At 45.7% G+C, this 57,671-nt stretch carries 47 protein-coding genes (1 of these 47 cut by a window edge); 30 read left to right on the top strand and 17 right to left on the bottom strand.

The features are described from left to right. The first annotated feature begins 88 nt into the window (after positions 1 to 88). Positions 89 to 517: a hypothetical protein gene (locus CPIN_RS24685; RefSeq protein ID WP_012792579.1), complete on the top strand. Its 429-nt coding sequence runs from the start codon at positions 89 to 91 to the stop codon at positions 515 to 517. Between the two features lie 42 nt (positions 518 to 559). Continuing rightward, positions 560 to 982, top strand: coding sequence for a hypothetical protein (locus CPIN_RS24680; RefSeq protein WP_012792578.1), 423 nt, complete (start codon positions 560 to 562; stop codon positions 980 to 982). Positions 983 to 1,245: 263 nt separating this feature from the next. On the opposite strand, the gene CPIN_RS24675 is transcribed toward CPIN_RS24680, so the two are convergent. After that, positions 1,246 to 2,010 carry a hypothetical protein gene (locus tag CPIN_RS24675; RefSeq protein ID WP_012792577.1) on the bottom strand — a complete coding sequence of 255 codons (765 nt, stop codon included), beginning with the start codon at positions 2,008 to 2,010 and terminating at the stop codon, positions 1,246 to 1,248. Positions 2,011 to 2,376: 366 nt separating this feature from the next. Here CPIN_RS24675 and CPIN_RS24670 point away from each other — a divergent pair, with 366 nt between their 5' ends. From CPIN_RS24670 to CPIN_RS24655, 4 genes are all read left to right on the top strand, one after another. After that, entirely contained in the window at positions 2,377 to 5,544 is a 3,168-nt protein-coding gene (locus CPIN_RS24670) for a SusC/RagA family TonB-linked outer membrane protein (RefSeq protein WP_012792576.1), read from the top strand. Positions 5,545 to 5,564: 20 nt separating this feature from the next. Beyond that, positions 5,565 to 7,454 (top strand): RagB/SusD family nutrient uptake outer membrane protein, encoded by a 1,890-nt coding sequence (locus CPIN_RS24665; RefSeq protein ID WP_044219638.1) that lies wholly within the window; start codon positions 5,565 to 5,567, stop codon positions 7,452 to 7,454. A 19-nt stretch (positions 7,455 to 7,473) separates the two neighbouring features. Next, a complete protein-coding gene (locus CPIN_RS24660) occupies positions 7,474 to 8,151 on the top strand; it encodes a DUF3823 domain-containing protein (RefSeq protein WP_012792574.1) in 678 nt (225 codons plus the stop codon). Positions 8,152 to 8,283: 132 nt separating this feature from the next. Further along, positions 8,284 to 9,516 carry a hypothetical protein gene (locus CPIN_RS24655; protein ID WP_012792573.1) on the top strand — a complete coding sequence of 411 codons (1,233 nt, stop codon included), beginning with the start codon at positions 8,284 to 8,286 and terminating at the stop codon, positions 9,514 to 9,516. Here CPIN_RS24655 and CPIN_RS24650 read toward each other — a convergent pair. Together CPIN_RS24650 and CPIN_RS24645 are read right to left on the bottom strand one after the other, a co-directional pair. Further along, positions 9,511 to 9,924: a response regulator gene (locus CPIN_RS24650; protein ID WP_012792572.1), complete on the bottom strand. Its 414-nt coding sequence runs from the start codon at positions 9,922 to 9,924 to the stop codon at positions 9,511 to 9,513. The genes CPIN_RS24655 and CPIN_RS24650 overlap by 6 nt on opposite strands. Positions 9,925 to 9,945: 21 nt before the next feature. Further along, positions 9,946 to 11,100, bottom strand: coding sequence for a sensor histidine kinase (locus CPIN_RS24645; RefSeq protein WP_012792571.1), 1,155 nt, complete (start codon positions 11,098 to 11,100; stop codon positions 9,946 to 9,948). Positions 11,101 to 11,507: 407 nt separating this feature from the next. Here CPIN_RS24645 and CPIN_RS24640 point away from each other — a divergent pair, with 407 nt between their 5' ends. Then, positions 11,508 to 11,735, top strand: a complete 228-nt coding sequence (locus CPIN_RS24640; RefSeq protein WP_012792570.1) for a DUF3820 family protein — start codon at positions 11,508 to 11,510, stop codon at positions 11,733 to 11,735. A gap of 16 nt (positions 11,736 to 11,751) precedes the next feature. Here the strand turns inward: CPIN_RS24640 and fabF are convergent, their stop codons facing one another. Together fabF and CPIN_RS24630 are read right to left on the bottom strand one after the other, a co-directional pair. After that, positions 11,752 to 13,005 (bottom strand): beta-ketoacyl-ACP synthase II, encoded by a 1,254-nt coding sequence (gene fabF, locus CPIN_RS24635; protein ID WP_012792569.1) that lies wholly within the window; start codon positions 13,003 to 13,005, stop codon positions 11,752 to 11,754. A 161-nt stretch (positions 13,006 to 13,166) separates the two neighbouring features. Continuing rightward, positions 13,167 to 13,724, bottom strand: coding sequence for a TetR/AcrR family transcriptional regulator (locus CPIN_RS24630; RefSeq protein WP_012792568.1), 558 nt, complete (start codon positions 13,722 to 13,724; stop codon positions 13,167 to 13,169). Between the two features lie 104 nt (positions 13,725 to 13,828). Here CPIN_RS24630 and CPIN_RS24625 point away from each other — a divergent pair, with 104 nt between their 5' ends. Next, the gene (locus CPIN_RS24625) at positions 13,829 to 14,317 is read left to right on the top strand and encodes a DinB family protein (protein ID WP_012792567.1); all 489 of its coding nucleotides are present in this window, start codon (positions 13,829 to 13,831) and stop codon (positions 14,315 to 14,317) included. Positions 14,318 to 14,396: 79 nt separating this feature from the next. On the opposite strand, the gene CPIN_RS24620 is transcribed toward CPIN_RS24625, so the two are convergent. Genes CPIN_RS24620 through CPIN_RS24595 form a run of 6 tightly spaced genes read right to left on the bottom strand, consistent with a single transcriptional unit; the run spans position 14,397 to position 20,846 of the window. After that, positions 14,397 to 15,389 carry an L-histidine N(alpha)-methyltransferase gene (locus CPIN_RS24620; protein ID WP_012792566.1) on the bottom strand — a complete coding sequence of 331 codons (993 nt, stop codon included), beginning with the start codon at positions 15,387 to 15,389 and terminating at the stop codon, positions 14,397 to 14,399. 29 nt (positions 15,390 to 15,418) lie between these two features. After that, positions 15,419 to 16,570 (bottom strand): ergothioneine biosynthesis protein EgtB, encoded by a 1,152-nt coding sequence (gene egtB, locus CPIN_RS24615; RefSeq protein ID WP_012792565.1) that lies wholly within the window; start codon positions 16,568 to 16,570, stop codon positions 15,419 to 15,421. A 12-nt stretch (positions 16,571 to 16,582) separates the two neighbouring features. Beyond that, on the bottom strand, positions 16,583 to 18,151 hold the full coding sequence (locus tag CPIN_RS24610; protein WP_012792564.1) for an ABC transporter permease/substrate-binding protein: 1,569 nt from the start codon (positions 18,149 to 18,151) through the stop codon (positions 16,583 to 16,585). Continuing rightward, entirely contained in the window at positions 18,126 to 19,112 is a 987-nt protein-coding gene (locus CPIN_RS24605) for an ABC transporter ATP-binding protein (protein ID WP_012792563.1), read from the bottom strand. Before CPIN_RS24605 ends, CPIN_RS24610 begins: the two co-directional genes overlap by 26 nt. A 43-nt stretch (positions 19,113 to 19,155) precedes the next feature. Further along, positions 19,156 to 20,538, bottom strand: a complete 1,383-nt coding sequence (locus CPIN_RS24600) for a mercuric reductase (protein WP_012792562.1) — start codon at positions 20,536 to 20,538, stop codon at positions 19,156 to 19,158. Positions 20,539 to 20,564: 26 nt separating this feature from the next. Continuing rightward, complete coding sequence (locus CPIN_RS24595; RefSeq protein ID WP_012792561.1) at positions 20,565 to 20,846, bottom strand: DUF427 domain-containing protein; 282 nt, start codon at positions 20,844 to 20,846, stop codon at positions 20,565 to 20,567. Between the two features lie 271 nt (positions 20,847 to 21,117). Here CPIN_RS24595 and CPIN_RS24590 point away from each other — a divergent pair, with 271 nt between their 5' ends. The 3 genes from CPIN_RS24590 (at position 21,118) to CPIN_RS24580 (ending at position 25,514) form a co-directional block, all read left to right on the top strand. Next, a complete protein-coding gene (locus tag CPIN_RS24590; protein WP_012792560.1) occupies positions 21,118 to 23,598 on the top strand; it encodes an XrtN-dependent VIT domain-containing protein in 2,481 nt (826 codons plus the stop codon). Beyond that, on the top strand, positions 23,591 to 24,952 hold the full coding sequence (xrtN, locus tag CPIN_RS24585) for an exosortase N (RefSeq protein ID WP_012792559.1): 1,362 nt from the start codon (positions 23,591 to 23,593) through the stop codon (positions 24,950 to 24,952). The genes CPIN_RS24590 and xrtN overlap by 8 nt, the downstream gene beginning before the upstream one ends. 130 nt (positions 24,953 to 25,082) lie before the next feature. Next, entirely contained in the window at positions 25,083 to 25,514 is a 432-nt protein-coding gene (locus CPIN_RS24580; RefSeq protein ID WP_044222386.1) for an SRPBCC family protein, read from the top strand. 2 nt (positions 25,515 to 25,516) lie between these two features. Here the strand turns inward: CPIN_RS24580 and CPIN_RS24575 are convergent, their stop codons facing one another. Continuing rightward, positions 25,517 to 26,149 (bottom strand): MarR family winged helix-turn-helix transcriptional regulator, encoded by a 633-nt coding sequence (locus tag CPIN_RS24575; protein WP_012792557.1) that lies wholly within the window; start codon positions 26,147 to 26,149, stop codon positions 25,517 to 25,519. Between the two features lie 181 nt (positions 26,150 to 26,330). Here CPIN_RS24575 and CPIN_RS24570 point away from each other — a divergent pair, with 181 nt between their 5' ends. Beyond that, complete coding sequence (locus tag CPIN_RS24570) at positions 26,331 to 27,497, top strand: lycopene cyclase family protein (protein WP_012792556.1); 1,167 nt, start codon at positions 26,331 to 26,333, stop codon at positions 27,495 to 27,497. Between the two features lie 3 nt (positions 27,498 to 27,500). After that, positions 27,501 to 30,551 carry a response regulator gene (locus CPIN_RS24565; protein WP_012792555.1) on the top strand — a complete coding sequence of 1,017 codons (3,051 nt, stop codon included), beginning with the start codon at positions 27,501 to 27,503 and terminating at the stop codon, positions 30,549 to 30,551. A 193-nt stretch (positions 30,552 to 30,744) separates the two neighbouring features. Here the strand turns inward: CPIN_RS24565 and CPIN_RS24560 are convergent, their stop codons facing one another. Continuing rightward, complete coding sequence (locus tag CPIN_RS24560; protein WP_012792554.1) at positions 30,745 to 31,593, bottom strand: hypothetical protein; 849 nt, start codon at positions 31,591 to 31,593, stop codon at positions 30,745 to 30,747. Positions 31,594 to 31,604: 11 nt separating this feature from the next. Next, positions 31,605 to 37,253 carry an alpha-2-macroglobulin family protein gene (locus CPIN_RS24555; protein ID WP_044219631.1) on the bottom strand — a complete coding sequence of 1,883 codons (5,649 nt, stop codon included), beginning with the start codon at positions 37,251 to 37,253 and terminating at the stop codon, positions 31,605 to 31,607. Between the two features lie 107 nt (positions 37,254 to 37,360). Between CPIN_RS24555 and CPIN_RS24550 the strand changes: the two genes are divergently transcribed. The 5 genes from CPIN_RS24550 to CPIN_RS24530 all read left to right on the top strand — a co-directional run bounded on the left by CPIN_RS24550 (position 37,361) and on the right by CPIN_RS24530 (position 41,777). Next, the gene (locus CPIN_RS24550) at positions 37,361 to 37,924 is read left to right on the top strand and encodes a helix-turn-helix domain-containing protein (RefSeq protein ID WP_012792552.1); all 564 of its coding nucleotides are present in this window, start codon (positions 37,361 to 37,363) and stop codon (positions 37,922 to 37,924) included. A 90-nt stretch (positions 37,925 to 38,014) separates the two neighbouring features. Further along, positions 38,015 to 40,261: a heavy metal translocating P-type ATPase gene (locus tag CPIN_RS24545; RefSeq protein ID WP_012792551.1), complete on the top strand. Its 2,247-nt coding sequence runs from the start codon at positions 38,015 to 38,017 to the stop codon at positions 40,259 to 40,261. Between the two features lie 10 nt (positions 40,262 to 40,271). Next, positions 40,272 to 40,478, top strand: coding sequence for a heavy-metal-associated domain-containing protein (locus CPIN_RS24540; RefSeq protein WP_012792550.1), 207 nt, complete (start codon positions 40,272 to 40,274; stop codon positions 40,476 to 40,478). 321 nt (positions 40,479 to 40,799) lie between these two features. Then, positions 40,800 to 41,168 (top strand): hypothetical protein, encoded by a 369-nt coding sequence (locus CPIN_RS24535; protein WP_012792549.1) that lies wholly within the window; start codon positions 40,800 to 40,802, stop codon positions 41,166 to 41,168. Between the two features lie 66 nt (positions 41,169 to 41,234). Further along, the gene (locus CPIN_RS24530; RefSeq protein ID WP_012792548.1) at positions 41,235 to 41,777 is read left to right on the top strand and encodes a hypothetical protein; all 543 of its coding nucleotides are present in this window, start codon (positions 41,235 to 41,237) and stop codon (positions 41,775 to 41,777) included. A gap of 69 nt (positions 41,778 to 41,846) precedes the next feature. On the opposite strand, the gene CPIN_RS37005 is transcribed toward CPIN_RS24530, so the two are convergent. Further along, positions 41,847 to 42,530 carry a hypothetical protein gene (locus tag CPIN_RS37005; protein WP_012792547.1) on the bottom strand — a complete coding sequence of 228 codons (684 nt, stop codon included), beginning with the start codon at positions 42,528 to 42,530 and terminating at the stop codon, positions 41,847 to 41,849. A gap of 520 nt (positions 42,531 to 43,050) precedes the next feature. Here CPIN_RS37005 and CPIN_RS24520 point away from each other — a divergent pair. The 7 genes from CPIN_RS24520 (at position 43,051) to CPIN_RS24485 (ending at position 51,072) form a co-directional block, all read left to right on the top strand. Continuing rightward, entirely contained in the window at positions 43,051 to 45,033 is a 1,983-nt protein-coding gene (locus tag CPIN_RS24520) for an alpha-L-arabinofuranosidase family protein (RefSeq protein WP_012792546.1), read from the top strand. Between the two features lie 449 nt (positions 45,034 to 45,482). Next, on the top strand, positions 45,483 to 45,704 hold the full coding sequence (locus tag CPIN_RS24515) for a hypothetical protein (RefSeq protein ID WP_044219624.1): 222 nt from the start codon (positions 45,483 to 45,485) through the stop codon (positions 45,702 to 45,704). 215 nt (positions 45,705 to 45,919) lie between these two features. Next, positions 45,920 to 46,168 (top strand): helix-turn-helix domain-containing protein, encoded by a 249-nt coding sequence (locus CPIN_RS24505; protein WP_012792544.1) that lies wholly within the window; start codon positions 45,920 to 45,922, stop codon positions 46,166 to 46,168. Between the two features lie 309 nt (positions 46,169 to 46,477). Next, positions 46,478 to 47,827, top strand: a complete 1,350-nt coding sequence (locus tag CPIN_RS24500; protein WP_012792543.1) for a TolC family protein — start codon at positions 46,478 to 46,480, stop codon at positions 47,825 to 47,827. A gap of 16 nt (positions 47,828 to 47,843) precedes the next feature. Further along, positions 47,844 to 49,103: an efflux RND transporter periplasmic adaptor subunit gene (locus CPIN_RS24495; RefSeq protein WP_012792542.1), complete on the top strand. Its 1,260-nt coding sequence runs from the start codon at positions 47,844 to 47,846 to the stop codon at positions 49,101 to 49,103. Then, positions 49,100 to 49,849 (top strand): ABC transporter ATP-binding protein, encoded by a 750-nt coding sequence (locus CPIN_RS24490; protein WP_012792541.1) that lies wholly within the window; start codon positions 49,100 to 49,102, stop codon positions 49,847 to 49,849. The genes CPIN_RS24495 and CPIN_RS24490 overlap by 4 nt, the downstream gene beginning before the upstream one ends. Before the next feature lie 2 nt (positions 49,850 to 49,851). Beyond that, positions 49,852 to 51,072, top strand: coding sequence for an ABC transporter permease (locus tag CPIN_RS24485; protein WP_012792540.1), 1,221 nt, complete (start codon positions 49,852 to 49,854; stop codon positions 51,070 to 51,072). A gap of 308 nt (positions 51,073 to 51,380) precedes the next feature. On the opposite strand, the gene CPIN_RS24480 is transcribed toward CPIN_RS24485, so the two are convergent. Both CPIN_RS24480 and CPIN_RS39535 read right to left on the bottom strand, forming a co-directional pair. Further along, a complete protein-coding gene (locus CPIN_RS24480) occupies positions 51,381 to 51,929 on the bottom strand; it encodes an HD domain-containing protein (protein WP_012792539.1) in 549 nt (182 codons plus the stop codon). Then, positions 51,929 to 52,093, bottom strand: coding sequence for a four-helix bundle copper-binding protein (locus CPIN_RS39535; protein ID WP_336469988.1), 165 nt, complete (start codon positions 52,091 to 52,093; stop codon positions 51,929 to 51,931). Before CPIN_RS39535 ends, CPIN_RS24480 begins: the two co-directional genes overlap by 1 nt. A gap of 296 nt (positions 52,094 to 52,389) precedes the next feature. Between CPIN_RS39535 and CPIN_RS24475 the strand changes: the two genes are divergently transcribed. The 5 genes from CPIN_RS24475 to CPIN_RS24455 form a co-directional block, all read left to right on the top strand. Further along, a complete protein-coding gene (locus CPIN_RS24475; protein ID WP_012792537.1) occupies positions 52,390 to 53,283 on the top strand; it encodes an SAM hydrolase/SAM-dependent halogenase family protein in 894 nt (297 codons plus the stop codon). A gap of 51 nt (positions 53,284 to 53,334) precedes the next feature. After that, the gene (locus tag CPIN_RS24470; protein ID WP_012792536.1) at positions 53,335 to 55,539 is read left to right on the top strand and encodes a helix-turn-helix domain-containing protein; all 2,205 of its coding nucleotides are present in this window, start codon (positions 53,335 to 53,337) and stop codon (positions 55,537 to 55,539) included. Between the two features lie 82 nt (positions 55,540 to 55,621). Continuing rightward, a complete protein-coding gene (locus tag CPIN_RS24465; RefSeq protein WP_044219616.1) occupies positions 55,622 to 56,866 on the top strand; it encodes an MgtC/SapB family protein in 1,245 nt (414 codons plus the stop codon). Between the two features lie 125 nt (positions 56,867 to 56,991). Beyond that, complete coding sequence (locus CPIN_RS24460) at positions 56,992 to 57,666, top strand: response regulator transcription factor (protein WP_012792534.1); 675 nt, start codon at positions 56,992 to 56,994, stop codon at positions 57,664 to 57,666. Further along, positions 57,663 to 57,671, top strand: partial view of a sensor histidine kinase gene (locus CPIN_RS24455; protein WP_012792533.1) — the 5' end (the start) only. 1,272 nt of this gene lie beyond the right edge of the window; 9 of the gene's 1,281 nt are visible here — the first part of the coding sequence; it begins with the start codon at positions 57,663 to 57,665; its stop codon lies beyond the right edge, outside the window. Before CPIN_RS24460 ends, CPIN_RS24455 begins: the two co-directional genes overlap by 4 nt.

Here is a 57,671-nt window from a genome sequence, read left to right as displayed (position 1 = left end):
ATCAGTCTGATGTTTTCCCAGGTATTTCATGTCATTTTTTGGCCGGATATTTTGTTTAATTTAGCGCTACCTATGAAATACCTATACCATGGAAATTAAAGCTCGTTTCTCCCAGATCGGATATGTCTTGTTAGGAGTGTGGGGCCTGTTTCTTGCGGCGATGACATTTTTGGAATATAGTCCCTGGGTGTTGTTTACTTATATCGCATTGACAGTGTGGCTGATCGGCGTCAGACCATTTATCTTTACCATTCGTCTGGATAAAGAAAGGATCACTATTACCTGGTTCAAGTTCTTTATTCAGCGGACGACCAGCAGGGACATCCAGCATATCAGACTGGAGGTGGTTTATCCTGGTGGGGAGGAAAATCCTGAAGAGGCGATCCTGCATATCTTCAATGGAACGAAATGTATACATCAGGTGTATGCCAACCGTGGATTTGAGGAAGCTGATTTCAGGCGGCTGATCGTTAAACTGGAGAAATTTAAGATTGCCGGACAGGGGGTGAATAATTAGGAATTAGGAATTAGGAATTAAGAATTAAAAATTAAGAATTAAATGAAGCTTGGTACTGAGTATAATATTGTACAGCATTGGATGAGAGTGGGCATTGGGCTGATCGCATTGGTGATGTTCTGTTATTCCCGTGATGGGGTATGGGTATTTTTCCTGGCGTTTCTGATCTTGCTGACTATTGCCAGCAGACAGCAAAAGACTTATTCTATTGTGCTGGAAGACAATATGCTTGTGTTGACAGGCGCTAAGTTACTGATCAGGAATGTTGTCAGCTATCATGTACAGGACATCTGGCTGGAACTGATTCATTCAGGGTCGACAGGTGAGGCGAAGGACGCTATACTGAACGTATTTGAGGGAAAGAAATGTGTACGCCAGGTGCATGTGAAAGAGGGATATACCGAAGAAGAATTCAAAAACCTGATCACTGCATTTTATGTGATGAAGACGTCGACGCCAGTCTGACGTTTGTTAAATATCCTGTTTATAGCAGATAAACAGGATGTATCGCCGCTACATACCCGACGTATACGTGGACTTGATCGCGAATTGATTCTCTTTAGATCAATGTGTGCAATTATTAATAGTATTCCTGTATGACGGGGCAGGAGGGAATGCACGCTCCGCTGCGGTAAAGCTCCGCAGGCATCCGGGAAACCGGGCATTCAATAAACAAAAACGACAATCTATCTTAATAACCATTTTATATCTTTCAGGTAGCGTATTATCTATTCTCTTTGAATAAATACAGGTGACTGATGCAAATGAGCATTCGTAAAATGAACCTCAGATAAGTTATGTGAAAAGTGCTGTTGTACATAAGCAGCTTTATCAGAAGTATACTCTCTTTCAGGTGTGATCACTGCGATAATATCCGCAGCCATGTGTTTTTTACTGTAGGAAGGTATTCCCTCCCGAAGCGCTCTCACTTGTATTGTTACCACTGATATACCTGTACTACTCTGGTCTATCTTAAAGAATGCACCTGCAAAATATTCACCGGGATTCAGCGTCAGAATATGTATATTAGTATGTATAATACGCTGTGTACCGAAGCTGACGGTAGCAGTGATCACTTTTACTTCAAGCGCTGTGCTGCCTTTAATCACCGGCAGTAGCTGTGCAGGAATATGTACGACTCCTTCCGGTGAACATGCAGGCGCTATTGAAAAGAAGTGGTCAATGCCCGTATACTGATTGAAGCGGAAACCCTTGAGTGCAGCCTCATGATTTCTCCCATTCATGATGAATGCCTTAGTAAGACGGTTGACGTGTGTTCCGTCTATATCCCCCTCCATTTGCCCACAAAAAGCGTGACGGATGAGCGCGCCTTTTTTACTTGCGGAGCCGAAGCGTTTCGCTGCACGCCGGGTATTTTCCGTTTGCCGGACTGTATCCGGTGCACTACGCAGGAAGTAATGGTTCTTTCTTTGATAGCCAATCATGTTACCGAGTTTGCCGGTGAAGGTGATCAGCGAGGTTTGTTTTGCCATAAAGATATATCTGGTTATCCATAAATATACGGCAAAGAATTCATGATCCCCGATGTGCTGATTTGACCATCATATGATAGGCGTCGTATCAGTTTTCGTCATTCTTTAATATGCTGATCTGTGTATCAGATAATAACAAACATGATACGAACATTGATTGACGAATATCGAAAAGAATCACTGCTGTCATGCCGCTTCTCTATCCTATAAAAAAGTCTGAAAATAAATAACTGTATGTTTGACATTTATATTATATTCATTTCTGAATTTCACCGTTAGCATGAAAAACGCCGGAGGTACTGACCGGCCAGGAACTGTAGCGCAATTAACAAACCTCGAAAAAAACACACAACTAAACCCAACGTTATGAAAACGCTCTACGTACTCGTAGTGCTGTTGCTATTTGCTTTCCTCCAAGGCTTTTCGCAGCAGACAAACAACGTTACTTACTCAGGAACAGTAACAGATTCCACAGGCATTCCCATTCCGGGCGCCACCGTATCAGTGAGGAACAGTAACAAAGGAGTGGTCACGAAGAATGATGGTTCGTTTTCCATTCAGGCCACGCCCGGCGCTGTTATTACCGTCAGCATCGTAGGTTTCCAGACCAAGGAGCTTGTACTGGGAAGGGAAGCAAAATTGCAGATCACTGTCTCCTCACAGGCCAGTAATCTGACAGACATTGTCGTGGTAGGTTATGGTACGCAACGAAAGGCCTCCGTTACAGGCGCCGTTAGTACCCTTAAATCGGACGATCTCGTACGAACACCTGCTACGACCACGTCGGCTGCCCTCGTGGGTAAAATGCCGGGTATAACGGCCCGTGCCACCGATTCCCGTCCGGGTAATGGTACCAATCTTCAGATCCGTAACCTGGGTACGCCGCTCTTCGTTATCGATGGGGTGCCTTATACAGGTAATACGGCTACATCCGCCTTCGGATTAACCACCGGCTCCGGACAGGATATCTTCAATACACTAGGTCTGGAGGATATTGAAAGCATCACCATCCTGAAAGATGCTTCTGCTTCCATTTATGGTTTGCGCGCCAGTAATGGCGTGGTACTCGTTACTACCAAAAAAGGAACGAAGAATGAACAACCGCGTATTAACCTGTCTGGTTATTACGGTTTCCAGAACTTTACGCGTTACCCATATCCGGCGAATGCCGGACAATATGTGCGCGCACTTGTAGAGTCAGAACAGAATCTCGGCCGTGATCCGTCATTGCTGTATACGCCCGGCGAACTTTCGAAATGGGAAGCCGGAACGGAGAAAGGTTATAAGAGTTATGACTACTACAAGGAAGTACTCCGCCCTAATGTACCTCAGAACTACATCAGTGCGAATGCTTCCGGTGGTTCACAGCGTACCAGTTATTATATGTCTGTCAGCAGACTGAGTCAGGACGCGCTCGTGAAAGACTTTACCTATGAGCGTACCAATCTGCAGGCCAACCTGGAGGCTAGTCTGGCGAAAGGATTAAAAGTCGGTACACAGATCAGTGGCCGTCTTGAAAAACGTCATAACGTAGGTGTACCCGGTCTGGATGACTATTTCAATCCCTTCCTGAGCATCTTCAGTATGTGGCCTACGGAAAGCCCTTACGCGAATGATAATCCCAATTATATTCATCAGACGCATAACGTAAACGTTAACCCTGTGACTTACAGAGATGACGTGACCGGTTACCTGGACGAATGGTGGAGAGGGATGAACGTCAATCTGAATGCGCAGTATGATTTTGATTTCGGTCTGAGCCTGAAAGGCGTATACTCCTACAACTATCTCAACGAGGAGTTTGACGGCTTTGAGTATACCTGGAACGCGTATAAATACGATGCGAACACAGACAGCTATTTTACCGAACCAGGCTTTGGTAATCAGAATCCATGGCGTGAAAGACATAAGCGAAATGTTATTTCCCGTTATGCACAGTTTCAGCTGAGCTATGCGCGTAAATTCAAGAACCATAATGTTTCCGCTATTGCAGCATATGAGTTGTCGGACTATGAAAACTCATACTATGTGGTGCATACCATCCCTACGAACAACTATGTGCCTGTACAGTACCTGGTTGAACAGGACTATCTCTCAGATGAGTGGAACCTGGAAGCCAGAGCAGGTTATATCGGCAGGATCAACTATGACTATAAATCCAAATACCTGCTGGAAATACTTGGTCGTTATGATGGTTCCTACCTCTACGCTGCGGGTAAACGCTGGGGCTTCTTCCCGGGCGTATCACTCGGTTGGAGGGTCTCCGAAGAATCCTGGCTGAAAGGGAAGTTCGGTAATGTGCTGAATGACCTTAAACTGAGAGCTTCCTATGGTGAAACGGGTAGCGAGATCGGTTTCTCCAACGGGAATGCACCAAATGCATTTGACTATCTCGCCGGTTATAATTTCAACCAGGGAGGCGCTGTAATGAATGGTAGTTATGTAATTGGTTTGCGACCACGTGGTTTACCGGTAACAGAACTATCCTGGGTGAAGAATAAAAACTTCAACCTAGGTCTTGACTTTACGCTCCTGAACAACAGTGTAAGCGGACAACTGGATGTGTTTGAACGCCGTCGCTCAGGACTGCCAGCAGCCCGTTATGACGTATTGTTGCCTAGTGAAGTGGGCTATTCGCTGCCGAATGCCAACCTCAATAAAGATGCAACACGTGGTATCGAAGGTATGGTGACTTATACCGGTACTTCCGGAGATGTGCGTTATTCCATCGGCGTGAATGCCACCTATGCACGACTGAGAAGCGTCAGTACTTATAAACCGCGTTTTGGTAATGCATGGGATAAATACCGAAACTCTATTGAAGACCGCTGGTCGAATATCACCTGGGGGTATCATGTGACGGGCCGTTTTGAGTCGGAAGAGCAGATTAAAAACTATGGTATCGACAATGACGGACAGGGTAACCGTACCGAATTACCGGGCGATTTTATGTATGAAGACGTCAACGGCGATAAGATCATCAATGGACAGGACCAGCGTCCTATCGGTTATGCGCAGGGTGCGCAGCCTTATGTCAGCTTTGGTATCAACAGTAGTGTATCCTGGAAAGGGATCTCTCTGCGCTTTGATTTTGCAGGAGCTGCAATGCAGTCTTTCCTGCGTGACTGGGAGCTGCGTTATCCTTTCCAGAATAATGGTTCGTCTCCTGCCTATATGCTGACAGACCGCTGGCATAGAGAAGATCCTTATAATGCAGACAGCAAATGGGTAAGTGGCAAATACCCTGCTATCAGAAAGGATAATACTACTCATGTGAATTACGCTGTAAACGATTTCTGGATCACCAACGTAAGGTATATCCGACTGAAAAACCTGGAGCTGGCTTACAACTTCTCCCGTGAGTTTGTCAAGAGGATTGGTATTTCCGGACTGCGTGTGTATGCCAATGGCACAAATCTCTTCTCTATAGACAACGTGAAAGAGTATGAGATAGATCCTGAGATTGGTTCTTCCAATGGCCTGGTATATCCGCAGCAACGGCTGTACAACTTTGGTTTTAACGTATCCTTTTAATGCATCTTAATCCACGAATCATGAAACGACTTTATATATACTGCCTGATGGCAACGGGACTGTTCCTGCTGACCAGTTGTATGAAAGACTGGCTCGACAGAGAACCACGCACCATCCTCTCAGACGAGCAGGTATGGAATGATCCTAAACAGATCGTCGCATTGCTGGCGAATTTTTATGACAGGATACCTGCAGAGAGCGGGTTGACCGATGTCAATAATGAAGGCGCCGATGGCCGGCTTTTTCAGTGGCGTAATCTGGCGAACTATGACGAGGGGATGTGGAGTGGTCAATCTAATGAAGATGGCCGCAATAACATCACTTCTTATGGTTATGACAGCTGGTATCTCTGGAATTACACTTACATCAGGGATATCAACCTGGCGTTGGAAAATATCGAGAAATATGGCATAAAGCTGTCCGATGCTTCAAAGAAACAATATTCCGCTGAATTACGTTTCCTGCGCGCATTGAATTATTTCAACCTGGTAAAACGGTTAGGCGGCGTACCCCTTGTAACCAAACAACTGGTGTATGATTATTCCGGTAATGTGGAGAGTCTTCAGCAACCACGTGCAAAGGAATCGGAGGTGTATGATTTCATTGCTTCGGAAGTAGATGCGATTAAAGACCTGATCGGCAATGACGGTAGTACTACCCGCGCCAACAAATACACCGCACTTGCATTAAAGAGCAGGGCGATGTTATATGCGGGATCACTGGCAAAGTATAACGGTCTTATGGCCGCGCCTATTACCACTGCAGGTGGAGAAGTGGGTATTCCCGCTGGTATGGCGAATGGCTATTATCAGAAAGCCCTGGATGCATCCAAAGAAATCATCAACAGTGGTCCTTATGCTTTGTATAAGAACAATCCGGATCTGGGAGAAAACTTCTATGAAGCGGTGACCAAGAAGGCGAATAACAGGGAAGCGATCTTTGTGAAAGACTTCCTGTTGCCCACCCGCAAGCATGTGTTTTCTTATGACAATATTGCCCGTGGTATCAGAGAGGACAACCTGGGCTCTTCTTCTGTGGTGCCTTCGCTGAACCTGGTGGAGGCTTATGAATACAAAGACGGAACAAATGGGGCGTTGAAGACACGTACTGCTGATAATACAGACTATATCTACTACAACAATGTAGCTGATATCTTCAGCAATAAAGATGCGCGTCTGTATGGTACGATTATCTATCCGGGTACGTCGTTTAAGAGTTTGCCGGTATCTATTCAGGCGGGCGTACTTGTATGGAACGCGGGTCGTAATGCCTATGATATCGTGGAGGGCAGCGATCTGGGTACCACTTACAGCGATGGTAAACTGCTGACAGGTACTTCTGGTCCGCACCGCTCTATACAGGAAGTATCCAATACAGGATTCTATCTGCGTAAGTTTATCGATGCGAATGATAAGACGAGTACCCGTGGCGTACAGAGTGATGTATGGTGGGTATGGTTCCGTCTGGGAGAGATTTATCTGAACGCGGGGGAGGCGGCATTTGAGCTGGGACAGACAGGCAATGCGCTGCTTTATATCAATGCACTGCGCGAAAGAGCAGGTTTTGGGCCTAATAGTCTGACGACACTGACGATCGATCGGATCCGCAATGAGCGCAGGGTAGAACTGGCGTTCGAAGATCACCGTTTATGGGATCTCAAACGCTGGAGAACGGCGGATAAGGTATGGAATGGCAGTACTTCCAGTCCGGATGCGATGATCTACGCCTTGTATCCTTATCGTGTGATCCGTCCGGGAGATGCTGCGAGAGACGGCAAGTATGTATTTGTGAAGATGGTAGCGCCCCGTTTCAGAGCACCCCGCTTTTTCCGGCTGGGGAACTACTATACAGCGATCAATCAATCTGTGCTGAACAATAATCCGAAGATTGTAAAAAATCCATTCCATTAACCTGTTAAAACGAACTGACATGATCAGATTAATATCGTCATACGTCATTACACTGTTACTGCTGGTACTGGTGAATGGCTGTAAGAAAGACAACTACGAAAAGCCGTCTTCCCTGCTTTCCGGTAAAGTCGTATATGACAAAGAAGCAGTAGGCCTTCGTTCGAATGGTGTGCAGCTGGAGCTCTGGCAACATGGTTTTGAGCTGTTCACGAAAATACCTGTCTACGTGGCACAGGACGGTACTTTTTCTGCCTCGTTATTCAATGGCAGTTATAAGCTGGTCCGCCTGCCGGGTAACGGACCATGGGTGAATAATATCGACTCTATTGACGTTACCGTCAATGGCAATACCGTAATAGAAGTACCTGTGCAGCCTTACTTTGTGATCAAAAACGCGACGATCAGTAAATCAGGTACGACGGTGACGGGTACGTTCTCTATAGTGAAAGTTGCTAATGGGGGTACACTTGAATCAGTAGCATTGTTTGTCGGCAAGACCAATATTGTTGATGCTGTAAACAATCTGGGCTCTGCGGCGGTCAACGGGAGCGATATTACTGATATCAACGCGCCTGTTACTGTCACTCTGACAATTCCAGGCAGTCTTTCGGGACAGTCATTTTTCTTTGCACGCGTAAGTGTCAAGACAGCAGGCGTTGCGGAGCATATTTACTCGCAACCCATTAAAATTGAATAGATAGGAGTCATAATTAAAAATAGTGAGCCCACCTGGAAGGTTATATCTTTCAGGTGGGCTTTATAATGATCTGTAAACCAATTGAACAAACCAAGTAGCATCTTTTATTTTAAAATATTAATTTTATTCAAAATGCCGCAGATGTACCTGGACTTATTGAAGCAGAATATCCTATCCCGATGGAAACAAGCCTTTGTTGAATTTGACCTTTTACAGGAATTTAAAAGCAAAATAGCCACTGAAAAATATATCCCAGGTTACAGATACGATCTCGATGATTATGGTACTCCTGCTTTTTTACAGCCAGATGAGAAGGTGTTCCCGGTAGGTAATGTACGTGAGTTAGGTGATTATCATTTCTATGGTCTTGCGGAGGACGGAATGCCCTGTTATACATCTTATGGAAAGCCGGCTAATAATGTATTCTGGGCAGGTTATTATTCCTATGGTAAAGAATGGGTAGAATACATAGAATACAATCTTGAGACACAGATACCTTCCGGCATCAAAAGGATCCGCTTTGATGAAAACGGTCAGAAGATAGCCTATCAGTCGTTAATGGTGAATGGCAGAGGGATCGGAGAGGAATATGCAGATATGACTGCTGAAGAAAAGGTGAGCAGTATCGTGAGTTATGAGCACTCTTTGTTTTGTAATATCGAACAGTATGAGATTATAGACGGACGTATTGTGAAAGCGGATTGTCTGGGGATTGTACCGGGCGTGGGAGAGATCAAGTACGAGAATCTATACAGATACGGCGATGACGGCATTCTTGATGAGATCAGGATGGTGTATGAAAGCGGAGAGAATGAGCTGGCATATGTAAGACCAGTGGCCAATCTGGATATACAATCGCTGATGAATACTGTTGCGGAGAGTATGGCTGTTGCTATTGTGGATACACTGGAGGAGCAGGAGGTAGAAACGCCTTTGTCTTTACTTGAACTGAATTATCACTACGCAGATACTTATATTCCTTCTTTATCACCACGTTCAGTAGCTGTTACGAGGCAGATTTCCCGGCAGCATCCTGACGAAGATATTTTTGATCTGATCTTTTTAGCGACGGAGCTGGACCATGCTTATCTGGAGGTCAACCGGGAGAAATTTGAGCGGCCTTTTACACAGCTGATAAAGATTATCAGTAAGGAGGAGAAATGGGAGATGGGTAGCCTGATGTTGCGTAAAGTAGGGCATATTCTGACCACCACTAAATTATTCGGGCGTATACCCGTAAGTGAGGAGTTTACGGCTTATGCGGTAGACTGGGGTGCGGAAATGGAGGACTTTGAGGATGTGCTGCGCGAATGTGGAGCAACAGGTGCGACGATAGCTGCCTGGAAAGAACGGGGCTGGTTATAGCGGAAAGAATTGTTTTAAGATTTCTTGCATCAGTGAGGGGGTGAGGGGTTTGTTTTTAAAACCGGCGACGCAGGGGTTACGACTGGCTCTGTGTCTGTCTTCGGGATTGAGAGAGGTCGTCAGCATCACCACGACAATCTTCCCTTTTTCATGCGGTTCCAGTTTTTCATATTCATCCAGGAATTCCCAGCCATTCAGGCCCGGCATATTGATGTCCAGCAGTATCAGTTCTGGTTGCTGACAGGTAGCTCTTGCCACACAGTTTTTCAGATAATCCAGGGCGTCGGCGCCATTCCATGAAACATGTACATGGTCAGTACAATCCAGACGTTTTATCACCATCTGATTAATGAAATTAGTTGCTTCATCGTCTTCGATGAGCAAAATGGAGTTGAGTTTCCTGTTCATGCCGGGTTAGTGGTTGGTTGGTTATACCGAAATAATAAAATAGAACTTGCTGCCTTCACCAGGAATAGAGTCGACCCAGATCCTGCCATTGTGCATGGCTACAATCTTTTTACAGTGTGCGAGACCAATGCCGGTCCCTTCATAAGCTGACTTACTGTGTAGCCTTTGAAAAATTTCGAAGATCTTATCACTGAATCGCTGATCTATGCCGATACCGTTGTCCTGAAATTGGAAGATCCAGCCATCATCTGTCAGGCAGGCTGAAATGTTTACATACAGTTGTTGATCCTTTTTTCTGAATTTGATGGCATTACTGATAAGGTTTTGAAACAGGAGTTTCAGTTCCATCGGGTAAGCACTCAGTACAGGTAACTGTTTTACGTTAATGATCGCATTACTGTCTTTGATTGCTGATTGCAGGTCCGCAAGCACTGTTTCCATGATCACATTACAATCTACCTGGGGGTCCAGTTTTGCTTTCCCCAGGCGGGAATAGTCGAGCAATCCTTTGATCAGCTGACTCATGCGGTTTACTGACTGTAATATAAAATGCAGGTAGGTATCTGCTGTTTCGTCCAGTTTGCCGTGATACTGTTCTGAGATCATTTCTGCCAGGCTGCTGATAGAACGTAAGGGTTCCTGCAGGTCATGCGAGGCAATATAGGTGAATTGTTCAAGTTCGCTGTTCTTTATCTCCAGTTTCTCTGTGTAGAGGCGGCTGTTTTCTTCTGCCAGCCGCTTGTCGGTGAGGTCGTGGGTTATTTTCAGAAAGCCGGTAACCTGTCCATCGCGGTTATGTATGGCAGTGATGGTCACATTGCTCCAGAAGAGCGCTCCGTCTTTCCGTACCCGCCATCCTTCATGTTGTACGCGGCCATCTTTTACTGCTGAATGCAGGAGTTGTTCCGGTACCAGACTTGCTCTGTCCCGGGCAGTATAAAATAAGCGGAAATTTTTTCCGATGATTTCGCTGGCTGTATATCCTTTAATCTTCTCCGCGCCTTTATTCCAGTTGAGGATGTTGCCGTCTATGTCCATTAACAATATGGCATAGTCTTTCACTTCCTCTACCATGTTCTGATAGTTGTCCCGGGTTTGTTTTAATTCCAGCCTGGCTGCCCGTAGCTCCCGTTCTGTATGCTGCAGTCGTTTACGTAGTGCGCTTCTCCTGTTCATGTTCTTACTCTCCTTACTTCACAAAAAAGGGTTACAGCCACAGAGGGCTGTAACCGGATGTTCTGAAATAACCACTCTTCTGGGGGGATGTTTAAAAAAAAGTTTACAACACTGCAAAATGAAAAGAAAAGACTAATTATGTTATATTAAGTATAGGTGAAAGCATACCACTAACAGCAATTGAAAGCAAGCTGTCAAAAACACATATTCTATTGTCCCTTAAAAAAATTGTCCCCTCAAAGAATGCTGCTATATCAAACAGATATAGAATTATTATAATTGATGTTGGTACTTACGTATAGCGTTTGATTATGGATTTGCGAACGGAAAAAATAAATGAACTTTTTTCTGTGCACGGTGTTTTGCGCCTATCTTTGGGATCGGAACAGATTTTAAATCAATTAATCATGGAATTCGCACAACCTGACCGGGAGATATTTCAGCAGCTGGTGACAATGAGAATGCCGTTTGGTAAATACAAAGACGTATTGCTGTGCGACCTGCCTGTTTCTTACCTGGAATGGTTCCAGCGGAAGGGGTTTCCTGATGGCAAACTGGGGATGTTGCTGGCGACGGTCTATGAGATAAAATTGAACGGCCTTACGGGGCTGCTCACTCCCCTTAAAGGGAAATAGTCGCTGTGATCAATGATCAGTTCATTTCTTTGAATACCACAATTCCATTGTGACCACCGAAACCGAATGTATTGCTCATCGCCACGCGTACTTTCTTATGTATCGCATCTTTCAGCACGATCTGTAAGCCTGCAGGTATAGCAGGATCCAGTTGTGTGGTATTGATAGTTGGCGGAATAATTCCATTTTTTATACTGAGGATTGAAGCAATTGCTTCAATAGCGCCTGCAGCACCCAGGAGGTGTCCAGTCATGGATTTTGTAGCACTGATGGATAAATGTGCAGGTGCATCTCCAAACAGACTTCTGATAGCTGCCAGTTCGCTCAGATCACCTACCGGTGTAGAGGTGGCATGTGCATTCAGATAGTCAACATCGGCGGCCTGCAGGTCTGCGTCTTTCAGGGCTATTTTCATACCTTGTAATGCGCCTTTTCCTTCCGGATGTGTGGCTGTCATATGGTATGCATCTGCTGTCATGGCGGCGCCTACCAGTTCAGCATAGATATGTGCACCTCTGGCTACTGCATGCTCATATTCTTCCACGACCAGCGCTGCAGCGCCTTCACCCATCACAAAACCGTCTCTGTCTGTATCAAACGGTCTGGAACCTGTTGCCGGATCATCATTGCGGGTAGACATGGCCTTCATTGCACAGAAGCCACCTACGGAAGCTTCTGTAATCGGCGCTTCGGAACCGCCTGTGATGATCACTTTTGCCTTACCAAGACGGATGTAGTTGAGGGCATCCATGATAGCTGTGTTAGACGTTGCACAGGCTGATACGGTGGTATAGTTGATCCCCATCAGTCCAAAACGGATGGAGATCATACCTGAAGCCATATTGGCGATCAGCTTAGGTACGAAGTAAGGGTTGAAGCGTGGTACATAATTGCCCACTGTATATTCTTTTACCTGTTCTTCGAAGGTGAGCATTCCACCTTGTCCGGAGCCCCAGATCACACCGCTGTCGAAGGGATCCATTTTGGAGAAATCCAGTCCGGAGTCAGTCACTGCCTGTTGTGCAGCCACCAGTGCATATTGTGTAAAGGGATCTGTCTTGCGTATATCGTTGCGGTCCAGTACACTGGCCGGATTAAAATCCTTGAGTTCACAGGCAAACTGCGTCCTGAATGGATCCGGATTGAACTTCGTAATGCGTGCAGCTCCGCTCTTACCTGCTACCAGGTTGTTCCAGAAATCAGCCACGTTGTTGCCAATCGGAGTGAGTGCGCCAAGGCCGGTGATGACTGCTCTTTTAAGTGTTTGCATGTATCTTGTTTAATTTAGAATTAGGAATTAGGAATTAGGAATTACGAATTAGCTGGAAGGAATGGTATGCGGATAAAGGGCTGCTATGAATAGCAGTCTTTATCAATGCCTTATTAATATTGAATGGTATGGCTAACCAATTCCTAATTCGTAATTCCTAATTACTTTTTCAAGAGGTCTTTATATAACTGACCACTTATTTTACTATATGTTTTTGGTCCCATGACCCTGCTCATCAGCAGCGAAGCCAGTAGATTACTAAGTACCAGTAAGGCCCTGTCGTCAGCATCGCCATCAAACGCAAAGATTCCTTTTTTACGTCCGTTTTCAAGACATTGAGAAGTCCAGTTGGCAAAAGCCGTTGACATTCCTGTGACCTTTTCCTGTAAGGACTCGGGGAAGGTTTTATAGTCAGGGGACAGGGTGCCCATCAGGCAGACCAGCCCCTCTTTATGTTTCCTGTTAAAGGTCTCAAACAGCTGTTTCAGCTGTTTATCTTCCGACATGCCGGACCATTTGGCGGTATGCTCCTTAAAGCGTTCAGTTTCAAAGTCTACCACCGCTATGCCCAGGTCGGTTTTGGTGGGAAAATGATAGTGAATAGCCGCATTTTTTATCTCCAGCGGATCAGATATATCTTTATAACTAAAGGCATTGTATCCTTTGGTCCTGATCAGCTGGTCTGCCAGCGCAATAATTTTCTCTTTGGTATCCTGCATAGAAAGCAAAATTACTTACTTGTAAGTAAGTAAGCAAATATTTTCAACTGGCATTCTTTTGGTGCATATCTGTACATTTATTATCACGTAAAATTGTCTTCAATATGACTACAGCGCGCAATCATGATAAAGAGATCGTAAAGACACTGGAGCAGTTCCTAAACGGGGGACATGCACATGCTACCTTTGAAGATGCTGTAAAGGACCTGCCGGCTGCACTGAGGGGAGAGGCGCCTGAGGGGATGCCTTACAGTATCTGGCAACTGGTGGAACACATCCGCATTACACAGTGGGACATTCTTGAGTTTTCCCGTGATGCAGAACATACGTCTCCTGATTGGCCGGAAGGTTATTGGCCGAAGGAGAAAGCGCCGAAAGATGATGCGGCATGGAAGCATAGTCTGGCGCAGATTAAAAGCGATCTGAAGGAATTTGTTGCGTTATTAAATGATCCTGATGTAGACTTGTATAAGCCATTTGCGCATGGAGATGGACAGCATCTGTTGCGTGAAGCGATGTTGATTGCAGATCATACCAGTTATCATACAGGAGAGATCATTGTGCTCAGGAGGCTACTGGGGGCCTGGAAATAGGATAGGAAAGAAAGGTTGATTAAAATAAAAAGAGGCTGTCCACTTTTACAAGCGAACAGCCTCTTATATTTTTCCTGCGTTATACGCAAAGCCACATATTATCTGCAAACCATTTACGGTTGTCGAAGAAGTTAGCCACCGTCTCAAAGCCTGACTGTACGGCCAGTTGCTCTGTTGCTTCCAGGTCATACTTCTGCGAAATCTCCATGTATATGTATTCGTGGAGACCAAAATGGAATGTTTGTCCGCCGACAGTCACATCCTGTTCTTCCAAACTTACCAGGTAGCTTTTGCAGGCTCCTGTGCCCGGATCGTACGTCGGATAATGATCAAACTTCGTGATATCAAAATTACCTCCCAGTTCGCGGTTAATCCGCTTCAGCAGATTGAGGTTAAAATCCTTTGTAATCCCTGCGCTGTCGTTATAAGCGTCCAGTATAATCTGCGGATGTTTTTTCAGGTCGAAGCCGATCATCACCAGGTCGCCCGGTTGCAGATAGTTCCTTAACTGGCGGGCGAATTTTCTTGCTTCTACCGGTGTGAAATTACCGATGTTGCCACCCATACAGAGCACTACTTTGTTTTTATCAGAGAGCACGTTGGCTTCCTGTAACATGTCAAAGTATTCGCCGTGTAAACCGTGCACTTTCAGTGCGGGTAACTGGGAAGGTAAAGACTGCTCCAGTTGTGTAATGACGTTACCGGATATATCGACAGGGTAGTAGGTGAAATCTTTGCCTGTGTTCAGTAATTCCCGGAGCAGGTGTATGGACTTTGTCGCATCGCCTGCGCCTAGTTCCACTACATCAAAGCGATTGGTATAAGAGAGGATGGTCTGGCTGATGGCAGCTGACTGTTCCTGTAATATTTCCATTTCGCAATTGGTCGGGTAGTATTCATGGCAACGCATGATCTCCTGGAAAAGGCGGTCGCCCTCGGCATCATAAAAATATTTGGAGTCCAGGTACTTATTTTTTGCACTGAGTCCGCGGATCACATCCTGTAAAAAGATTTCCTGCTGGTCCTGTTTCACGGGAACTAATACCGTATGCATTACAGAGGTGGTGGCCATAATGTTATGATTAGAGTAATGAGATTAAATTATTTTGCCAGTCTGATGCCGGTAAACTGCCATCTCAATGAAGGATGGAAGAAGTTCCGGTAGGTATCGCGGCTATGATTGGGAGGCGTTACTTCCGAACCACCACGCAATACCATCTGACTGACCATGAATTTGCCGTTGTATTCGCCAATGGCGCCGGGAGCTTTTACAAAGCCTGGATAAGGGAGGTATGCACTTTCCGTCCATTCCCATCTTTGTCCCCAGGAAAATTGTGCCGATGCTGCTTCCCATTCAAATTCGGTTGGCAGCCGGAAACCTTTCCATGCGGCATAAGCGGTGGCTTCATAATAGCTGATGTGACAAACAGGCTCATTTTCATTTATTGGCTGGAGTCCCTGCCAGTTATAATGTTGCCATTTGCCATCCACATGATGCCAGTAAAGCGGCGCTTTTACTTCATTTTTCTTTACCCAGTCCCAGCCTTCTGCGTGCCAGTGACGGAAGTCTGTATAGCCGCCTGCTTCCATGAATTCCAGGTATTCTCCGTTGGTCACCGGTTGGGAGGCAATGCTATATTGCTGGAGATAGACGGTATGTCTGCCCAGTTCATTATCAAAACAGAAACCGTCGCCTTTATAACCGATGTCATAGAGGCCTGCTTCCATTTCCACGAATGGTTTTTCTGTAGCGGGCGCGATGTAGTTATCGACCAGCGTATCAGAATAGGCGGGCATCAGCGGGTTGTGCCCCAGGATGAACTTAATGTCCGTATACAGTAGTTCCTGGTGTTGTTCCTCGTGATTGAGGCCGAGTACAACCAGTGTTTTCAGTTCGTCAGACAATGGTGTATCCAGGAATGCCTGCATGGCTTTGTCGACATGCTCACGATAGCGCATAACGTCTTCCACAGCGGGGCGGCTTAGGTTGCCTCTGTCTGTGCGTATCACGCGGGCGCCTACTGTTTCATAGTAACTGTTGAATACGAAATTATAGTTCGGATCAAATTCTTTGTAACCCGGAAAATGCGGCTTCAGCAGAAAAGTTTCGAAGAACCAGGTCGTGTGTCCGAGATGCCATTTCGGCGGACTCACATCAACGACCGGCTGAACCACATAGTCCTCTGTTTTCAGGGGTGCGCAGATATGCATGGACCTTTTCCGCACGGTGTTAAAATCATTTTTCAATTGCATATACCTTCGTGGTTAGTGATGCTGTAAATATTCCTTTAGATCTGATATAGATGTGATATGCAGCTCAGCTGCCTGCTGTTTGCGCATCATTAATGCATATGTGTTGTTGAAGCCAATAGGAGGTAACCATCTGATCTGGTACTGTTGTATAAACGCCTGTGAAACGTAGTCATATACTTTTTGTTTGTCCGCAATCAGGGAGTCGATAACAGCTTTATCTGTCTGTAAAATGACCAGTAAACCGGTACCCGTATATTCGGGGTAAAGATCTATCTGTCCACTGGTGAGTGCATCAAAACAGATTTTAGTACCTCCCAGGCCGGTTTTTGTGACTGCTTCCAGGTCAGTATACCCGTTCACCAGCAGTTTATACATATTGGCAAGAATGTAGCCGTCCCCGAATATTTTAGCACCGATGACAACTGTTCCTTTAGCACCTTTTCTGGCTGGCTGTAATAATCCTTTAGCTTTTAAAAAATCACTGGCTACAAGTGCGGGATCCTGTTTCAGGTGATCTACCCTGTAGTTCAGTTCAGTCATTACACTATCATTAATTATACCAGATAGTTTATTTAGTGCGGGCGCGAGTTCAGGATACTTATCGAGTGTGGCCTGCCGTGCGATGGGCGCTGCGTAGTAGGGGGGAAAGATATGTTTATCATCTTCCAGCACCTGCAGGTCAAAAGCCTTGACCCTGCCATCTGTACTGCTGCCGCTGATGACGTCCAGGGTTTTCTCGTAAGCCGCTTTATACATGATCATATCGCTGATCACGACTGTGCGCATATTCAGTCCGTATACCTGTTTTAAGCCCAGATTTCCATCTTTACGCCCCATAAATTCTGGTGTAAATCCGGCTACGAGGCTACTGCCATATGCGGCTGGAAGCAGGTAAAAAGACGATAAGATAAGCAACAAAAAAGGTAAGATATACAATGCCGTTTTGACGCTTCGCATCCGTAGTTTTTGCAGTCGTGCCACACCTGCATCAAACAATATGGCCAATAAGGCAGCCGGAATAGCGCCTGCCAGTATCATGTTGGTATTATTGAGTGCGATACCGCCAAAAATGAATTCACCTAAACCACCTGCTGCGATATAGGCGGCCAGGGTAGCGACGCCAACATTGATTACCGTTGCCGTTCGGATGCCTGCCAGTATTACCGGCATGGCCAGTGGCAGTTGTACTTTTAACAGCAGTTGCTGCTGACTCATACCCATACCTGTTGCGGCATCAATAACGGTAGGATCTACCTGCAGGATACCCGTATAGGTATTTCTGATAATAGGCAGGAGTGCATACAGAAAGAGTGCTACAATCGCCGGTTTGGCGCCGATGCCCAGCAGGGGGATCATGAAACCGAGTAAGGCGATACTGGGTATGGTCTGTAAAACGCCGGCAATGCCTAATATGGCGCCTGCCAGCTTTTTTTTACGGGTGATCAGTATGCCCAGCGGTACACCGATGACGACTGCGATCAGTAAAGAAATAAATGTTAGCCCGATATGTTGCAACGTTTGTTCCAGTAGTTTGCCGGCCTGTTGTTGCACAAATTCAGGAAAGCCGGGTTGATCTTCCATTGCTGCTGATAGTTTGCTTGTATTGTGTAAATGCCTGCATCAACGCGGCGCTGTCTATGCGAATGAGCTTGCCATCAAAAGAATAATACACGGGTTTGGAGAGCGTGGTCATCTGCTCTAAGGCATCCCAGCAGGAGGCGTCTTCCGGTAATATAGGCGAACCTTTTTCCGTCACATGGTCTGTCGGCAGTAACGTGCGGATATCTGACAGTTTCACTGCATTCAATTCCAGCAGCAGACGTTGCTCCTGGAAAAAGTGTATAACAAAATCATTGGCGGGAGCGAACAGTAGTTCGGCCGGCGTGCCGGTCTGCTGAATGGTTCCTTTATCCATGAGGCAGATACGGTCGCCCAGTTGAAAGGCTTCCTGTACATCGTGTGTGACCATGATGACGGTTTTATTGCTGATCTCGTCAAGTGAGCGGAATTCTTTTCTGACACTGGCTCTCGTTACGGGATCCAGTGCACCAAAAGGTTCATCCATCAGTAATACCGGGGGATCTGCTGCGAGGGCACGGGCAAGTCCGACACGTTGCTGTTGTCCGCCGCTGAGTTGTTGCGGATAAGCATGATAATACTCGGTGGGAGGGAGATGCAATTTTTCCATCAGTGTACGGGTCCTTTCTTCTATGCGTTTTTTATCCCATTTGAGTAAAGAGGGGACAATACCGATATTTTCTGCGACCGTGTAGTGCGGAAACAATCCATTATCCTGCAAGACATAGCCGATATTACGACGAAGTGAAGTGGTCTCCTGGTTGGTCACTGCCTCTCCATTCACATATATTTTTCCGCTATCGGGTGCTATGAGTCTGTTGATCATGCGTAGGGTAGTGGTCTTCCCGCTTCCGCTGGTACCCAGCAGTACGAGGGTTTCTCCTGTATTGACCTCGAAAGACACATCACTGACAGCAGGCTTGCCGTTCTGAAAAGATTTGTTGACACGTTCAAGCTTTATCATGGCCGGGATTCATTGAGGATTTTAATCCGCACATTGTGCAAGGTTATTTTTCCAATGTCATAAAGAGGTTATTAATTGATTCTGAGTACAGTGGATGCGCGAATATCATTTCTCTCAGTTGTTTAGCTGTGATACCTCCGAGCATTGCCATCTGCATTACCGACATCACTTCCCCTCCTTCGGGGCCCAAGATAGCAACTCCCAGTAATTTATCGTCGTTAGCATTAATAACAGCTTTCATAAATCCCTGTGTGTTACCTGTCTCTATGGCCCTGGCTACCCGCGTCATATCGAGGCAGGCAACTTTCACATCGTATCCTGCTTCTTTTGCCGCTTTTTCAGTCAGTCCGATACGTCCTAACTGAGGGTCGGTAAACATGCAGTAAGGTACGGGTCTATCTTTAATAGATGTATCTTCTTTATTGACCAATCTCTTGTACAAAACGAGGTAATCGTTGTATGAAATGTGGGTGAATTCGGGACCGCCTTTTACGTCGCCCAATACATAGATACCCGATACATTGGTTTCCAGCTGATCGTTCACTTTAAAGTAACCTTTGTCATCTAATGCAAGTCCTGCTTTTTCAGGCTGCAGAGAGGTAGATTGTGGGGTACGTCCGATGGCTACGAGCAGGTGAGAGCCGGTGATGGTAAGGTTTTCTCCGTTGGCGGTGAACTGCAGTCGGATGGTATCGCCGATCTGTTCTACTTTCTGCACATTTGCACCGGTATGCATGGTGACGCCGGAAGTTTCCATTACTTTTTTTACCGCGGCTGCAACATCTTCATCTTCATGCTTTAAGAGTTGTTTGCCTCTATCAATAATCGTTACCTGACTCCCCAATCTGCGGAATAACTGACCGAATTCCAGGCCGATATATCCGCTGCCCATGATCACGAGATGGGAGGGCAGTTTGGTGAGCTCCATGATGCTGGTATTGGTCAGGTATTTTATCGTATCGAGACCGGGAACAGGGGGGATTTTGGGAAGGGTACCGGTATTGATGAATATGTGGGGGGCGGTGATTGCTTCTTCTCCGCCATCCTTCAGGATCACATTCAGTGTTTTCTCCCCGGTGAATACGGCTTCTCCGTATATAATGGACAAACCTTCTGTTTTTTCCATTCCCTTGGTAGCACCTCCACGGAAGGATTCCACTACTTTGTTTTTTCGCTGGACAATCTTTTCAAGATCTACTTTAAAATCGCTGACGGTGATACCCCATTCCTGACTGTTTGCAATGACATGGGCAGCAGCGCCGCAGGCAATCATTGATTTGGTTGGCGTACAGCCGTCATTGATACAGGTACCGCCGATCCATCTTTTCTCTACGATGGCTGTCTGCCAGCCGGCTTTAGCCAGCTTTTTAGCCAAAGGAACACCACCTTGGCCGGAGCCAATGACAATTGCATCAAATTTTCTCATAACTCAGCTTTTGCGTTTACTTATGCTTATTCTACGACTTCTACTCCCTTCCAGAACGCGATATAGCCTTTGATGTTTTCTGCCGCCTGCTTTGGCGCAGGGTAGAACCAGGCTGCATCGTGGTTGACTTTACCTTTGATATTGACATCGTAATAAGAAGCTTCTCCTTTCCAGGCACAATTTGTATGTGTGTTTGAAGGATTCAGCAATCCCAGTTTTACCGATGCCGGAGGAAAGTAATGATTGTTTTCGACTACCACCGTTTTGTCGCTTTCCGCAATAACCTCATTGTGCCAGATTGCTTTCATCGTGTTGTCGTTTAATGTGTTATGATTACAGGCCCAAATATTATACCATGGGGGTGTTATATGGCAAATCAGAAGATAGGACTTTTTTTTGAATTGGAATTTGCACGGATCAATTTCTTTTACTTACTTTGTGTTTCAAAGTGAGTGTAAAATCACATAATGCCCTACCGGGCTTTTTTTAGATAAATCTTCTTTGTATTTCAAAGTGCTTTATATTATGAAAGGACGATCCATACCTCTGAGAATTCTTGAAACACGGTTAAAGGACAATATGTACAATTTCGGAATATTTGTACTGGTACTGACACTGATCTTTTTTTGTATCGGTGAGGTGATACCGCCGAAAGGAGAAGACGAATATATCGGCTGGTTCTTTGCCAACTATTTCTTTACCTGTACCTATTTTATTGCACTGCTGATCAGCGGGCGTTTAAAAAAGAAAAGAGACGGATTACCCCTGATGATCCTGTTTCTGCTGATATTCCTGGTGAGTGCTTATTCCCTGAACAGGTATTTTGATGTATTCGCGGCATCAGCCTCCTGGTTTGCCGCCACTGTTATCCTTTGTGCAGTAAACTACCTGGCATTTGCTTATCTGCGCTTCCTGCCGGTATTAGTCAGACTATGCATGTTCTTTCTGCTGGGCCTGTCTTTCTGTTGTTTCCTGTATATGACGGTATATATATTTCCTTTCAGTCTGTATGGTATGATGGGCTTCTTTTTACTGGGGATTCCCTTACATGCGATTCTGCCTTTATTACTTTGCGTATATACGATCCGCGTATGGAGAAAGAACCGTCAGCAAAGGAGTAGCTATGATATCGCCTTCTTCTCCGGTATCGGAGCGACGGTATTACTGATAGTGATTTATGCGTCGCTCTGGCGCATGACTGTATTAGAGATAAACAAACAATATGTCATTGATACTTCCGAAAATGGTTTGCCTCAATGGGTGAATCTTGTATCGAAAATCCCATCTGGTCCTGTTGCACAGAAAGTGCTGGTGTCAGATATGGGTTATACTGTACCGGACAACTGGGGAGAAAGCAACTTCTTTTTTGGGAGATCCCGGAGCGAGCGGGTATTACATGATCCACTGGTGATGATTGCTGCTACCCTGGGAGGGACAGTTTTTGTTCCCTGGGAGGATCGTACACATATACTGGATGCTTTGTATGACCATCAGGCAGATAAGGAATTGCATCTCTGGTCGGATGAAGATCTTGTTACTTCACATGTACAGACAGCTACGCAGATCTGGCCCGCACTACGCCTCGGCTATACGGAAAAGACTATCAGTGTCAAGAATGAAGGAGAGAAAGACCGTTTCAATCAGCAAGAGGCTATTTACAGATTTCAGTTGCCCGAAGGTGCTGTCGTCTCTTCTCTTTCTCTCTGGATCAATAACAGAGAAGAGAAGGGTATTCTGACCACAAAAGCGAAAGCGGATAGCGCCTATACCAGCATCGTAGGTTATGAGCGCAGAGATCCTTCTGTCGTGCATTGGCGGGAAGGGAATATGGTAGCCGTACGTGTATTTCCGGTATTAGCAGGAGAGGAGCGTCAGTTCAAGATCGGTATTACAGCCCCCTTGTCGCTGGAGCATGGTCAGCTGGTATACCGCAACGTTCCGTTTAAGGGTCCTTCGGCTAATGGTGCCCGTGAGCGGGTAGATGTGCAGTTTGAAACGGTACCTGCTGACCTGCATTACTCAGCGGCGTTTAGTCGTGAGGGTCGACAAACCCTGGTGAATGCCGGTGGTTACCGTGAATCGTGGGAAGTGTCTCTGAAAGATGAAGGTCTGGCGCATCAGGTATTCAGCAATAAAGGTGTGACCTATATAGCGGCGCCTTACAGGAAAGAGTTGGGCGAGGCGGATATTAAAGCGGTCTACCTGGATATCAATAGTGCCTGGACTGCTGCTGAAGTCAATAAGGTATGCGCGCTTTTGAGCAACTATCGGGTATGGGTGGCTGCAGGTGCCGAATTACGGGAGATGACAGCTGCTAACAGCGATGAATTGTACAAGCAATTATCCGCGCAGCGTTTTAGCCTGTTTCCTTTCCATAAAATTGCCGATGCCGATAAATCCCTGTTGATCACAAAAAGCGTTATGCAGTCACCGGGTTTTGATGACCTGGGCAATTGCACCTTTACAACTGAGCTGAAGCAATGGTTAGGCGCATCGCATCATGTGATGTTATTCAACCTGGGGGGAACCTTATCGCCCTATCTGCGTACATTAAAAGAATGCCGCAGCTTCCGCTATGACCAGGGAGAAATGAGCGATTTACAGGCATTGTTAGAGCGCAAACGTTTCCCGCAGGATATTGAAAATGATCAGCGTGTTGTGATAGAATCGGCTGATATGGTGATTACAGCACAGGCGGGAACAGGCGGTACAACTGCACCTGATCACCTGCAACGTTTATTTGCGTATAATCATATTATGCATGCGATGGGTCCACATTTGCTGACAGGCGGAGAAACGGCGGATACGTTGGTAGCGGAAGCGCAGGAAGCGCATATTGTGACTCCTTTGTCCAGTCTGATCGTCCTGGAGACACAGGCAGACTACGACCGTTTTAATATCAAGGATAGTAATGGTAATCTGAAGAATGCCGCGATACAACATAAAGGAGCCGTGCCGGAACCACACGAGTGGGTGCTGATCATTGTAGCTGTGTTGCTGCTCATAGGACTGAAATACCGCACTGTTTTTTCAAAACGATTTAACTGGATCAATGGCTAAGCATTTCTATCATATACTGCTGAAGACGATATACGCGGGTCGCTGCTGGCCGCTGCTGATCTTCGGCTGTTATGGGTTCATCCTTTTTTATGGCCTTCATGCCTATCATGACTGGTTTTCAGCCAGCAGCATACTGGGTGTGCTGGTGCTGGTAACAGTCACCTCCTTTAAACATAGTGAAAAAGGAGGGTTCCGTTTCTTTTTGCTGGCACTTCTGCCCTTATTGCTTTATCTGCTGGTACCAGCCAATACTTTGCTCTGGACTGCCGCCATATGTGGTTGTCTTTTCCTGGCCGAAACCTTTTTTGGGCGTATCAATCCTTTGCCTTTAATGGTGCTGGGAATCATCACGCCGCTATTTAAAAGTGTGGCGGATGTGTTCAGCTTTCCGATCCGGTTGGTATTGACAAAGTGGGCAGGAGCTGCATTGCAATTGATGGGAGGTGGTATCAGCGTACAAGGCAATATGATTGTCATGAACGGAGAAGAGTTTTCTGTAGACCCCGCTTGTATGGGTTTACAGATGACCGTTACAGCACTGTTGTGCGCGATTATGATCATCGGTTTTTACCAGCGGAAGTATCAGAAAGTATTGTCTGCACGTTTGGTATTGGTGGCTTTGCTGCTTGTCATGGTACTTAATATAGGGTCCAATCTGTTGCGTATTATCTTCCTGGTATGGCTTCGTATCATGCCGGATACCGTGTTACACGATGTGGCGGGTATCATGTGTTTGCTGGTGTATGTGATCGCACCTGCATTGTTTCTGCTACGCTGGATGATCAACAGATATGGCTATCCGGAGCAGGTACACAGGCGTCGTTATATATTGCGTTCTGCATTGAAAATGGTGTTACTGCATGTGTCATTGGTCAGTGTGATGTTGCTGGCATTTGTATACAAACCTTTTGTAGTAGCTGACAATGTGGCCATAAAACAAGCGCCGGGGATCCCTGGTTTTGCGGTGACCAGACTACCCGGAGATATTGTCAAATTGCAGAATGATAGTTTGCTGGTGTACATCAAACACATCCCCAACGGCTACTATTCTGAACACCATCCCATGATCTGCTGGAAGGGGAGCGGTTATAACTTTTACAGGGTACAGGAGACGCCGGTTGACGGTCACCAGATCTATACCGCCCGGTTACAGCAACAAAAGGACATTCTTTATACGGCCTGGTGGTATGATAATGGGTTAGTAGCAACCAACAGCCAGTTGCAATGGCGCTGGGATGCGCTTGTAGGGGCGCATCCCTATTCGCTGGTCAATGTTACGGCTGCTTCCGAGAAGGAATTGCAGCTGGCGGTAAAAGAACTGCTGGCGAAACGTCGCCTGTCAATGTACTTCTAAGCTGCCCAGACAGTCCCTCACCGCTGATCTCCCTAGAATAATTTCTGTAACCAAATGGTTTCTTATGTATTTGTAACCGATCGGTTAAATAATGTTTTATTCCGCTAACATTTCAAATCTATCAGAAAACATGACAAGCGAACCATTTGTTATTGAACGTACATATGATGCTCCTGTAGAGCGGGTATGGGAAGCCATTACCAGCAAGGAGCAGATGAAGCAATGGTATTTTGATACGCCTGATTTCAAAGCCGAATCAGGCGCCGCATTCCACTTCTACGGGATAGGCCCGAAGGGGGAACGGTTCAAACACCTCTGTAAGGTAACGGAGGTGGAAGAAAATCGTAAGCTGACTTATAGCTGGCGGTATGAAGGTTTTAAGGGGGATTCCCTGGTCAGCTTTGAGTTGTTCCCTGAGGGAGATAAAACCAGGTTGAAACTGACACATGCCGGTCTGGAGACTTTCCCGCAGGACAATGCCAGCTTCAAAAAGGAGAATTTTGTAATGGGTTGGACCCAATTGATCGGTACTTCCCTGCGGGAGTTCGTAGAAAAGGCATAGTCTTATTCCAGTAGATCATCCAGTCTGGAAAGATTATCCATAAAGATAGGATGGTGATAGTCGTCCAGCCGTTGTAAGGTCACTACCAGCCGATACTGTTCCAGGGGACTGAGGTCGCCCAGTATCAGCCGGGAGATCTTATCCATATTGCCGTACAGGCCAGCCAGCAATTCCCTGCCTTTTACGCTTACGCGCAGCGCCTTGCTGCGTTTATCTTCTTTATGTATGGTTTCTTCCATATAGCCCAGTTTTACCAGCCTTTTGATAATCTCCATACCGGTGGGCTTTTCATGCCTGTTCTGCTGTATCAACGCTGTTTTGTTCATAGGTTCATATTGCAGCAGGGAAACCATGTATCCGAATTCGTCCATCGACTGAAGGGGAGATCCTTCCAGTGCTCTCTTTATATACAGTTTGGCATAACGGTACATATAAACGATCAGTTTACTGATCAGTCCAGGCGTATGTGCATCGCCATATCCTTCTTTTGTAAGCGGTGTGTCGTGAAAAGGGACCGGCGGTAGTTCCCTTGTTTGTAACCAGGCAATGAAGTCATTTGTTTTTGGCTCCTTACCCGTCGATCGTTCATATTCTTCAGCGAGAACGATCAGGTCTTTCAGGAATGTATAATCCAATGAAAACTATTTTGGCAATAATAATAAGATTATATAGTAAAACTGGTATAAAAACATTTTATACTTACCACTTAATGATATATTATTGTACCAATTTGGTGTGTAAACATACTTGTTTCCCCTGCACACAACATTTTTATTATTGAAGAACCCCCCATAGCGGAATTGAAAAACGGTTTGAATGGAACATTTCGACTACATCATTGCCGGCGCCGGATGCGCTGGAAGAAGCCTGGCTGTACATCTTATTCATGCCCGCAAACTGGCGGGTAAAAAAGTTCTTCTGGTAGAAGATATTGAAGACAAGGAACACCGGCAGCATTGGTGTTTCTGGGAAAAGGATCCCGGTCTGTTTGACGAGATTGTCTCTCACTACTGGGCTAAACTATCATTTACGGGTAGTGAGGGCCATCAGGTGCTAGACATCGCTCCCTATCATTATAAAATGATTACTGCCGACCGCTTTTACGATTATACCCAAAAGCTCATTACATCAGCTCCCAATGTAACGGTCCGGAAAGGGTTGATAGGGAAAGTTTTTAACACACGGGGAAAATCGGCAGTGATTATCGACGGACAACGTTTTACAGCGGAATATGTGTTTAAAAGTGGTCAGCCTCCGCTGGCGTCAGACGCTGCGGAGAGCAACCTGATCCGGTCTTTTAAAAGCTGGCAGGTGGAGACCGTCACACCTTGTTTTGACCCGGATATGGCCACCCTGATGGATTTTAAGGCGGTGTCATTAGACGATAGCGGTTTCTTTTATACCCTGCCATATTCCTCTACGAGAGCAGTGATAACGTATACACTTATTGCGGAGGAAATACCTGGTGAGGAGATGTACGATATGGTGTTACAGCGCTATATGCGACAGGAATTACAATGTAGCCTTTATAGCATCAGTCATTCAGAGACCGGGCATATACCCCTGTATGAATATGCCCGTAACAGTGTCGATGACAGGATTATCTATCTCGGTACCGGCGCTTATGATATCAAAGCTTCCGGCGGTCACGCGTTCCGCTTTATACAACGGCACTCGCAACATATCGCCCAGCGGCTCCTGGATGGGGAGCATCCTGCTACCGGCGGCATCCGTTTTGATCGTTTTAGTTTTTATAACAGCATCTTTCTTCGTTTACTCGCGTTGCCCGGGGTATCTTTAAAAGGGCTCTTTTCACGCTTATTCCAGCGAAATGCACCTGCTACTATTCTGAAATTCCTGGATCATGAAACCTCGTGTTGGGAAGAATTACGTATCTTCACAACTCTACACAAACGGGCTTTTGCAACAGAAATATTCAAGAAATTGAAAGGACAAATTTCATCCACAGCGAAAAGTTTTTAGTGTTTGAATGCAATACTACAGCAGGAATTAAATAGATTGACTGAATTAGCGGCTTTGGTTTGCAATGTACAGGTAGCAACGATCTCTATCAGTGATGATCAACAGCCATCCGTTGTCATTGCACATGGCATTGCTATAACCGTACCTGAAGCTTCATTCCATCGTACATACGATCTGCAGGACAATACCGGGCGTATGCTGGGTACCCTTACGCTTAGCGATACCCGTTCACTTCAGTGGGACCGTGGCCAGGAAAAGGCAATCGCCTTGCTGGTCCAGGAGATCGTCTCTCATATTACAGATCATTATCATTATGAGGAATTGCTGGATAGCGAGCGCAATTTCAGGGCTTTCTTTGAGAATTCTCATGGTTTGATGTGTACACACGACCTGGAAGGCAGGTTACTAAGCGTAAATAATGCCTGTGCAGCTATATTGGGTTATACCTGCGAGGAAATGAAGGACATGACCTTGGCCGACATCGTTCCTGCCCAATATGAAAATGAGCTCCATGCTTATCTGAAGAAAATCGGTACGGAAGGGAAAGCGCATGGTCTCATGATTACCATTCATAAAGATGGGACCATGGGCTCTGTATTGTTCAACAATGTGCTGTTCAGGAATCTCAAGGGGGAATCTTATGTGATCGGCAACGCCATTGATGTAACGGAAAGGCAGGTATTGGAAAGAGACCTCAAGCGTACCCGTGAGATACTGGAACGTACCAGCCAGATGTCCCGTATCGGGGGATGGGAAGCTGACCTGGTGAACCGGGAACTGTTCTGGTCTGACGTCACAAAGGCTATTCACGAGGTACCTGGTAATTTTCAGCCAACCATGGCCACGGCCATCGGTTTTTATAAAGAAGGGGATAACCGGGAGGCTATTTCAGAAGCGCTCCGCATTAGTGTGGAAACAGGGGAAGCCTGGGATCTGCAGTTGCAGATCATCACTGCGAAAGGACAGGAGAAATGGGTCAGGGCGATTGGTAACGCTGAATTTGAAAACGGCAAATGTAAACGTCTGTATGGCACCTTCCAGGATATATCTGCTACCAAAGAAGCGGAACACCAGCTGATCCTGCAGAAGTCCAATCTGGCCGCCGCCAAGCAACAGGCGGAGCAGGCGAATATGGCCAAATCAGAATTCCTGGCCAATATGAGCCATGAGATCCGGACGCCTCTAAACGGTGTGATCGGGTTTACCGAACTGGTTTTAAAGACTGATCTGAATGAAACACAGCACCAGTATCTGTCTATCGTCAACCAGTCGGCCAACGCCCTGCTGAGCATCATCAATGATATCCTGGATTTTTCTAAAATAGAATCCGGTAAACTCGAACTGGATATTGACAAATACGATCTATATGAATTCAGCAGCCAGGTAAGTGATATCGTCAGTTATCAGGCCCAGCACAAAGGTCTGGAGATGTTGCTGAATGTATCCACACAATTACCCCGGTTTGCCTGGTTTGATGAAGTCCGCCTGAAACAGATCCTCATTAATCTCCTGGGAAATGCGGTTAAATTCACCAGTAACGGAGAGATCGAATTAAAGGTACATCCCCTGGAATTCCTGGAAGACGACAAAGCAAAAATACGCTTTGAAGTAAGGGATACCGGTATCGGTATCAAACCGGAAAAGCAGCTGAAGATATTTGAAGCCTTCCGCCAGGAAGATGCTTCCACCACGAAAAAATACGGTGGTACCGGATTAGGACTGACCATCTCCAATAAGCTGCTGGCACTGATGGGAAGCGAACTACACATTGAAAGCGGTGTTAGTCAGGGTAGTACTTTTTATTTTGATATTGTATTAACCACGGTAGAAGCGCCCGCCGAAAACCAGGATAACCTGGAACGTATCAAAGACGTCCTGATCGTAGATGATAATGACAACAACCGTCATATCCTGAAGGAGATGTTACAGATGAAAGGGATCTCCTGTACGGAGGCCCGTAGCGGATTTGACGCACTGGAATTATTATCGGCCAATGATGGTTATGACATCATCCTTATGGATTATCACATGCCGTATATGGACGGACTGGAAACTGTCAGAAAGATGCGACATCATTTCGGTATGAAACCCCGTGAACAGGGCATTGTACTGTTGCATAGCTCTTCTGATGATGAACGGATCATTACCGCCTGTGAGCAATTAGGTATCGGACAACGGATGGTGAAACCGATTAAAATTCATGAATTATATAATAGTCTTTCCTTACTGATCAATAAAGAAAAGCGAAAACGCCACCAGCAGGAACAGCAAGCAGAACAATGGATTGGTGGCCGTTTAAATATCCTGATTGTGGAGGATAATCCGATTAATATGTTGCTGGCGACCACCGTCGTTAAACGTATCGCACATGATGCCCGTATTTATGAGGCACAGGATGGTATAGACGCTATCCGGATCTGCCGCGCACAATTGCCTGATCTGATCCTCATGGATATACAGATGCCTATCATGAATGGTTATGAAGCAACAGGCCGCATCCGCGAGATCAAAGGAGGACAGCGTATACCCATTATTGCATTGACCGCCGGTAACCTGAAAGGAGAAAGAGAAAAGTGTATGGAGGCGGGTATGAATGACTTTATTTCCAAGCCGCTTATACAGGAGAAACTGATGGAACTCTTCCGGAAATGGCTGACCGTTCCAGTGGAAGAAGAACCCGTGCATCTCACTACTGTCAGGGAAGTGAAAGAAGAGCATTTCAATATTGCTACCTTAGAGACATACCTGATGGGAGAGGACAGGGCGGTATTAAAACAGTTGCTAAAACTGACGATCGATGAATTGAAATCGGCGATATCAGAATTACAGTCGGCAGCAGCAGCGGTAGATATCCGCAAGATCAACCGTATCGGGCATAAGATACGTGGTACCTCTCAGATCATAGGTTTGAGTAAATTATCGCGTATTGCTGATGAGCTGGATATGCTGACGGTGAAACATGAGCCGGAATTCAGTCAGCTGATGGAAGCAATGCAGCTGGAATCTTTGCTGACGATTCAGTTGATGGAAGAGCAGATTGCAACCTATGGGTAAATTAGGAATTAAGAATTAGGAATTAAGAATTAAGAATTCGAAGGATTGGGCTCTATGGGTGTAATTGACTGCTATGGGTAAATGTAATATGGTGAAATCAGCAATTTATTGTCTTATAAAAAGAAAGGAGCTTCCAGTGATAGAAGCTCCTTTCTTATAATTCTTAATTCCTAATTCTTAATTCCTAATTGAATTAGTCCGCATTGTTCACGAAGAAGTTAAACTTCTTAATATACGCCTGTTTCAGCTTTTCATCCGTCTCAGTAAAGAAATAGCCATGATAACCACGATCAAGTGTCGTATACTTTACACCTTCCAGCTGTAACTTTCTTGAATCAACCACACCAATCAGTTTGTCTTTGTGGAATACCAGTACGGTACGGAAACCAGGAGACGGATCGTCTGCTGCGCTTTCGTAGTTGTAGTATTCTATATATGGCTTGTTATTATCCATGGCTTCCAGCTGGAATTGCTGTATGAAAGATTCCATCCCGGCTTTTGTTTTCTCCGGTTGTGCTTTCATGTAGTTTGCCAGTGCATTTTCAATAATAGTGGCCTGTTTGAGTTTGTCTTGCTGTACAGCGGCATGGAATACGCCGGTGTTCACCCCTTTATCGTTCTTGAAAGTCATTTCAATAACAACATCCTCTAACACCTTACCGACAGTCTTACCATTTGCAATGATCGGAGATCCTTTTTTCAGTACCTGCCCTTCCTGTTGCGCATCGGTCAGTTCTGTCGTGACGAGGGTGGCTGACCATCCTTTGGTAGGAATACCTGCTTCCAGTTCTACGTTATCATTTACCTGGGCCACAGGTTTACCATTGGCCTCATCCAGCAGTGTAACGGTACCGGCTGCCCTTTCCCTGATAATCTTCTCCGTAACCGGTTTTTTGCCTTCCGGAGCAGTAGTGGGCTTAGGTTTGGTTTTCGCCGGTTTTTCTGCTTCCTGTACGGTGCTGTCGGCCTGCTGCTCATGTTGTTTGTTTTCGACACAGGCAGTCAGCAGCAGTGCTAATAAAAGGTATGAATGATTTTTCATGATCGCTAAAATTAGTGAATATAAACTTGTTTCAAAGCCTCGCGTCCCATAAATACCGGGAAATATTGCATTTCCGCTTTGGCCGGATTGAGATAGTATTTTCCGGTATAGCGGGGGAGCAGGGAAACGGTAAAAGTGTGTTTACCTGCTGTTAGCTGCGTACAGAAAATGCCGACCTTTTCCTTGAAGTGTTCGCGGTGTACTTCATTGTTGCTCCATTGCCCGGATTTGTCTGCATAGGAACAACCGGCAGGGATAGGTATTTCCACGAGTACATAATCGGCTGTTTGCTTTGCATAAACAGTGACGGTCAGTGTAACAGGTTTACCTGCTTCCAGGGTTGCCAAAGTGGTATTGGCATCAGCGAAAACGGACGTCACATCAAACAGCCCCGCGATCTTTTCCGGTGCTTTATTAAAGAACTGCTGATAAGCGGTGAAATAGACCGGTGTTTTGCCTTGTTTACGAATGGTGATATCCCCGGCAGTGACAGTATCTGTATACGGGAATTGAGTGATCTTTTTCCCGTTGATATCGACTGTGGCGGCTGATTGTGCTTCTTCCTGCATGACATCCGGCAGGATGGTTTCCAGTATTTGTGCCGATTCATAGGTATTCCGCCAATGACCAGTTTGGCGTTGTTCCAGGAAGTAAGCTCTTATGCTTTGCAGCAGTGCATCATGACCACCTGCATGACGGAGTATTTTGTACATCTGTAAAGTAGACTGGATACTGTTATTGAATAGATGAACAGTATCTTTCCCCCAGAAGGTATTACCGAAGACGGTCTGCTGTTGGCGGGAAAGCAGTGTGGACAGATCAACAGGGAGGCCTGTTTGTTGTTGCAGTAAGGTCAGTCTGATCGTATCGTAGCCATTTTTACCCGACCGGGCAATCAGGCTGTCAATATTGGATTTGTAATCAATGCTGGCATTTAGCTGTGACAATAAAAGCATGTAGCCAATACTGTCATTACACCTGGTAGCTGTCAGTTCCCTGGTGAGCAGGTTGATGATACTTTCTTTATTGAGATCCGTCTTGTAACCCTGTGTCTCTGCCATTATCATAGCCTCTGTTACATGTCTGGTGATCCAGAGTGATGCAGGGGATTCTCTCCACCAACCCCACATGCCCTGATTCTTTTGCTGGTTTAATTTATCGATAATGCGTTTGATATCCTTGTTTTTTCCGAAGTCTTTGTGAAGAGAAGCAGCTATCTTCTTTTCCAGCAGGAATGCTTTCAGTTTTGATGCCAGTTGCTCGTTGCACAGGTATTTATAATTTTCCACCTGTTCTATTTCATCTGTCAGTATGGGTAGTACGGCAGATACTGCGTGGACGACCAATGGTGAATGATAAGCCGGTGTATATGTAAAGGAGGTATCATTCCGCAGCGCGGTAAAGAGGTCCTTTGTCTCTGTCGTTCCACGTTCTATAACAGGGATTTTTCGTTCTTCTCCGTCCATGTAGCCTTCTTTTTCGACCGTGTACCTGAACTGGATGCTATCCGTAGTATTGATCACTACCGGCACCGTATCAATGATGGCATTTGTCAGATAGCCATTGGCATGTTTCAGGAGATTGTTATTGACAAAGAAGGATCTGTTGATATTCATACTGTCTGACGCGTAATTCAGTGCTTTTCCGATCACCAGTACGGAATCGCCATTGACAGTAAAGGTAGGAATGGCGAGTGTGCCAGTTAACGTTTTGAAAGAGCGGATAGCCATTTGATTTATGCCTGCTTGTTTCTTACCTGACATGGCGATAACAGTTGTTTGCCATTTAGTGATGTCATCAGGGTAAGTCACTTTAAAAGAAGCATTACCGTTGGCATCCGTCAGTAGTGCAGGTTGCCAGAATGCGTCGTCTCTGAAATTACTGCGCAGGCTGTAAGCGGGTATTCCCTGGGGTAATTCGTTCATATCAGGAAGCGCTTCTTCGCCTTGTGTTTCCAGTATTATTTCATGGGATGATGGGGCTATTGTGATATGCACGCCGGCTGCTTTACCTTGTAACGCTTCTGCAAAGTTCCGGTAGTGTATGTTTGTGATCTGTTCAGAAGTAATAGTACTTACAGCATATCCCAATGCTTTCTGTTCCCTTTTTATACCTAGCGCCGTTACAACGACTTCCTGCATCCTGTTTGAACTTTGATGCATTGTTATGACATAATCAGTGGCATCAGTGACCGGGATGCTCACCATTTCATAGCCGACAAAACTGATGTCAAGTGTTTCTTCTTTCATCACCCGTATACTAAAGCGTCCGTTTTCATCAGTAGCTATACCGGTTTTACTGCCAGCTATTTTTACACTTGCCCACTGTACCGGATAGAAATGTTCATCCTGTACTATACCGGTAATCCATACGGAGGTAGTGTCTTTTGACTTAGCTGTATTGAACTGTCTGATATAGGTTTCGATAACAGATTGTTTTACCCCGGGAATCGTCAGCGCTTTTCTCAGGAGTGTATCCAGTCTTTTGCTGCTATTATCGGCAGCAAGGATAGGTAGTGTGTCAAACAAATAACCATGCAGGACGCCGGATCTCAGAAACAGACTATCCTGGAGCAGATATCTGTTATCATTCAGCAGGATGATCATCTTGTAATATCCGGGATGCATGTCAGTGAACTGTCTTTTGTCAGGGCCGAAAGCACGTACCGTTGATGAACTGTCATATCTGAAGAAAAGGAACTGTTGTATGCTGTTGGACAATTTCTGTTCCTGCTGCCCGAAACTGATCTGGACCCTGCTGTCGGAACGGTCTTTATAGGCCCGGGTGAATTGTTTGCTGATAGTAAGGAGCATTTCATCCTGATGTTTCCTTATCATGCTATCTACCAGTTTTCCTGTCAGTGCCAGCGACGATAAACTTGTGTCGCGGGTTACATTTTCATAGATGTCAGCCAGATCCTCTTTTTGTTCTTTTTCTTTGACAAAGCCTTCCCTGATGTCAAACAGATAACCCGGTTCCGGCGTAAATGACTGGATGAAACTATTTTTCTTGATGAGTAAAGCATCTGCTTTTGTCATAGGGCCGATTAATAAATCCCGCCAGCGATATTCAGGGGCTGCAATAATGTTATTTACTTCATAGAATTGACTTTGCTGCCGGATGTATACCTGATCATCAGGCGTAAATGTATTTTCCAGTCGCAGCATATACCGGTCAAGCGTAGCCATTTCATAGGTTGTCAGAGAATAAGGTACCCGCTCCACGGCATATCCTGGCAGCTGTATGGCACTGTTAATACTTATAAATGTTTTTACTCCCTTTTGTGCCACCATATCAAAACGGATAGATTGATAGAGTGTCCGTATCCCGATACTGTGTTTACCTGGGGTTACGGCAAAGCTGTAAGGGCGTGAAGGGAATGACCGTGTGTAATAAACGGGCATCCCGTCTATCTCCAGTATTTCAGCTGCCTGCATATGCCCTTCTGAAAATACATAGGGAGCTATCTGTGTGACACTGTCAGGAGTCGGCTCTGTAAATGTGAAAACGCTGTCCGGGTGTGTAAACCTGAAGAATGGCAGTGTATCCAGTCCCATTTTCTTTCTGTACGTCAGCCAATCAAGTGTCAGAAAAGCGGAAGGATGCAAAGCATGAGAGGAACTATCTACCATAGGATACAGCTTTCTTTTTTTTGTTTGTAGTCCGAAAGCACTGATCGCGATATCCGTGTTTCCCCAGAATTTACTGGTATACCCAAATGCCGTCAGATCTGCGCCGGCTACAGGTCGCTGGTACTTGTCAGTTACGTGGATGTTTATGTCAGTTGTTTGTCCGGGGTAGACGGTGCGGGGTGTCGTTACTGCGACATGCAGTCTTCCTCCCGGATCTTGTAACGCTTCCCCTTTCTGCATTATTTTGTTCTTCCATATGTAATTGACGTACACGTAATATTGCTTGTTATGTTTTGTAGATCCCTGCCAGTGAAGGGAATCACTATAACCGCGTTCAACTATCTTTTTCCCGCTTATGATCGTATACCATAAAGGTAGTTGTAAGGGATTTTGTACCTGTATCCCGGCGATATCGTCATGCCAGTTGCTGAGCAGGCTGATGTCCGGTAAGTTTGCATCAACCACATAATGTTCAACAGTATTTCTGCTGATGACCGCATAATGGTCCGAAAATGGAGAAAGTTTTATTGCTGCAGGCAGCGGTCTGTAATATTTTCCGATTGTATCATTTCGCTGGTTGAGCGCAGCGATCAATACATTCTCTGTACCTGATGCAGGTATAAGCCGTGTAATATGCAGCGTATCATGACTGGTCCGGAAATTAAAACCGCTGTTATTGTAAGCATATGTTGCCGTGAGGATATTCGTTTTCCGTTCATTATTACTGTTTGTGAAGACGCATGTGATCCTATATGTCAGATCTGCTTTGGGAAATATGCTATCAGGCAGCATGATCCTGGTTTCTCCCAATATATCCAGGCCTCCGCTATATTGCCACAGTGTGTCAGGAACTACTATATTCTCATACATTTTTCCTATACTCTTCAATTCGACATACAAACAGATCTTGCCATCCATTACCGGCAGGTCATTTTCATCTTTTGCGCTGAGATATACAGAAAGCGGATCACCTGCTTTATGTGTAGACTTATCTGCTCTTGCAGAGAAGGTAAGTTGTTGCAGCTCGTATTCTTCCAGTTTGAAACTTCCCTGGAGCAGAATAGTCCGTTTGGCTGCATATTCTTCATCTGTGAGATCTCCATCGTAATTATTAAGATCATATTTGCGGCTTTCAGGCGTTTCAAAAGAAATGCGGTAAGTGCGATCGAGTGTTAAATCAAGTTGTTCAATCAGTGCCGGAGATAACACAAACTGATAGTGATAGTTGCCAGGTGTTGCCGGCATAATGGCAGTTAATATCGTATCCACATCGAAATCCTTGTCTACCAGCCTTACCAGCACCTTCTTATTGTATGCGAATCCTTTTTTGTTGCTCAGAAATCCTTTGAATTTTACCGTATCACCGGGTTTATAAGCAGGTTTATTGAATGCGATGTAGCTCCCATACCTGTATCGATTATTTTGTGTGTTGTAGTAATCAGACCTGACACGTGGGTTATTGTATTTTAAACGTTGAATGATGTTCGGACGCCTTCTTTTAGCATAACGATTGATAACCCGGCTTAAGGGGATGCAGTTCAATACGCCCTTATAGTATATCTGTAATAATTCCTGCTTGTTGTATTTTTCCTTGCGCCATGTTTGCGTCTGCGCGTCATATGGTAGTTTGTTTTTGCCGATGCGGACTTCCGCATCTCTGATCAGTGCTCCCTGCTGATCGTGTAAGATGACCATCAGGTCCCGCCAGTTGAGGCCGAATTTTACGGCTATATTGTTAATAGGAACGAAAGCAGCTTCGAGGTGATCATCCTTTGCACAGACCCGCAGGTAGTTGCCCGGAAGAAGGTTTTCAGGAAGCGGACTGCCGTGCAGCACGGAATCTTTCAAGGTATGCAGACAGGCAGCTATGATTTGCTGCTGTCCCTTCCCTGTGATCTTTATTGCTTCATTATCAGTCAGCTGATACAGGTAGTCGTATTCGCTTGTACGGCGTCCCTGGGATAGAGGATGTTGCGCTGCCGCTGAAATAGATATTATCAGCAACAATAACAGCGTTAAATTTTTCAAAGGCAAAGGATTAAATATCGAAATTTTAGTAATGTTCCGTACTCTAAGATAGCTGAAATAAAAATATTTTCATTTTTCATCTACCTTTGACCATTCAAATGGGATTCATGCATCTGTTTATAAAAAACATGGTTTGTAATCGCTGTATTCTGGTAGTACAGCAGGAGTTGGATAAACTGGAGATACCTTATTCACGCATTCAGCTGGGAGATGTGGAGATGGAAACGGCGCCTTCTGAGGCGAAACTGGACGCCCTGGGCCGGCAACTGCATGCACTTGGCTTTGAAGTACTGGATGACAAGAAAGACGCTTTAATAGAGAAAATAAAGACAACTATTATCCGCCTGATCCATGGCAATGACAACGAGATGCTGAACACGAAGTTGTCAGTTGTGCTGCAGGAAGCCCTTGACGTTGATTATCATTATCTGTCAACACTGTTTTCTTCAACAGAGGGACTGACGATCGAGAAATATGTAATTTTACAACGTATAGAACGTGTGAAAGAACTGTTGCATTATGATGAGATGAATCTCAGCGAAATCGCCGACAGTATGGGATATAGCAGTGTGCAGCATTTGTCTCAGCAGTTTAAGAAGATTACGGGTCTGACGCCAAGTGGCTACAGACAGCTAAAGCATAATGACAGAAAGCCACTCGATAAAGTGTGAGGGGCATGGCTCATAATTATATACATATTCCCCATCATTCTATAACAATCCTTCTCTGACCCGGTAGTAGCTTTGTGAAAAGTTTGGACAATGGCTACAACAACCGGACATATAACAAAAGAAACGTTTCCTGTGCTGGAAATGAGCTGTGCAGCCTGCGCCGTCAGCGTCGCGTCCATGCTGCAATCTGTGCCAGGTGTGTCAGATGCATCGGTGAACTATGCCGATCAGACAGCCCGTGTAACTTATGATAGCGACCGCGTTACGCCTGAAGGATTACGCAATGTGATCCGTGGTATTGGCTATGATCTTGTCATCGATACACATAATCGTGAGCAGGTACAGGAACAGGCGCAGCTGGATCATTATAAATCACTGAAAAAGAGAACATTTGCCTCACTGATATTGTCAGCGCCGGTCGTGCTGATCGGGATGTTCCTGATGGATATGCCGTATGCCAACTGGATCATGCTTGTATTATCGACACCTGTTATTTTCTATCTGGGCCGGCAGTTCTTTCTGAATGCCTGGAAACAGGCCCGTCACGGCAAAGCGAACATGGATACACTGGTGGCGCTGAGTACCGGTATTGCCTGGTTATTCAGCGTGTTTAATACGGTTTATCCTGAATACTGGCATGCCCGTGGCTTACATGCGCATGTGTATTTTGAAGCAGCGGCAGTCGTGGTGGCATTTATATCCTTAGGGCGATTGCTGGAAGAAAAGGCAAAATCAAATACCTCTGCCGCATTAAAAAAGCTGATGGGATTACAGCCTGCTACCGCATTCATTGTGATGAACAATGGTGCTGAAACAAAAGAAATTCCTTTAAGCGAAGTGCAGACCGGTAATCTGTTGCTGGTGAAACCAGGTGCACGGATACCTGTAGATGGCGAGGTACAGAGCGGCAGTTCCTGGGTAGATGAAAGTATGATTACCGGGGAACCGGTACCTGTATTGAAAGAGAAAGGTACAGCGGTATTTGCAGGAACGATCAATCAGCAGGGAAGTTTTCATTTTACAGCAGAAAAAGTCGGCGCTGATACGGTATTGGCACAGATTATCCGGATGGTGAGAGAAGCGCAGGGCAGTAAGGCGCCTGTGCAGCAGCTGGTTGATAAAATTGCGGGCATTTTTGTACCGGTAGTGATTGGCATTGCTATACTGACTTTCGGGATCTGGATGCTTGCAGGAGGGGAGAATGCATTTACACATGGTTTGCTTTCAGCAGTTACTGTACTGGTAATTGCTTGTCCCTGTGCCTTAGGACTGGCAACACCGACCGCGATTATGGTGGGTGTAGGAAAAGGTGCAGAAAATAACATGCTGATCAGAGATGCGGAAAGTCTGGAGCTGGCGCATCAGGTGAATGCCCTGGTATTGGATAAAACAGGTACTATTACAGAAGGAAAGCCGGTGGTGACAGACAGCTACTGGTTGTCTGTTTCGAAGGAGCAACAGGAACTGCAACGCATACTGCTCAGTATAGAACAACAATCTGAACATCCGCTGGCAGCTGCTATTGTGAGAGCGTTGGAGGATAAGGGTGTAGTTGCAATACCTGGCGCATCATTTACCGCAGTAGAAAGTATCACCGGAAAAGGCATACGGGCGCGTTACCAGGGAGTTAAATATCTGGCAGGAAACCTTGCATTACTGGCAGAAAGTGGTATCAGACCAGATGATACTTTGTCGGAAAAGATTGCCGGCTGGCAATCTGCGGCAAGAACGGTGATCGCCTTTGCAGGAGATGAAAAGATATTTGGCATTATTGCTATTGAAGATAAAGTAAAAGCGACTTCGGCTGTGGCGGTGGAGAATCTGCAGAAGCGTGGTATTATAGTGTATATGCTTACGGGTGATAATGAGCATACGGCCGCAGCGGTAGCCGGACAGGTCGGTATTACGCATTATAAGGCAGGTGTGTTGCCCGCAGAGAAAGCTGCATTTGTGCAGTCTTTACAGGAACAGGGGAAAGTGGTGGCGATGGCCGGAGATGGTATTAACGACAGTCATGCATTGGCACAGGCGGACGTCAGTATTGCGATGGGTAAGGGAACGGATATTGCTATGGATGTGGCGAAAATGACCCTGATCACTTCCGATCTGGATGTCATTCCGAAGGCACTGCAATTGTCCCGCAAAACAGTCCGTACAATCCGCCAGAATCTTTTCTGGGCTTTTATCTATAACATTATCGGTATTCCGTTGGCAGCAGGTGTGTTATTTCCGGTGAACGGGTTCCTGCTCAATCCGATGATAGCGGGCGCTGCGATGGCGCTGAGTTCTGTATCAGTGGTAAGTAATAGTCTGCGATTAAAATGGTCAAAAATTTAATAATATAAATATGGAACAACAATTTAAAACAAATATCAAATGCGGCGGCTGTATAGCGACAGTAACACCTTTTCTGAATGCGGCGGCAGGTGAAAATACCTGGAAAGTAGATACGGCAGCGCCTGAAAAGATACTGACAGTATCGGCTGATGCTGTGTCCGCAGCAGAGATTATCAGTGCGGTGGAGAAGGCAGGGTATAAGGCAGCGCAATTGTAGTCATAGATATATAGTCTTTAGTGTTTTACCGGACTGATAGGTATCAGTCCGGTTTTTTATGGGTTTAAATATAGTCTGACTATAGTCAGACTATACTCATCTTACGCTAATGCTAAGTTCAGAACGGCGCGTTAACGGCGAAGATCAGGTATAAAGTCAGGTGTAGTATAGGGAAAGGCATTATTGCTTCGATTAAAACGTAATAACGGCGTAATAAGGGTGTAGAAGGAATAAGAATAAAGTATCTGACAGAGAAAGGAGGAACGGTATAATAATTGTACTAGGGTAACGTTATTTAACCGGACAGTAAACCCAGGAAACATGTTAAACTCCACCTGGAAATCATTTGGACAACCTGCCAGCAGAACGATTGCATTTTGTATGCTGGCAGGTATTTTCACTTTTGCAGCCTGCAGAACTAATCGGGGCTACGATCCTGCTCCGAGAATGGGAGCGGAGTATCGCTTTGAAGAAGGATTAAGAAAGGAAAAGAATCCGCAATATCTTTTCAGCAAAAAAGAGCGGAAAGACCTGGAAAAAATGGGATATCCCATAGGCGCCCCTAATCAGGCATCTGAATCAGGAGGCGATACCAAACCGGCCACAAAATCTCCGGCCACGGGAGCGTTACAGAAAGCTCCATCTGACAGCCTGCGTACGGACACTGTTTTTAAGGTGAAGCCACAGTAACAGGAATAGGGTTTGTTTGGTTTAGTCTGAATTACTTACATTTGTGGAAATTTTAAAATATCCTCTATGTTAAAGACCTTGTACACCGCTGGGCTTTTCATGGCAGCTACCTGTATGTTTGCAGGTAAAGCCAAGGCGCAGTTGAAAGGTTTCAGTATTGGTCCTTATGCTGAAATCGGCACCCCAGTGGGTGATTTTAAGGACACACATAACGCTGGTTTTGGTGGTGGTTTGAATGCTGATATTAAGCTGATCGCAGGATTTGGTGTAACTGGCTCTGCTGGTTTCATGTATTTCTCCGGAAAAAGCTATGATATCTTTGATATTGAGGGTAACCGGGTTACTGTAAAAGCAGAATCTATTAAGGCGCTGCCGGTAAGAGTTGGTCTGAAGTACAAATTCGGTTTTCCGTTATTGTATGTGAAGGCTGAAGGCGGTAGTGCTACATTCGTAGGTGGCGATTCAGATGCGTACAAAGGTACGGCTGCTATCTTCGCTCCGGGTATTGGTATCCGTGTACTGGGCCTGGATGTGGAAGGAAAATATGAGATGTGGTTTAAAGACGGAACCAGTGGTTTCTTTGGTCTGAAAGCCAGCTATCATTTCTAAACTGAGAAAAGTTGTTGCAATAAGAAAGGGCTTCCGGATTCCGGAAGCCCTTTCTCTTTAGACCTGTAATTACTTTTTGTTCACTTTAACGGCCTTTGACTTCTTCGCTGCGGAAGTGTCAGCCGGTGTTGCAGCAGCAGTATCTTTTCTCATGACTGCTGTGTCGCGTTTAGCAGCGGCAGTATCAGCTGCGGCTGTTGCTGTATCCAGTTTCGCGGCGAAACTGAGTGTGTCTCTGGTAGTAGCAGTGTCTGCTTTAATCGCTACCGTGTCTGCACTTCTGAACGCTACTGTATCTGCTTTAAAAGCAAAGTTGGTAGTGTCTTTGAAGAATGCAGTGTCTTTTGAAAAGCTGACAGTGTCCTTGCCAAAGGCAGCCGTGTCACTTACAAAATTTGCAGTGTCTAACCTGAAGTTCGCTGTATCGTACTTAAAGTTAGCCGTGTCCATTTTGAAGTTGGCTGTGTCTGGTGAGAAATTGGCGGTGTCTGCTTTGAAGTTAGCCGTATCCATTTTGAAGTTAGCCGTGTCTACTTTGAAGTTGGCTGTGTCAAATTTGAAGTTGGCAGTGTCCATTGCAAAATTGGCGGTGTCTGGAGCAAAGTTAGCAGTGTCTCTTACAAAGTTCGCTGTGTCGAGTACGAAGTTTGCAGTGTCTGCATTTGAAGTCATCGCATTTACTGCGTTAGTCTGTGTCATTACGAATGCTCCCAGGCCAGCCATGAGGCCAAATCTCAATAATTGCTTTTTCATGGTTTTTCAATTTAACTGGTTAAAAAATAAAGATCTCAATAAAAGATGGTTGAATACATTTCAACCAAAATCTTGCAAGAATACTCTAACGAAATGTTAAAGTGATTTTACATCTTTTTATGTAATTGATTATTAGTTTGTTGTGAATTTTTCTTGTTTGAGTAGTTTTATGTCGCACGTTAAACTTTACTGGAAAAAGTAAGTCTGTAAATATTTCATAATGTGGATAGGAGGTAACAATGCCGGGTATACGCTTTCACAATTCCGCTATACAGGATGTATAAACTGAGACTGTTAACATTTCGTTGCAGTATTGGTCGTGTGTTGTGCAGGTATGCCGGTATTATTCTCTTGATATTATTGGGGAGGGGTGTTCCTAAATGGATAGGTATTGCTTTTAATACCATATACCTGTCTGGTTATCGCAGTGCTGTAAATAAATGTCAATTAAACACAAAAAGTGCTTATAATTGTTGCAGATATTGAATTTAGGGTGTATATTGTTGTAACAAATCCCGTTATGAAACGAATAATCACATTTGTCGCCACAGCATTTTTGCTGCTGGCAGGAGCAGCTTCTTTTTCTCAGACAATGACTTTAAAAGTAAATGGTCCGCAGTCGGAGGTATCTCCAACGATGTGGGGAATCTTTTTTGAGGACATTAACTTCTCCGCAGATGGCGGTATCTACGCCGAATTAATAAAGAACCGCTCTTTTGAATTTACGGAACCGATGATGGGATGGAAAGAGGTGAAGAAAGAGGGAGCAGGTAATATATTAATAGTGAACAGGGAGACCGGGCATACGGCTAATCCCAGGTATGCACATATCACCGTAACTGCGGACAAAGGTAGTTACGGACTGTTCAATGAGGGTTTCCGTGGTATGGGCTTTAAAAAAGGGTTATCATATAACTTTTCTTTTCTGGCACGCAGCACGGCAGGTAAAGTAAGCGGAAAACTGGTATTAGTGGATGATAAGGGTACCCCTATAGGAGCGGTCGCAGTCTCAGCAGAAGATAAAGCCTGGAAAAAGTATACGGCTACAGTGACCGCTGAGCGTACGGTGGCCAAAGGAGGCGTACAGCTGTTATTTTCCGGTACGGGCGCCCTTGATATGGATATGGTATCGTTATTCCCCCAGGATACCTGGAAACAGCGTCCGGGAGGCTTGCGTAATGACCTGGTACAGTTACTGGCCGACCTGCATCCCGGATTTGTGAGATTTCCGGGCGGTTGTATTGTTGAAGGACGGGATCTGGCCAACAGGTATCAGTGGAAAAAAACGGTAGGTAAACCAGAGGATCGTACGTTAATCGTAAATCGTTGGAATACGGAATTTGCGCATCGGGCACCCGGTGATTATTTCCAGAGCTATGGACTGGGCTTTTTTGAATATTTCCAGTTATCGGAAGATATAGGTGCTGAACCCTTACCGATTCTCAATTGTGGGATGGCATGTCAGTTTAATACAGGAGAGGTGGCAGCTGATGAGGATGTGGAAGCGTATATACAGGATGCGCTGGACCTGATTGAATTTGCCAACGGTGCCACGACAACCGAGTGGGGGCAACTGAGAGCGGAAATGGGGCATCCTGCGCCGTTTAACCTGAAATTGATGGGAGTAGGTAATGAGCAGTGGGATAGTCAGTATATTGCCCGTTATCAGCGTTTTGAGGAGGTGCTGAAGACTAAACATCCTGAGATAAAACTGGTATCCAGTGTAGGGCCATTTTCCAGCGGCGAGCGATTCGATTATCTGTGGTCTAAACTGAAGCCTTCCAAGGCGGATCTTGTAGATGAACATTATTATATGCCACCGGAGTGGTTTCTGAAAAATAGTGCCCGTTATGATAAATATGAGCGGAAAGGGCCAAAGATCTTTGCAGGAGAATATGCCGCGCATGTTAAAGTACCGCAGGGTAAAAAAGAGACAGATACTGCAGAAGGAAGGAATACCTGGGAGAGTGCATTGGCAGAAGCAGCGTTTATGACGGGATTGGAAAGAAATGCGGATCTTGTACAGATGGCTTCCTATGCGCCATTACTTGCGCATGTGGATGCATGGCAATGGAGACCCGATCTGATCTGGTTTGATAATCTGCGTTCAGTGGGCACACCGAATTATTATGTGCAACGTCTTTTTGCTAATAATAAGGGTACGCATACCGTATCTGTTACATCCGGTAATCGGGCATTAACAGGGCAGGAGGGTATTTATGCCAGTGCAACGATTGATAAGCAGGCCCGCAAAATTCTGCTGAAGGTAGTGAATACCACAGATAAGGCGGCAGCGTATACTATTGCGTTGGAAGGCGCTGTAGCAGCAACAGGTACAGCTACGCAGGAAGTGCTGACGGCGAAGGCTAAAAGTGATATCAATACGCTGGATGCACCATCGGTGGTAATACCTGTTACTGCACAGATCAAAGCCGGAAAGAATAAAGTGGCAATTACTGCAGGCGCTAATTCACTGAATGTAATCACGATACCTTATAAATAAATTGTTATTGGTTTTAAACGTTGAAAGGCCCGCGCTGCACAGCAGTAGCGGGCTTTTTGATAGGTATGCATGCAAGGAAGAGATATAAAATTTTGTGAAAAGCGGAAGAAATATTTGTGCTTTGAAAAAAAGATGTAAATTGGTTGTAGAATTGTCTGTTAGCTAACTGCATTCGTCTCAGCTTTGTAGCAACGTTGCTTTAATATCTTCTGCTGAGCGCTGTTTCTCCCCTTTATATTTACGTTGATCAATTACCGCATAAGCGCGGAGAATGATAAATGATCTATGCATTATCATAGTGAGTTTGTTGTTTCATAACTGATATGTCATTCAATGAGTTAAGGAAGGAGATGTTGGCGATTTTTTTTGAAAACACTGACTATCGTCGTACATTGAAACTTAACTTATAGGTGAATTTTTTAAACGGTGAAATAAGACCGGTAATGACAATGAATAAGATCACTTATTATTCATTTCATATTGATGGAGATGACCTGTGTGAAGTAGAGAAGTTTGTGACCATATTTAATAAACCGGCATACGGAGAAGATTATTATAATATCATGTCTGTCATCAGGGAGATGGGCATGAACAGAGGTGCGGAAGCGAAGTATTCCAGCACGAAAGAGCTGCAGAGGCATTACCGCCGCCATATACATCAGGAGATGTAAGGCTTTATTGCAGCAGGATTACCAGAGACATCGTTATACTTGGAAAGGTTGTGTAAAGAAAACGCAGAAGGTACAGCAAAGCAAAGATTGTCTGTTTCATTTTGAGTTAGTGAATGCTTTAAGCACCCAGATCACCCAACGAATCGTTTCTGGCAATCTCAGCGTCGTTAACAGACAGCTTGAAGGTAATTTACAATTTAAAATTGCAGATTGTTATGAGTAAAATTTTCGAAGACGCAATGAATGCACTGCCCGCGTATGGGCTGGAAAGGGCTGCAATGAGCCTCGATGTAGTTGATCGTATCGATGCGATCCCGGAGAGGAAAGGCATGTCGCACCGGGAGCTGGCGGAGGCACTGGGTAAGTCGGAGTCAGAGATCAGCAAATGGATGCGGGGTACGCATAATTTTACATTTGAAACGATTGCAAAGATCAATCTGGCACTCGGTGTAAAAGTATTATGATATAAGTTAGAAACGTCTGATACTGGTAGCTGCCCATAGACTACGCACAATTGCCGGCGCGGTAATGATGCAGATGACTGATGCTTGTTTTCCTCAATATGTAGGTTCCTTCGGGAATGTCCACACAACATTACAACTACGTAGTTTGTTAATCTGTCATCAACTATTTCCGGTATTCTGCTGTTATATGCCTTGTATAAGGTATAACCGGACGTTCATGGATTTTAAGCCATCTTTAAGCCGCTTATGCCTGCTATGGCACGTTTTTTAGGCTTTATCTGAGACCCGGACTACCGGAAATGCAAGTATATGTTCAGCAATTATATACATCGGTTCCTCTTTTGGATATTGATTTTCAGAATAGTTCCTACATATGCACAGGACACCGCCGCTTCGCAGGTGCAATTACCTGAGAAATGGGACTTGCAGGCTTGTCTGGACTATGCCAAAACCAATAACATTACACTAAACAGTTACCGGTTAAATCGCCTTAGCAGTCAGCAGGATCTGGAGCTGTCGAAAGCCGCTGTGCTACCCAACCTTTCTGCCAGCGCATCCCCTTCATTGATACAGAGTAAGACCATCGATCCGGCCACCGGTGATTTGAAATCGGGCGTACGGTTTTCTGGGAGTAGTTCGCTGAATTCATCAGTGACATTGTATAATGGCGGATACCTGAAGACGGATATTCAACAGAAAGATTTGCTGGTGAAGATTGCGGGACTGGATCTTGCGACGGTTGAAAATGATATCACGCTGCAGATCACGCAGGCTTATCTTAATATTCTGCTGGCTAAAGAAAATATCGTGTATGTCAGGGACGTAGTGGCTACGTCCACTGCGCAGGTGCAGCAACAGCAACAGTTTTATGATGTAGGTGCGGTCGCGTTGAAAGATCTTGTTCAGTTACAGGCGCAGCTGGCCAATGATAAATATACGCTTGTCACAGCCGAAAATACACACCGGCAAAACTTACTGACGCTGAAACAATTACTGCAATTGCCGACGGTCACTCCCTTTGAGATCGTTGAGCCGGATACACTGATGGGTAACGCTCTACTGACGCCATTACTGGATGCACAGCAGACGGCATTGGCTACGCGGCCTGAGGTGAAAAGCAGTGAACTGGGTGTACAGGTAGCCTCACTGGACGTCAGGAAAGCCAGGGCGGGATATCTGCCGGCATTGACTGCTGGTGCAGGATTAGGTACCAGTTATGCGCATAATGATAATTACTCTTTTTTACGACAGCTGGATAACAATTTTTATCAGCAGGTTGGGCTGACTTTATCGGTACCCATTTTCAGCCGTCGCGCGAACAGGGTGAATGAGGAAAAGGCGAAAATAGGCGTAGGTCAGGCCGAGCTGACGTTACAGAATACACGTACCAATCTGTCGCAGGAAGTGGAGCGTGCATACATTAATGTGCAGAATGCGCAAGGGCAATATGACGCAGCCGTTGAACAGTTGCGTTATACCCAGGAAGCCTACCGGATTGCCAATGAACAACTGAAAATCGGTGCAGCGAATACCGTAGAAGTGTTACAACAGAAGAATCTCTATGTCCAGTCCATGCAGTCATACATTCAGGCCAAATACGCAGCAGCGCTGTATATCAGGATATATGATTTCTACAGGGGCGTGCCAGTCCATTTATAGTATAAAATAACAAGGAATGAAGAGAAAGATCGTCATTACAATAATAGTACTGGTGGCCGCACTTGCCATCTGGTACTTCTTTTTCCGCAAAAAGGAAAATCAGGTGGTGATCAGTACGCAAAAACCAAGATATGGTCATATATCCACCAGTGTGACTGCCACAGGAACCGTTCAGCCGGTGGATACCGTTGCCGTAGGTACACAGGTCTCCGGTATTATCAAATATATCTACACGGATTTTAATCAGCCGGTAAAGAAGGGGCAGTTGCTGGCAGAACTGGATAAGGTATTGCTGCAGGCAGAAGTAGACAGGAATAGAGGCGCACTGGCGAATGCGCAAAGTCAGCTGATATATCAGCAGGCACAATACAAAAGACAAGACCAGTTATATAAAGTAGGGGCTATCAGCAGAGCGGATTATGACAATGCGACGTATCTGAATAAGGCGGCCCAGGCAAGTGTGGAAAGTGCAGGCGCTTCTCTGCGGACGGCGGAAAGGAACCTCTTTTTTACAGAGATCTATTCTCCTATAGATGGCGTAGTACTCAACAGGAGCGTGAGTGTTGGTCAGACGGTAGCTGCCAGCTTCAATACGCCTACTTTGTTCGTACTGGCGAAAGACATCACCAAAATGCAGGTACAGGCCAGTGTGGATGAAGCAGATATCGGTAATGTACAGGATAGTCAGCGCGTATCTTTTACGGTGGATGCGTATCTGGATGAAGAATTTGCGGGAAAGGTACAGGAGATCCGCTTACGGCCGTCGGTATCCGCTAATGTGGTGACTTATACCACTATGATCAGTGCCTCCAATGAAAGTATGAAACTGAAACCGGGTATGACGGCGACAGTGACGATCTATACGTCAGAGAAAGATCATGTAATGCTTATTCCGTCAAAGGCATTGATGTTTAAACCGGATTCTGCATTGTCAGGACAGTTTAAAGTGATCGCTGTAGCACCGGCGGCAACAGAGCGCAGGAAGAGTGCGACACCGGTAACAGGAGGCAGCAGGGATACCGTCAGAAGTAATATGCCGGGAATGGAGAAGAAGCCATCAGCCGCATCCAACTATGTATGGGTAAGACAGGGAGATACTCTCTTGCAGAAAAAGGTGGTAATTGGATTGAATGATAACACCCGCGCAGAGGTGATTGCAGGTTTGTCACCCGAGGAAGATGTCATCACCGGTATGCAGGAACTGAGCGGTAAAAAAGGCACAACAGGCAGTGGCGGACAAGCCAGTCCCTTCATGCCGCAAAGAAGAAGACGATGAGCCAAAAAATACTGGAAATACAGCATATCAAGCGGGAATTCCGGATGGGAACGGAGGTGGTCCGTGCGCTTAAAGGCGTGTCGTTTGACGTCTTCGCAGGGGAGTTTGTGACCATCATGGGGAGCAGCGGATCCGGCAAGACGACACTGCTGAATATACTCGGCTGCCTGGATAAGCCGACTGACGGCAATTATTTGCTGGATGGTGTAAATATCGGCCAGCTCTCCAGGAATGAACTGGCAAGATTGCGGAACAGGAAGATCGGGTTTGTATTTCAGGCGTATAACCTGCTGCCCCGTACTTCAGCATTGGAAAATGTGGAACTGCCCTTGCTGTACAACATGGAGATCACCCATGAACAACGCCGGCAGAAGGCGATTCATTCCCTGGAAGCCGTAAAACTGGGTGAGCGTTTAGGACATACGCCCAATCAGTTGTCAGGTGGGCAGCAACAACGGGTGGCTATTGCCCGGGCACTGGTGAATGAACCGGTCATGATACTGGCGGACGAGGCGACCGGTAACCTCGATACCCGTACTTCCTACGAAATCATGGCATTGATGCAGGAGCTCAACAAGGAACAGGGGAAAACGATCGTATTCGTGACGCATGAACCTGATATTGCAGCTTTCAGCAGTCGTACGGTAATGTTGCGGGACGGTAAAGTGGTAAAAGATACTGTCAACGAAAATGTACGCTCGGCAAAAGATGCACTGGCGTCATTGCCACCAGCGGATGATTATTGATTATGAATATTCTTAACCTGATAAGGATTGCTTTGAAAGCTTTGCAGCGGAATAAACTGCGGGCCTTTCTGACCATGCTCGGTATTATTATCGGTGTGGCAGCGGTGATTGCAATGGTGGCTATCGGACAAGGCTCAAAGGAAAGTATACAGTCACAACTGTCCAGTATGGGGTCCAATATGATCACCATACTGCCGGCCAGTAATGTGACAGGGGGCGCCAGACTGGAAGGAGCGAGCGTACAGACGTTAACCATAGAAGATGTAAAAGCGATTCAGAAACAGGCACTTAATATCAGTGCGATTTCACCGGCCGCCAATTCCAGCGGACAATCCATCAACGGGGCCTTTAACTGGCCGACCAGTATACAGGGCGTAGCGCCGGGATATCTGGATATCAGGAAATGGAGTCTCCAGGATGGCGTGCCATTTACGGATGAAGATGTGAGAGCGTCTGCAAAGGTTTGTCTGCTGGGGCAAACTGTTGTCAGTAATCTGTTCCCTAATGGAGATAACCCCGTAGGGAAGATCATCCGCTTCAATAATATTCCATTCCAGGTGATCGGAATACTGGCCGCCAAAGGACAGAGTTCTTTCGGGCAGGACCAGGATGATGTGATATTAGCACCGTATACGACGGTGCAGAAACGTATCCTGGCTACCATCTATTTCAGGACGCTTTATGTCTCTGCGGTCAGCGAGGCGGCGACAGATGCCGCCACAAAGGAAATTGAGACTATCCTGCGGAAATCCCACCGTCTGAGAGATGCGGATGAAAATGACTTCCAGGTGAGGACTATGGCTGAGTTAATCAATACGTTGAGTTCTACCAGTAACCTGCTGACGATTCTGTTAACTGCCATTGCGGGTATATCCCTGGTTATTGGAGGGATCGGTATCATGAATATCATGTATGTGTCCGTAACAGAGCGTACGCGGGAAATCGGCCTGCGTATGTCTATCGGTGCAAGAGGGATAGATATACTGATGCAGTTCCTGATAGAGGCCATCATGATCAGTATCACCGGTGGTCTGATAGGTGTTGTGTTAGGCATCACTTCTGCCTGGCTGATCACGTTTTTTTTACATTGGCCGACGCTGGTATCTGAATCGTCGATTATACTGTCTTTTATGGTGTGTGCATTGACAGGCGTCTTCTTCGGCTATTATCCTGCGCAAAAAGCCTCCCGGCTGGATCCGATAGAGGCTTTGCGATATGAATAACGGTGTTGATTAGCTATTGAGGAAAGCAAAGTATTGATGATGGCCATTTGAGATATCTGCAGGGCAATCTTAGCTATACGATGTTATTTTGCTGTAGACAGATTTTTGTTGAAGATATTCATTTGAGATACCTGTAAGGTTATCTTAGCTATACAGTGTTATATGGCTGCAGACAGATGTTTGTTGACAATATCTATTTGAGATACCTAGAAGGTTATCTTAGCTGTACGATGTTATTTGGCTGTAGACAGATGTTTGTTGACGATATCTATTTGAGATACCTGTAAGGCAATCTTAGCTACACGCTGTTATTTGACTGCAGACAAATGTTTGTTGACGATATCCATTGCCTGTTGGCGTAGTGCAGGGTTTCCTTTTTCCATTACTTTCAGCAGTTGACGACATTCATGCAGAAAGGTTGAAATGAAATCAGTATCGGCGGTGGTAATGTCGTTGGCATTGTCGACAATATCAGCATACTTGATCGTCTGACCGGCTGCACTGATCTGGCTGAGCCGCGTTGCTTCCATTTGTTTGCGTTTGCGCCTGTTCCAGTGCGGATAATCTTTCTTAACGTAAATATCTGTCAGCTCTACGGTCAGTTTGAGCGTACGGTCAGCGTCTGCGGAAGACAAGGTCTTGTACAGCCATGCTGATAACTCTTCTGTGGTAACAGCAGTATCTTCCAGTACGTCATGCAACAGCGCTGCTGACAATACCGGAAGATCTGAAGTATATTTCCCGCATATTTCCATCACCCTTACGGGATGGTTAATATACGGTTCGTCGGCAAATTTGCGCCGTTGGCTGCCGTGTGCTTGTCCGGCGAAGGCTTTGATCTGGGAAAGTTGGTCCATTAGGATACTAGCAATTTTCTGCATGCGTCGGCGCATTGTTTACAGCTTTCCGCACATTCCTGGCAATGTTTGTTGCTATGCTGACTGCATTCTGCGGCGCATGCTTCACAAATATCGGCACAAATTGAACAAATTTGTATAGCATTTGTGCTGCCCAGGCTCATTAATTGTGCGGTAGCGTAACAAACGGTGGCGCATTCCATATCCAGCTGGATACAACGGGCCATCATGGTGACGTCCTTTTCCTCTGTACACGAGGAGGCGCAGTGATTGCAGATAGCCGCACAGCGGAGGCAAATTTCGATACAGTCTCTGTAAAAGTGATAACCGTTTTTCATTTTGGGTATTTATTGGTGGTGAAGAAAATCTAAAACGTTCTTTTATAATCACTTCAAATACCATACAAATCTGAGTTGCCATGCTCAGCCAATATTGTGGCAGAATTTGCTAATTTGCGCCGATGAAACATACATTTATTTTCCATTGTTTGATGATTATATGCTGCTCCTGCTTTGCACAAAAGCGCGCATTGGTCTTCCAGACGGACTTCGGACTGAAGGACGGGGCTGTAGCCGAAATGAAAGGAGTGGTGTATAGTTTGTCACCCGATATTCCAATGTTCGATCTCACACATGAAATACCTGCCTATAATATCTGGGAGGCTGCCTATCGTTTGCAACAGACCGCTCCCTACTGGCCTTCAGGAACGGTATTCGTATCGGTAGTGGATCCGGGAGTGGGCTCAGACAGACGCTCTGTTGTGTTGAAGACGAAAACCGGGCACTTCTTTGTCACCCCTGACAATGGTACGCTGACCCTGGTGGCGAAACAGCTGGGAATCGCGGAGATCCGGCAGATTGACGAGGCGGTAAACCGAAGGAAAAACTCGGGCGCTTCTTATACTTTTCATGGCAGGGATGTCTATGCTTTTACAGCAGGCAAACTGGCCGCCGGGAAGATTACTTTTGAGCAGGTAGGACCTAAACTGGCAGACTCAGTCGTGAGGATCCCTTTCCAGCAGCCGGTGTATGCTGATGGTACAGTAAAGGGAAATATCCCTGTGCTGGATGTACAGTATGGAAATATATGGACAAATATAGACCAGCAGACTTTCGCAAAAATGCAGGTAAAACCGGGTGAGCAGCTGAAGATTATGATCTATAAAGGAAATGAACAGGTTTATAGCGGTATAATGCCCCTGGCCAATACCTTCGCCGCTGTACCTGAGGGCAAAGAACTTTTATACCTCAATAGTCTGCTAAATGTGTCATTTGCAGTGAATATGGGCGATTTCGCGACCCGTCACCAGGTAAAGAGTGGTCCGGAGTGGACAGTGACGATTAGTCGTCCATAGAGAATTTTACTTATTTTTGTCGCTTAGCTTTTTTAATCTTACAAATTTCAGATGCCACAACCGGATACTACAAATACGATGTTTCATCTGGCGGCAGACTTTATCAATCATACCAACCGCCACATATTTCTGACCGGTAAAGCCGGAACAGGTAAAACAACCTTCCTGAAATACATCCGGGAGCATACCGCGAAAAATACAGTAGTAGTAGCGCCTACCGGCGTAGCAGCGATCAATGCAGGAGGTGTGACCATGCACTCATTTTTCCAGTTGCCATTTGGTCCTTATGTGCCCGCGAATGCACACCTTTTTGGGGTGAATAACGGGGTGACTGATACACATGCGCTTTTCCGTAACATCCGATTTAACCATGATAAAAAAGAGCTCCTGCGAGAGATGGAGCTGCTGATTATAGACGAGGTCAGCATGGTGCGTGCAGATACACTGGACGCTATTGATGCGATTCTCCGGCATTTCCGCGGACAACCACTGCTTCCTTTCGGAGGTGTGCAGGTACTGTACATCGGGGATCTTTATCAGCTGCCGCCGGTAATGCCGGATGATCAGTGGCAGTTCCTGAAAGATTATTATGAGAGTGTATTCTTCTTTCATGCCAGGGTTATGCGGCAGTCCGCGCCATTGTTTATCGAACTGAACAAGATCTACCGGCAGAATGAAGCCACTTTCATCAATCTGCTTAATGGTGTGCGTAACAGCACATTGGACTGGGATGACCTGGAAATACTGAATCAGCGTTATCTGCCTCATTTTACCGGCGATGACGAGCAGTATATCGTACTGACAACCCACAACCGCCGGGCAGACGAGATCAATAATGCCCGTCTGGCAGCCATGCCCGGACAGATGCATACATTCACCGGAGAAATCAGCGGAGATTTTAGTGATAAAGCCTTGCCGACTGATATGGACCTGCGCATCAAACTGGGCGCACAGGTAATGTTCATCAAAAATGACGTAGCAGAGCCCCGCCGGTATTTTAACGGTAAACTAGGCACTGTGACCGATATCCTGCCGGATGATAAAGTGGTCGTGAAACTGGCAGGAGGAGACGACACGTTGGTCCTAGAAAAGGAGACCTGGCGCAATATCCGCTACTCCTGGAATAAGACAGACGAAACGGTAGACGAGGAAGAACTCGGCAGTTTTAAACAGTATCCTATCCGGCTGGCCTGGGCGATTACAATTCATAAAAGTCAGGGTCTGACCTTTGAAAAAGCCATTATCGATGCAGGGAACGCATTTGCTCCCGGGCAGGTCTATGTGGCATTGAGTCGTTGTACATCCCTGGATGGACTGGTATTACACTCGCGTATTCACCCCGGTGCAATCCGTACGGATCAGCAGGTACAGGAGTTCTCCTCCGGTTTTCATAAGGAAGATGAACTGGAATTGCTGCTGGATGGGGAAAAAATGGTTTTCTGGGCAGAACAGCTCCTGAAGTTATTCGGCGCAGAAAAGATCCTGACAGAACTGCAACAACATGCTGCCTGGCTGCGAGACAAGAAAATGAATGGTATGGAAAGTGCGGTGACACTGAGCCGGAGTATGCAGCAACGGGGCGCTCAGCTACATGAAGTGGGACTGAAATTCCGTCAACAGCTGGATCCCTTGCTGAAAGACGTGTTGCAGAATGGCAATACATCCGTGCTGAAAGAACGTGTGGGGAAGGCCGTGGCCTACTTTACCAATGAGATATACGAAGGCTTTATACAGCCGATCAGAAGAGAAAGAGACCTCGTGAAGGGTATTGCCAAGGTGAAAAAATATGTACTGCAATTGTCTGGCCTGGAACATTTTCTGTGGAACAGATTGCAGCTTTTTGCAGACGCGAGTTATGGGAACCTGAAATTTAATGAAGGACTTCCTGATTACGGAACATTGCGTGCGCCGGCCAATGAGGAAAAAGCAAAGGAGAAAGCAGGAAAGAAACGTGAGGCCGGTGGTAGCCGGAGAGGTACCCTGGAATTGTATCTCGCAGGTAAAACACTGGCGGAGATTTCAGCGGAACGTGGTCTGGCAATGAGTACAGTAGAGAGTCATCTTGCGGATTGTGTGGCTAATGACGAGCTACAGGTCAATCGCTTTGTAGGGGATAAAAAACTGGCTATGATATTGCCGCTTGTAAAGGAACTGGGCGTGACTGCTTCAGGGCCGATTAAAGCACGGTTAGGAGAGGATGTTACCTGGGCGGAGATAAGGGCGGTACAGGCGCATTGGCGGAGGGCGATGGACTAGGATGGCTTAAAATATATTGTTAACTTAAATAGGAGCAGCGTTGAATGATCAAGTAGAGCATTTTGATGTTTTATCCATTGCAATGAAAATTGCGGTCGCCGTGGGTATAGGTATGTTAATTGGCCTGGAGAGAAACTGGTCGCATAAAGAGGCAGGCATCCGGACGTTTTCTATCGTTTCACTGACAGGCATGTTATGTATGCAGATAGATACAAGCCTCGTTGTGGCAGGACTTGCTGCCGTATGCCTGCTGATCATTATATCGAATCTAAAGAGCTTTCTGACAGACAGAAGCTCGGAGATGACTACCTCTGCTGCGCTGATAGCCTGCTATATATTGGGAGTGCTGATCGGCAGAGGGCATATATTTACACCGGTGGCAGCAGCTATTGTGATCACCATGTTGCTGGCCTGGAAGTCGGAATTAAGGAAGTTTGCCGGCGGACTGGAACCTTCAGAAATAAGAAGTGCGATCCTGCTTGGATTGATTGGTTTTGTTATATATCCGTTGTTGCCCGACCGCTATATTGACCGCTGGGAGATTGTTAATTTAAGTGATGCCTGGGTCAGTATCATAGCGATTGCCGGTATCGGCTTTCTCAACTATATTTTCCTGAAATTATTTAGTTCAAAGGGGCTGTATCTTGGCGCCGTTTTCGGAGGACTGGTCAACAGCACTGCTACGATAGCGGAGATGACTACGCGGGTGGAAGAATCAGGTACACCCTCAAGAATTACGATTTTGTCGAGTATCATCAATATTTCCATGTTTACAAGAAATATGATACTGGCAGCCATCTTTGTTCCGTTGTCCCTGACAGCAACTTTACTTCCACTGCTGGCCATGTCCTGTGTAGCTGGTTTCTGGATCTGGCGCGATTTACAACAGGAAGCCGCTTATGGCGAAGTGGAGCAGGAGCTGCAGCTAACTTCACCTATATCTGTAAAGAAAATTCTATCCTTTGGCTTATTGTTTTTAATGATTCAGATAGGCGGTACATTGCTGACCCGTATGTTGGGGGAAGGTGGCTTACTGGCCACCGGCTTTCTGGGAGGACTAGTCAGCAGTGCAAGTACCACCGCTGCTGCAGCTACCATGGCTTCCCATGGACAGATCTCGCCTGCATTGGCCGGTAGTACTGCAATACTATCATCGATGGCCAGCGCATTGGTAGACTTTCCAATAGTATGGAAGAATATCAAGGATAAGCGACTGGTGAAGGCTTTTAGTCTGAAATTGACAAGTGTGCTTCTGGTGGGCTTTGCAGCAGTGGCCCTTGACCATATCTTCAAGATATCAGAAGCGTTGATCAATGCTATAAAGTAGTCATTCGTTTTGTCTTCCAGGTGCTTACGGCTACAAATTCCAGTTTCTTTCCGGATTTGGGCCTGAACTTTGCAGCCTGGACTATTTTATTCATCAATAGACAAAGACTAAAACGTTGCCGGGTAATGAATATACTGCTGATAGAAGATGAAACGGATTTGCAGGAAGTCGTGAAAGAGTCGCTTGCAAAGGAGGGATTCCTGGTAGAAACAGCGGATACCTTCCAGGAGGGGCTGAAAAAGATCAGTTTTTACGACTATGACTGTGTGTTGCTGGATATCATGTTGCCGGGAGGTGATGGACTGCAGATACTGGAACACCTCAAGCATATCGGTAAATCCGAAAATGTGATCATCATATCAGCAAAGGATTCTGTAGATGATAAGATCAGGGGATTGAACCTCGGGGCGGACGATTATCTGACCAAACCTTTCCATATAGCAGAGCTGAATGCACGTGTTAAGTCGGTACTGCGCAGAAAGACATTTGAGGGAAAGAATATCCTTGAATGTGCAAATATAAAGGTTGATCTTAACGAGTTTATGGCCGCTGTGAATGATGTGCCGGTGGCTTTGAACCGAAAAGAGTTTGATATCCTGGTCTATCTGATGGCGAACAGGAATCGCCTGATCAGCAAATCTTCCCTTGCAGAGAAAGTCTGGGGAGATTATATGGACGATGCAGATGATTTTGAATTTCTCTATTCCCAGATTAAAAACTTACGGAAGAAACTAAAGGACAGTGGCGCTGAAGTGAAGATCAGTGCGATGTATGGGATGGGTTATAAGCTGGAAGCATGAAACTG

The sequence above is a fragment of the Chitinophaga pinensis DSM 2588 genome (assembly GCF_000024005.1).
Classification (GTDB): Bacteria; Bacteroidota; Bacteroidia; order Chitinophagales; family Chitinophagaceae; genus Chitinophaga; species Chitinophaga pinensis.
The sequence above is the reverse complement of the archived record's forward strand: the minus strand, read 5'-3'. Positions and strand labels throughout refer to the sequence as shown.

Coding starts and splice junctions, on each gene's coding strand:
- CPIN_RS24500 (WP_012792543.1), top strand. CDS start 46,478: ATGTTCAGCAATTATATACATCGGTTCCTCTTTTGGATATTGATTTTC.
- CPIN_RS24610 (WP_012792564.1), bottom strand. CDS start 18,151: ATGGAAGATCAACCCGGCTTTCCTGAATTTGTGCAACAACAGGCCGGC.
- CPIN_RS24640 (WP_012792570.1), top strand. CDS start 11,508: ATGGAATTCGCACAACCTGACCGGGAGATATTTCAGCAGCTGGTGACA.
- CPIN_RS24670 (WP_012792576.1), top strand. CDS start 2,377: ATGAAAACGCTCTACGTACTCGTAGTGCTGTTGCTATTTGCTTTCCTC.
- CPIN_RS24625 (WP_012792567.1), top strand. CDS start 13,829: ATGACTACAGCGCGCAATCATGATAAAGAGATCGTAAAGACACTGGAG.
- CPIN_RS24540 (WP_012792550.1), top strand. CDS start 40,272: ATGGAACAACAATTTAAAACAAATATCAAATGCGGCGGCTGTATAGCG.
- CPIN_RS24630 (WP_012792568.1), bottom strand. CDS start 13,724: ATGCAGGATACCAAAGAGAAAATTATTGCGCTGGCAGACCAGCTGATC.
- CPIN_RS24570 (WP_012792556.1), top strand. CDS start 26,331: ATGGAACATTTCGACTACATCATTGCCGGCGCCGGATGCGCTGGAAGA.
- CPIN_RS24520 (WP_012792546.1), top strand. CDS start 43,051: ATGAAACGAATAATCACATTTGTCGCCACAGCATTTTTGCTGCTGGCA.
- CPIN_RS24605 (WP_012792563.1), bottom strand. CDS start 19,112: ATGATAAAGCTTGAACGTGTCAACAAATCTTTTCAGAACGGCAAGCCT.
- CPIN_RS24600 (WP_012792562.1), bottom strand. CDS start 20,538: ATGAGAAAATTTGATGCAATTGTCATTGGCTCCGGCCAAGGTGGTGTT.
- CPIN_RS24590 (WP_012792560.1), top strand. CDS start 21,118: ATGTACAATTTCGGAATATTTGTACTGGTACTGACACTGATCTTTTTT.
- CPIN_RS24680 (WP_012792578.1), top strand. CDS start 560: ATGAAGCTTGGTACTGAGTATAATATTGTACAGCATTGGATGAGAGTG.
- CPIN_RS24580 (WP_044222386.1), top strand. CDS start 25,083: ATGACAAGCGAACCATTTGTTATTGAACGTACATATGATGCTCCTGTA.
- CPIN_RS24505 (WP_012792544.1), top strand. CDS start 45,920: ATGAGTAAAATTTTCGAAGACGCAATGAATGCACTGCCCGCGTATGGG.
- CPIN_RS24460 (WP_012792534.1), top strand. CDS start 56,992: ATGAATATACTGCTGATAGAAGATGAAACGGATTTGCAGGAAGTCGTG.
- CPIN_RS24560 (WP_012792554.1), bottom strand. CDS start 31,593: ATGAAAAATCATTCATACCTTTTATTAGCACTGCTGCTGACTGCCTGT.
- CPIN_RS24595 (WP_012792561.1), bottom strand. CDS start 20,846: ATGAAAGCAATCTGGCACAATGAGGTTATTGCGGAAAGCGACAAAACG.
- CPIN_RS39535 (WP_336469988.1), bottom strand. CDS start 52,093: ATGAGCCTGGGCAGCACAAATGCTATACAAATTTGTTCAATTTGTGCC.
- CPIN_RS24465 (WP_044219616.1), top strand. CDS start 55,622: ATGAAAATTGCGGTCGCCGTGGGTATAGGTATGTTAATTGGCCTGGAG.
- CPIN_RS24665 (WP_044219638.1), top strand. CDS start 5,565: ATGAAACGACTTTATATATACTGCCTGATGGCAACGGGACTGTTCCTG.
- CPIN_RS24620 (WP_012792566.1), bottom strand. CDS start 15,389: ATGGCCACCACCTCTGTAATGCATACGGTATTAGTTCCCGTGAAACAG.
- CPIN_RS24535 (WP_012792549.1), top strand. CDS start 40,800: ATGTTAAACTCCACCTGGAAATCATTTGGACAACCTGCCAGCAGAACG.
- CPIN_RS24530 (WP_012792548.1), top strand. CDS start 41,235: ATGTTAAAGACCTTGTACACCGCTGGGCTTTTCATGGCAGCTACCTGT.
- CPIN_RS24660 (WP_012792574.1), top strand. CDS start 7,474: ATGATCAGATTAATATCGTCATACGTCATTACACTGTTACTGCTGGTA.
- CPIN_RS24475 (WP_012792537.1), top strand. CDS start 52,390: ATGAAACATACATTTATTTTCCATTGTTTGATGATTATATGCTGCTCC.
- fabF (WP_012792569.1), bottom strand. CDS start 13,005: ATGCAAACACTTAAAAGAGCAGTCATCACCGGCCTTGGCGCACTCACT.
- CPIN_RS24515 (WP_044219624.1), top strand. CDS start 45,483: ATGAATAAGATCACTTATTATTCATTTCATATTGATGGAGATGACCTG.
- CPIN_RS24480 (WP_012792539.1), bottom strand. CDS start 51,929: ATGGACCAACTTTCCCAGATCAAAGCCTTCGCCGGACAAGCACACGGC.
- CPIN_RS37005 (WP_012792547.1), bottom strand. CDS start 42,530: ATGAAAAAGCAATTATTGAGATTTGGCCTCATGGCTGGCCTGGGAGCA.
- CPIN_RS24470 (WP_012792536.1), top strand. CDS start 53,335: ATGCCACAACCGGATACTACAAATACGATGTTTCATCTGGCGGCAGAC.
- CPIN_RS24650 (WP_012792572.1), bottom strand. CDS start 9,924: ATGAACAGGAAACTCAACTCCATTTTGCTCATCGAAGACGATGAAGCA.
- CPIN_RS24490 (WP_012792541.1), top strand. CDS start 49,100: ATGAGCCAAAAAATACTGGAAATACAGCATATCAAGCGGGAATTCCGG.
- egtB (WP_012792565.1), bottom strand. CDS start 16,570: ATGCAATTGAAAAATGATTTTAACACCGTGCGGAAAAGGTCCATGCAT.
- CPIN_RS24675 (WP_012792577.1), bottom strand. CDS start 2,010: ATGGCAAAACAAACCTCGCTGATCACCTTCACCGGCAAACTCGGTAAC.
- CPIN_RS24550 (WP_012792552.1), top strand. CDS start 37,361: ATGCATCTGTTTATAAAAAACATGGTTTGTAATCGCTGTATTCTGGTA.
- CPIN_RS24485 (WP_012792540.1), top strand. CDS start 49,852: ATGAATATTCTTAACCTGATAAGGATTGCTTTGAAAGCTTTGCAGCGG.
- CPIN_RS24645 (WP_012792571.1), bottom strand. CDS start 11,100: ATGAACAGGAGAAGCGCACTACGTAAACGACTGCAGCATACAGAACGG.
- xrtN (WP_012792559.1), top strand. CDS start 23,591: ATGGCTAAGCATTTCTATCATATACTGCTGAAGACGATATACGCGGGT.
- CPIN_RS24545 (WP_012792551.1), top strand. CDS start 38,015: ATGGCTACAACAACCGGACATATAACAAAAGAAACGTTTCCTGTGCTG.
- CPIN_RS24655 (WP_012792573.1), top strand. CDS start 8,284: ATGCCGCAGATGTACCTGGACTTATTGAAGCAGAATATCCTATCCCGA.
- CPIN_RS24685 (WP_012792579.1), top strand. CDS start 89: ATGGAAATTAAAGCTCGTTTCTCCCAGATCGGATATGTCTTGTTAGGA.
- CPIN_RS24495 (WP_012792542.1), top strand. CDS start 47,844: ATGAAGAGAAAGATCGTCATTACAATAATAGTACTGGTGGCCGCACTT.